The sequence below is a fragment of the Nonomuraea sp. NPDC046570 genome, assembly GCF_040645915.1.
GTDB lineage: Bacteria > Actinomycetota > Actinomycetes > Streptosporangiales > Streptosporangiaceae > Nonomuraea.
In genome coordinates, this window is the sequence record NZ_JBEYZF010000042.1 from 1 (window position 1) to 50,719 (window position 50,719).

General features: G+C 69.3%; 52 protein-coding genes and 1 pseudogene. 33 read left to right on the forward strand and 20 right to left on the reverse strand.

Translation table 11 applies throughout. The annotated features are described in order from the left end of the window. Positions 1 to 7 precede the first annotated feature (7 nt). From ABZ911_RS37475 to ABZ911_RS37485, 3 genes are read left to right on the forward strand one after another with little or no spacing between them, the layout of a single operon-like run. Complete coding sequence (locus ABZ911_RS37475) at positions 8 to 997, forward strand: ABC transporter permease (protein WP_358067566.1); 990 nt, start codon at positions 8 to 10, stop codon at positions 995 to 997. Next, entirely contained in the window at positions 994 to 2,412 is a 1,419-nt protein-coding gene (locus tag ABZ911_RS37480) for a S41 family peptidase (RefSeq protein ID WP_358067430.1), read from the forward strand. The genes ABZ911_RS37475 and ABZ911_RS37480 overlap by 4 nt, the downstream gene beginning before the upstream one ends. An 11-nt stretch (positions 2,413 to 2,423) precedes the next feature. Next, positions 2,424 to 3,584: an alpha/beta hydrolase gene (locus tag ABZ911_RS37485; RefSeq protein WP_358067432.1), complete on the forward strand. Its 1,161-nt coding sequence runs from the start codon at positions 2,424 to 2,426 to the stop codon at positions 3,582 to 3,584. 207 nt (positions 3,585 to 3,791) lie between these two features. Here ABZ911_RS37485 and ABZ911_RS37490 read toward each other — a convergent pair whose 3' ends face one another. After that, positions 3,792 to 4,943: a dipeptidase gene (locus ABZ911_RS37490; protein ID WP_358067435.1), complete on the reverse strand. Its 1,152-nt coding sequence runs from the start codon at positions 4,941 to 4,943 to the stop codon at positions 3,792 to 3,794. Between the two features lie 251 nt (positions 4,944 to 5,194). Between ABZ911_RS37490 and ABZ911_RS37495 the strand changes: the two genes are divergently transcribed. From ABZ911_RS37495 to ABZ911_RS37505, 3 genes are all read left to right on the forward strand, one after another. Continuing rightward, positions 5,195 to 5,659 carry a MarR family transcriptional regulator gene (locus tag ABZ911_RS37495; protein WP_358067438.1) on the forward strand — a complete coding sequence of 155 codons (465 nt, stop codon included), beginning with the start codon at positions 5,195 to 5,197 and terminating at the stop codon, positions 5,657 to 5,659. Between the two features lie 82 nt (positions 5,660 to 5,741). Next, complete coding sequence (locus ABZ911_RS37500) at positions 5,742 to 6,254, forward strand: FAD-dependent oxidoreductase (RefSeq protein WP_358067441.1); 513 nt, start codon at positions 5,742 to 5,744, stop codon at positions 6,252 to 6,254. A 37-nt stretch (positions 6,255 to 6,291) separates the two neighbouring features. Continuing rightward, entirely contained in the window at positions 6,292 to 7,194 is a 903-nt protein-coding gene (locus tag ABZ911_RS37505) for an LLM class flavin-dependent oxidoreductase (protein WP_358067444.1), read from the forward strand. A gap of 36 nt (positions 7,195 to 7,230) precedes the next feature. Here the strand turns inward: ABZ911_RS37505 and ABZ911_RS37510 are convergent, their stop codons facing one another. Beyond that, positions 7,231 to 10,125: a BTAD domain-containing putative transcriptional regulator gene (locus tag ABZ911_RS37510; protein ID WP_358067447.1), complete on the reverse strand. Its 2,895-nt coding sequence runs from the start codon at positions 10,123 to 10,125 to the stop codon at positions 7,231 to 7,233. Positions 10,126 to 10,626: 501 nt separating this feature from the next. Here ABZ911_RS37510 and ABZ911_RS37515 point away from each other — a divergent pair. From ABZ911_RS37515 to ABZ911_RS37530, 4 genes are read left to right on the forward strand one after another with little or no spacing between them, the layout of a single operon-like run. After that, positions 10,627 to 11,175, forward strand: coding sequence for a MauE/DoxX family redox-associated membrane protein (locus tag ABZ911_RS37515; RefSeq protein ID WP_358067450.1), 549 nt, complete (start codon positions 10,627 to 10,629; stop codon positions 11,173 to 11,175). Next, positions 11,172 to 11,714 (forward strand): redoxin domain-containing protein, encoded by a 543-nt coding sequence (locus ABZ911_RS37520; RefSeq protein WP_358067453.1) that lies wholly within the window; start codon positions 11,172 to 11,174, stop codon positions 11,712 to 11,714. Before ABZ911_RS37515 ends, ABZ911_RS37520 begins: the two co-directional genes overlap by 4 nt. After that, entirely contained in the window at positions 11,711 to 13,534 is a 1,824-nt protein-coding gene (locus ABZ911_RS37525; RefSeq protein ID WP_358067456.1) for an ABC transporter ATP-binding protein, read from the forward strand. The genes ABZ911_RS37520 and ABZ911_RS37525 overlap by 4 nt, the downstream gene beginning before the upstream one ends. A gap of 11 nt (positions 13,535 to 13,545) precedes the next feature. Next, complete coding sequence (locus tag ABZ911_RS37530) at positions 13,546 to 13,965, forward strand: S26 family signal peptidase (protein WP_358067458.1); 420 nt, start codon at positions 13,546 to 13,548, stop codon at positions 13,963 to 13,965. Between the two features lie 17 nt (positions 13,966 to 13,982). Here ABZ911_RS37530 and ABZ911_RS37535 read toward each other — a convergent pair whose 3' ends face one another. The 5 genes and pseudogenes from ABZ911_RS37535 to ABZ911_RS37555 form a co-directional block, all read right to left on the reverse strand. Further along, positions 13,983 to 15,218, reverse strand: coding sequence for a GNAT family N-acetyltransferase (locus ABZ911_RS37535; protein WP_358067461.1), 1,236 nt, complete (start codon positions 15,216 to 15,218; stop codon positions 13,983 to 13,985). A 117-nt stretch (positions 15,219 to 15,335) separates the two neighbouring features. Then, a complete protein-coding gene (locus tag ABZ911_RS37540; RefSeq protein ID WP_358067569.1) occupies positions 15,336 to 16,007 on the reverse strand; it encodes a PEP-utilizing enzyme in 672 nt (223 codons plus the stop codon). Positions 16,008 to 16,364: 357 nt separating this feature from the next. Continuing rightward, positions 16,365 to 16,813, reverse strand: a pseudogene (locus ABZ911_RS37545) (PEP/pyruvate-binding domain-containing protein); the annotation flags it as partial. Beyond that, on the reverse strand, positions 16,810 to 17,298 hold the full coding sequence (locus ABZ911_RS37550) for a hypothetical protein (RefSeq protein WP_358067464.1): 489 nt from the start codon (positions 17,296 to 17,298) through the stop codon (positions 16,810 to 16,812). The gene ABZ911_RS37550 and the pseudogene ABZ911_RS37545, both read right to left, overlap by 4 nt. A gap of 140 nt (positions 17,299 to 17,438) precedes the next feature. Continuing rightward, entirely contained in the window at positions 17,439 to 18,026 is a 588-nt protein-coding gene (locus ABZ911_RS37555) for a TetR/AcrR family transcriptional regulator (protein WP_358067467.1), read from the reverse strand. A 114-nt stretch (positions 18,027 to 18,140) separates the two neighbouring features. On the opposite strand from ABZ911_RS37555, the gene ABZ911_RS37560 reads away from it, so the two are divergent. Continuing rightward, positions 18,141 to 19,166 carry a hypothetical protein gene (locus ABZ911_RS37560; protein WP_358067470.1) on the forward strand — a complete coding sequence of 342 codons (1,026 nt, stop codon included), beginning with the start codon at positions 18,141 to 18,143 and terminating at the stop codon, positions 19,164 to 19,166. A gap of 45 nt (positions 19,167 to 19,211) precedes the next feature. Here the strand turns inward: ABZ911_RS37560 and ABZ911_RS37565 are convergent, their stop codons facing one another. After that, positions 19,212 to 19,814, reverse strand: coding sequence for a hypothetical protein (locus ABZ911_RS37565; RefSeq protein ID WP_358067473.1), 603 nt, complete (start codon positions 19,812 to 19,814; stop codon positions 19,212 to 19,214). A 53-nt stretch (positions 19,815 to 19,867) separates the two neighbouring features. Between ABZ911_RS37565 and ABZ911_RS37570 the strand changes: the two genes are divergently transcribed. The 3 genes from ABZ911_RS37570 (at position 19,868) to ABZ911_RS37580 (ending at position 22,633) form a co-directional block, all read left to right on the forward strand. Next, positions 19,868 to 20,716: an alpha/beta hydrolase gene (locus tag ABZ911_RS37570; RefSeq protein ID WP_358067476.1), complete on the forward strand. Its 849-nt coding sequence runs from the start codon at positions 19,868 to 19,870 to the stop codon at positions 20,714 to 20,716. Positions 20,717 to 20,852: 136 nt separating this feature from the next. Next, positions 20,853 to 21,419 (forward strand): helix-turn-helix domain-containing protein, encoded by a 567-nt coding sequence (locus ABZ911_RS37575; RefSeq protein ID WP_358067478.1) that lies wholly within the window; start codon positions 20,853 to 20,855, stop codon positions 21,417 to 21,419. After that, a complete protein-coding gene (locus ABZ911_RS37580) occupies positions 21,416 to 22,633 on the forward strand; it encodes an MFS transporter (protein ID WP_358067481.1) in 1,218 nt (405 codons plus the stop codon). The genes ABZ911_RS37575 and ABZ911_RS37580 overlap by 4 nt, the downstream gene beginning before the upstream one ends. Before the next feature lie 63 nt (positions 22,634 to 22,696). Here the strand turns inward: ABZ911_RS37580 and ABZ911_RS37585 are convergent, their stop codons facing one another. Continuing rightward, positions 22,697 to 23,329 (reverse strand): helix-turn-helix domain-containing protein, encoded by a 633-nt coding sequence (locus ABZ911_RS37585; protein ID WP_358067484.1) that lies wholly within the window; start codon positions 23,327 to 23,329, stop codon positions 22,697 to 22,699. A gap of 60 nt (positions 23,330 to 23,389) precedes the next feature. Here ABZ911_RS37585 and ABZ911_RS37590 point away from each other — a divergent pair, with 60 nt between their 5' ends. From ABZ911_RS37590 to ABZ911_RS37620, 7 genes are all read left to right on the forward strand, one after another. After that, complete coding sequence (locus ABZ911_RS37590) at positions 23,390 to 23,680, forward strand: antibiotic biosynthesis monooxygenase (RefSeq protein WP_358067487.1); 291 nt, start codon at positions 23,390 to 23,392, stop codon at positions 23,678 to 23,680. 49 nt (positions 23,681 to 23,729) lie between these two features. Beyond that, a complete protein-coding gene (locus ABZ911_RS37595) occupies positions 23,730 to 24,638 on the forward strand; it encodes an ABC transporter ATP-binding protein (RefSeq protein WP_358067490.1) in 909 nt (302 codons plus the stop codon). Continuing rightward, positions 24,631 to 25,395 (forward strand): ABC transporter permease, encoded by a 765-nt coding sequence (locus tag ABZ911_RS37600; RefSeq protein WP_358067493.1) that lies wholly within the window; start codon positions 24,631 to 24,633, stop codon positions 25,393 to 25,395. The genes ABZ911_RS37595 and ABZ911_RS37600 overlap by 8 nt, the downstream gene beginning before the upstream one ends. Further along, on the forward strand, positions 25,392 to 26,189 hold the full coding sequence (locus ABZ911_RS37605; RefSeq protein WP_358067495.1) for an ABC transporter permease: 798 nt from the start codon (positions 25,392 to 25,394) through the stop codon (positions 26,187 to 26,189). The genes ABZ911_RS37600 and ABZ911_RS37605 overlap by 4 nt, the downstream gene beginning before the upstream one ends. Positions 26,190 to 26,220: 31 nt before the next feature. Further along, a complete protein-coding gene (locus ABZ911_RS37610) occupies positions 26,221 to 26,382 on the forward strand; it encodes a DoxX family protein (protein ID WP_358067572.1) in 162 nt (53 codons plus the stop codon). Between the two features lie 193 nt (positions 26,383 to 26,575). Beyond that, positions 26,576 to 27,031, forward strand: a complete 456-nt coding sequence (locus ABZ911_RS37615; protein ID WP_358067498.1) for an SAM-dependent methyltransferase — start codon at positions 26,576 to 26,578, stop codon at positions 27,029 to 27,031. A 71-nt stretch (positions 27,032 to 27,102) separates the two neighbouring features. After that, positions 27,103 to 27,378, forward strand: a complete 276-nt coding sequence (locus ABZ911_RS37620) for an amidohydrolase family protein (protein WP_358067501.1) — start codon at positions 27,103 to 27,105, stop codon at positions 27,376 to 27,378. 54 nt (positions 27,379 to 27,432) lie between these two features. Here the strand turns inward: ABZ911_RS37620 and ABZ911_RS37625 are convergent, their stop codons facing one another. After that, complete coding sequence (locus ABZ911_RS37625; RefSeq protein WP_358067504.1) at positions 27,433 to 28,047, reverse strand: hypothetical protein; 615 nt, start codon at positions 28,045 to 28,047, stop codon at positions 27,433 to 27,435. Positions 28,048 to 28,252: 205 nt separating this feature from the next. Here ABZ911_RS37625 and ABZ911_RS37630 point away from each other — a divergent pair, with 205 nt between their 5' ends. Next, the gene (locus ABZ911_RS37630; protein WP_358067507.1) at positions 28,253 to 28,750 is read left to right on the forward strand and encodes a hypothetical protein; all 498 of its coding nucleotides are present in this window, start codon (positions 28,253 to 28,255) and stop codon (positions 28,748 to 28,750) included. A 920-nt stretch (positions 28,751 to 29,670) separates the two neighbouring features. Beyond that, on the forward strand, positions 29,671 to 31,602 hold the full coding sequence (locus ABZ911_RS37635) for a hypothetical protein (protein WP_358067510.1): 1,932 nt from the start codon (positions 29,671 to 29,673) through the stop codon (positions 31,600 to 31,602). A 157-nt stretch (positions 31,603 to 31,759) separates the two neighbouring features. Here ABZ911_RS37635 and ABZ911_RS37640 read toward each other — a convergent pair whose 3' ends face one another. Beyond that, the gene (locus tag ABZ911_RS37640) at positions 31,760 to 32,308 is read right to left on the reverse strand and encodes a hypothetical protein (RefSeq protein WP_358067513.1); all 549 of its coding nucleotides are present in this window, start codon (positions 32,306 to 32,308) and stop codon (positions 31,760 to 31,762) included. Between the two features lie 242 nt (positions 32,309 to 32,550). Here ABZ911_RS37640 and ABZ911_RS37645 point away from each other — a divergent pair, with 242 nt between their 5' ends. Together ABZ911_RS37645 and ABZ911_RS37650 are read left to right on the forward strand one after the other, a co-directional pair. Beyond that, complete coding sequence (locus ABZ911_RS37645) at positions 32,551 to 33,801, forward strand: sugar ABC transporter substrate-binding protein (protein WP_358067516.1); 1,251 nt, start codon at positions 32,551 to 32,553, stop codon at positions 33,799 to 33,801. Positions 33,802 to 34,080: 279 nt separating this feature from the next. Continuing rightward, positions 34,081 to 36,000, forward strand: a complete 1,920-nt coding sequence (locus ABZ911_RS37650) for an amino acid transporter (RefSeq protein WP_358067519.1) — start codon at positions 34,081 to 34,083, stop codon at positions 35,998 to 36,000. Between the two features lie 110 nt (positions 36,001 to 36,110). Here ABZ911_RS37650 and ABZ911_RS37655 read toward each other — a convergent pair whose 3' ends face one another. The 3 genes from ABZ911_RS37655 to ABZ911_RS37665 all read right to left on the reverse strand — a co-directional run bounded on the left by ABZ911_RS37655 (position 36,111) and on the right by ABZ911_RS37665 (position 37,963). Continuing rightward, the gene (locus ABZ911_RS37655; RefSeq protein ID WP_358067521.1) at positions 36,111 to 36,614 is read right to left on the reverse strand and encodes a S8 family serine peptidase; all 504 of its coding nucleotides are present in this window, start codon (positions 36,612 to 36,614) and stop codon (positions 36,111 to 36,113) included. A 99-nt stretch (positions 36,615 to 36,713) separates the two neighbouring features. Then, entirely contained in the window at positions 36,714 to 37,592 is an 879-nt protein-coding gene (locus tag ABZ911_RS37660; RefSeq protein WP_358067524.1) for an NmrA/HSCARG family protein, read from the reverse strand. 26 nt (positions 37,593 to 37,618) lie between these two features. Then, positions 37,619 to 37,963: an enoyl-CoA hydratase-related protein gene (locus ABZ911_RS37665; RefSeq protein ID WP_358067527.1), complete on the reverse strand. Its 345-nt coding sequence runs from the start codon at positions 37,961 to 37,963 to the stop codon at positions 37,619 to 37,621. Between the two features lie 421 nt (positions 37,964 to 38,384). Between ABZ911_RS37665 and ABZ911_RS37670 the strand changes: the two genes are divergently transcribed. The 5 genes from ABZ911_RS37670 to ABZ911_RS37690 all read left to right on the forward strand — a co-directional run bounded on the left by ABZ911_RS37670 (position 38,385) and on the right by ABZ911_RS37690 (position 40,976). After that, positions 38,385 to 38,960: a helix-turn-helix domain-containing protein gene (locus ABZ911_RS37670; protein WP_358067530.1), complete on the forward strand. Its 576-nt coding sequence runs from the start codon at positions 38,385 to 38,387 to the stop codon at positions 38,958 to 38,960. A 515-nt stretch (positions 38,961 to 39,475) separates the two neighbouring features. Further along, entirely contained in the window at positions 39,476 to 39,910 is a 435-nt protein-coding gene (locus ABZ911_RS37675; protein ID WP_358067533.1) for a VOC family protein, read from the forward strand. A gap of 211 nt (positions 39,911 to 40,121) precedes the next feature. Next, positions 40,122 to 40,403, forward strand: a complete 282-nt coding sequence (locus ABZ911_RS37680; protein WP_358067575.1) for a zinc-binding dehydrogenase — start codon at positions 40,122 to 40,124, stop codon at positions 40,401 to 40,403. Between the two features lie 42 nt (positions 40,404 to 40,445). Then, positions 40,446 to 40,631 (forward strand): hypothetical protein, encoded by a 186-nt coding sequence (locus ABZ911_RS37685; RefSeq protein WP_358067536.1) that lies wholly within the window; start codon positions 40,446 to 40,448, stop codon positions 40,629 to 40,631. A 9-nt stretch (positions 40,632 to 40,640) separates the two neighbouring features. Next, on the forward strand, positions 40,641 to 40,976 hold the full coding sequence (locus ABZ911_RS37690) for a hypothetical protein (protein WP_358067539.1): 336 nt from the start codon (positions 40,641 to 40,643) through the stop codon (positions 40,974 to 40,976). 80 nt (positions 40,977 to 41,056) lie between these two features. On the opposite strand, the gene ABZ911_RS37695 is transcribed toward ABZ911_RS37690, so the two are convergent. Together ABZ911_RS37695 and ABZ911_RS37700 are read right to left on the reverse strand one after the other, a co-directional pair. Beyond that, the gene (locus ABZ911_RS37695) at positions 41,057 to 43,399 is read right to left on the reverse strand and encodes an FtsX-like permease family protein (RefSeq protein WP_358067542.1); all 2,343 of its coding nucleotides are present in this window, start codon (positions 43,397 to 43,399) and stop codon (positions 41,057 to 41,059) included. Then, positions 43,399 to 44,130 carry an ABC transporter ATP-binding protein gene (locus tag ABZ911_RS37700; RefSeq protein WP_358067545.1) on the reverse strand — a complete coding sequence of 244 codons (732 nt, stop codon included), beginning with the start codon at positions 44,128 to 44,130 and terminating at the stop codon, positions 43,399 to 43,401. The genes ABZ911_RS37695 and ABZ911_RS37700 overlap by 1 nt, the downstream gene beginning before the upstream one ends. A gap of 97 nt (positions 44,131 to 44,227) precedes the next feature. Here ABZ911_RS37700 and ABZ911_RS37705 point away from each other — a divergent pair, with 97 nt between their 5' ends. After that, entirely contained in the window at positions 44,228 to 44,836 is a 609-nt protein-coding gene (locus tag ABZ911_RS37705; protein WP_358067548.1) for a response regulator transcription factor, read from the forward strand. Here ABZ911_RS37705 and ABZ911_RS37710 read toward each other — a convergent pair. Together ABZ911_RS37710 and ABZ911_RS37715 are read right to left on the reverse strand one after the other, a co-directional pair. Beyond that, complete coding sequence (locus ABZ911_RS37710) at positions 44,833 to 46,881, reverse strand: histidine kinase (RefSeq protein ID WP_358067551.1); 2,049 nt, start codon at positions 46,879 to 46,881, stop codon at positions 44,833 to 44,835. The genes ABZ911_RS37705 and ABZ911_RS37710 overlap by 4 nt on opposite strands. Before the next feature lie 114 nt (positions 46,882 to 46,995). Further along, positions 46,996 to 48,432 carry an alpha/beta hydrolase gene (locus ABZ911_RS37715; RefSeq protein ID WP_358067554.1) on the reverse strand — a complete coding sequence of 479 codons (1,437 nt, stop codon included), beginning with the start codon at positions 48,430 to 48,432 and terminating at the stop codon, positions 46,996 to 46,998. Between the two features lie 218 nt (positions 48,433 to 48,650). Between ABZ911_RS37715 and ABZ911_RS37720 the strand changes: the two genes are divergently transcribed. After that, positions 48,651 to 49,043 carry a hypothetical protein gene (locus tag ABZ911_RS37720; protein WP_358067557.1) on the forward strand — a complete coding sequence of 131 codons (393 nt, stop codon included), beginning with the start codon at positions 48,651 to 48,653 and terminating at the stop codon, positions 49,041 to 49,043. On the opposite strand, the gene ABZ911_RS37725 is transcribed toward ABZ911_RS37720, so the two are convergent. Further along, positions 48,976 to 49,707 (reverse strand): hypothetical protein, encoded by a 732-nt coding sequence (locus ABZ911_RS37725; protein ID WP_358067578.1) that lies wholly within the window; start codon positions 49,705 to 49,707, stop codon positions 48,976 to 48,978. The two genes, ABZ911_RS37720 and ABZ911_RS37725, sit on opposite strands and share 68 nt — an antisense overlap. A 195-nt stretch (positions 49,708 to 49,902) precedes the next feature. Here ABZ911_RS37725 and ABZ911_RS37730 point away from each other — a divergent pair, with 195 nt between their 5' ends. Continuing rightward, positions 49,903 to 50,034 carry a hypothetical protein gene (locus tag ABZ911_RS37730; protein ID WP_358067560.1) on the forward strand — a complete coding sequence of 44 codons (132 nt, stop codon included), beginning with the start codon at positions 49,903 to 49,905 and terminating at the stop codon, positions 50,032 to 50,034. A gap of 240 nt (positions 50,035 to 50,274) precedes the next feature. Here the strand turns inward: ABZ911_RS37730 and ABZ911_RS37735 are convergent, their stop codons facing one another. After that, positions 50,275 to 50,487 (reverse strand): type IV toxin-antitoxin system AbiEi family antitoxin domain-containing protein, encoded by a 213-nt coding sequence (locus ABZ911_RS37735; RefSeq protein WP_358067563.1) that lies wholly within the window; start codon positions 50,485 to 50,487, stop codon positions 50,275 to 50,277. Between the last annotated feature and the right edge of the window lie 232 nt (positions 50,488 to 50,719).

Below are 50,719 nucleotides of genomic sequence, written 5' to 3' on the forward strand. Positions count from 1 at the left end.
CGCGCTCATCGCACTCGCCACCACCCTCGCCCTGACCGGCCCCGACCTGGCCGGCCAGTACTCGAGGGGGATCACCGCCTGCACCCAGGACAACACCTGCGACCGCTTCTTCGACCAGTTCTTCGACGAATACCAGACTCCCTTCCTGGCCGTCACCCTCGTCATGCTGCTCCTGCCCGCCCTCATCGGGATCTTCTGGGGGGCGCCGCTGATCACCCGCGAACTGGAAGCCGACACCCACCTGCTGGTGTGGAACCAGAGCATCACCCGCACCCGCTGGCTCGCCGTCAAACTCGCACTCACCGGCCTGACCGCCACGGCCGCCGCCGGACTGTCCGGCCTCGTGACGACCTGGTGGTCCGGCCCCCTGGACAAGTCGGCCCCGGAGGGCTTCGCCCTGATGGATCCTCTGGTGTTCGGCGCGAGGGGAATCTCCTCCATGGGGTACGCGGCCTTCGCCTTCGTCCTGGGCGTGACCGTGGGGATGCTCGTCCGCCGCACGCTGCCCGCCATGGCCCTCACCCTGGCCTTCTTCGCCGCGATCCAGATCGTCATGCCGCTGCTGGTCCGGCCCCACCTGATGCCCCCGGTCACCTCGACCTTCGAACTCGGCAAGGCGAACGTGGAGAACTTCGGCGTGCCCCAGGGCGGAGATCCACAGATCATCACGAAGTTGTCCGTTCCCGGCCACAGGGGCGCCTGGGTCCTGTCCAGCAGCCTGGTCGATCCGTCCGGACGTACGATCGCCGAGAGCGGGGACTCTGCCGCCGTCCAGGTTTCCACGACGTCGGGACCCTGCGCACCGCAGGGAGCGGGACCACGGGGCATGGAAACGTGCATGGCCGAGATCAACCGGCTCGGCTACCGGCAGAAGGCGACGTACCAGCCCCTCGACCGTTTCTGGCCCTTCCAGTGGATCGAGACCGGGATCTACGCCCTGCTCACCCTTGGCCTCACGTGGTTGTCCTTCTGGTGGATCCGCAGGCGCCTGTCATGACCGTCATCAGGACCGCCACTGCCGGGCTCGCCCTCCTCCTGGCGGCGGCCTGCACGGCGCCGACGCCGCCGCGAATCGAGTCGAATACGGCAGGCTCGTCGGCATGTGCGCAGCCCCAGGGGCCTCCTGGGGCGGAGACGGCCACCACGGTCGACGTAATCGAGCAGGCGTACTCCTGCATCCTCGGCGACTACTACAGCGGCGCCACGCTGGACGCCCGCTCGCTGCTGAGCGCCGGATTCGCCGCCCTGACGCAGGAGCTCAGCCGCAACGGGCGCGACGTGCCCGAGGCGACTCTGCCGGCGCTGACCGGCGACCGGAAAGCCGACTGGACCGCGTTCGAGACCGTCTACAGGAGGACCACCGATCAGGTCCCCGACCTGCGCGACAAGCTGGCCGTCGTCACTCTCGAGGCCATCGTGGCCAGCCTCGGCGACAACCACGCCCGCTGGGTGCACGGCGTCAAGCGGCCGCCCGACTACTACGACGGCGACGGCTACGACCTCGGTTTCCGGGCGAACGTCAACGGTGCCCAGGTGAGCGGCAACCCTGGCGTCGCCATCCCCCCGCTGTTCGTCACCACCGTGCAGGGCGGCGCGGCGCAGGCCGCCGGACTACGCCCGGGCGACATCATCGAATCGATCAACGGATCGGCGCCCTTCATCGACGGCAAGGCCACCCCCGCGATCGCCGCCCTCTACCCGCTGTACCCACAAGCCCGCCCGGTCCAGTTGCGGCTCCTGCGGCAGACCACCGGCCGCCGCTGGAGCGTGACGCTCAAGCCCGGCCTCTACCAGCGGGATCTGGCCGCCCTGCAAGTGGTGAGGTCGAAGCTGCTGGAAGACGACATCGCCTATGTACGGCTGGCCGGGTTCGCTCCCGACTCCGCGGACAGGGTTCTCAAGGCGATCACCAGGCTGCGCACCGGCCGTACCCTCACCGGCGTCGTGCTGGACCTGCGCGGTAACGGCGGCGGCAGCCCCGTGGAGGCGACCCGGCTGCTGAGCGCGTTCGCCCACGGCAAGGTCACCGCCTACCAGTGCACCGTGGACGGCAGGTGCGAGACTTCGCGGACCGACGACACCGTGGAGCTGCTCAACCTGCCCCTGGTGGTGCTCACCGACCGCAGTTGCGCCTCGGCGTGCGAGCATTTCAGCTCCGCGGTCAAGGACCTGGGTATCGGCCGGCTGGTCGGCACCAGGACCGCGGGGGTCATCTCCGGCCCGGCGCAGCCGTACCTGCTGAGCAACAACACCATGCTGAGCTTCCCCGAACGGCACCACCTGGGGCCCAATCGCGAGGTGATCGACCGGATCGGCGTGCCGCCCGATCACTACGTGCTCCTGACGCCGAAGGACGCGGCCGCCGCGCGCGACCCCGCGCTGGCCAAGGCCCTCACCTTGCTGCACAAGTGAATGGACCCTCAATGAGACAGATCCTGGCAGTCGCCGCAGGACTGGCCGTCCTCGCCGCGTCCGCCTGCTCCGCCCCCACGCCGCCCCGGTCCGCTCCCAACCCGTCGGCCACACCGACCGGCCCCGCCACCCTGCCCGCCCCCACCGGTGCCCATCCGGTCGGCACCACCGCCCTGTATCTGAAGGACGCCTCCCGCCCCGATCCCTGGGACCTCGATGTCGACGCCAGGCAGCTCAAGGTCACCCTGTGGTATCCGACCAGGCAGCGGGACGGGCAGCGGGCACCGTACATGACGCCGAAGGAATCGGAGCTCACCCTGAAGGGCTCGAGGATCGCGGGCGTGCCGTACGACACGCTGAGCAAGACGCGCACGAACGCCATCAAAGACGCCGAACCGGCGGGGTGGAAGCTTTCGCTGGTAGTGCTCTCTCCTGGCTTCACCAAGCCGATGAGCACGCTCACGTCCCTGGCCGAGGAGCTGGCCAGCCGAGGGTACGTCGTGGCCGGGATCGATCACACCTACGAGAGCTACGCGACGACTTTCCCTGACGGGCGGGTCGCGGAGTGCCTCGCGTGTGACAGCGACACCGACCCGGGCTTCGGCACGGGGGTGGTCCAGGGCCGGGCGGCCGACGTCTCCTTCGTGCTCGATCAGCTGACATCGAAGTGGGACGGTTCCGACCTGATCGACCGCTCCAGAATCGCGATGGTGGGCCAGTCGATCGGCGGGGCCGGGGCCGTGGCGGCCATGCTGAAGGACTCCCGAGTGCGCGCCGGAATCGACATGGACGGCACCACCTACGCCCGGATCCCCAAGAGTGGGTTCTCCCGGCCGTTCATGTTCATGGGTTCGCCGCCGCACACCCCCGGCGGCCGCGACAATTCGTGGGACCGCGACTGGAAGCTGCTGACCGGGTGGAAGCGCTGGCTCGTGCTGTCGGGCGCGGAACACCAGTCCTTTACCGACGTCCCGCTGATGGCGGGCGCCCTCGGCATCAGGCCCCCCTCCGGCGTCATGCCCGCGTCGCGCTCCGCCGAGCTCACCCGCACATACGTGACGGCCTTCCTAGACCAGCACCTAAAGGCCAAGCGCCAACCCCTGCTGGACAAACCGTCGCCACGCTACCCCGAGGTCAAGCTCTGCACCCCGGGCAGAAAGACCTGCGAGTAACAGACCTGGCGTTCCTTCTCACACACGTGCCCGGCCAACCACACCGTTGGCGCGTGCAGACCGGCACGATCGGCATCAACGGTACGCCCCTGAGCCCACGGCGCCGTTCGGTGGTGTCAAGGCGGGCGGTATCGGCAAGGAGTTCGGGCCCGAGGGCCTCGCCTCCTGCCAGAACCTGCAGTCCGTCTACTTCCCCGTGGGAAGGGCCTAATGGTCGCGGGCGACGGCCTCGGCGTCCCGTAGCACCCGCAGCACGTTGCGGCCGGCCAGTTTCGCCAGGTCCGTGTCGGACCAGCCCTGGTCTGCCAGCGCCGCGAACAGCCGCGGGTAGCCGGTCACGTCTTCCAAGCCCCGGGGCAGCACGTCGCACCCGTCGTAGTCGCCGCCGATGCCCATGTGGTCGATGCCGGCCACCTCGCGAAGGTGTTCCAGGTGGGTCACCACGTCCTCGACGGCGGCGACGGGGCTCGGGTGCTTCGCCTCCCAGGCGGCCAGGAACGGGGTGAACGCCTCGACGTCAGCGGCCTCGATGCCGACCGAGCGGGCGGCGTCGGCGGCGGCCGACCGCCAGTCCCAGCAGTCCTGGGAGACGAACTCCGGGACGAACGTGACCATGCACACGCCCCGGTTCGCGGCCAGGGTTTCCAGGACGTCGTCCGGCACATTGCGCGGCGTGGAACAGATCGCGCGCGCCGAGGAGTGGGAGAAGATCACCGGCGCCCGGGTGACGCGCAGGGCGTGGCGCATGGTGTCGGCCGAGACGTGGGACAGGTCGACCAGCATGCCGAGCCTGTTCATCTCCCTCACCACGTCCTCGCCGAACGCGGACAGTCCGTGGTGCACCGGATCGTCGGTGGCGGAGTCCGCCCACGGGGTGTTGTCGTTGTGCGTCAACGTCAGGTAGCGCACTCCCAGGGCGTACAGCATGCGCAGCACGCCCAGCGAGCAGTCGATGGAGTGACCGCCCTCGGCGCCCATCAGCGACGCGACCCGGCCGGTGGCGAAGACGCGCTCGACGTCGTCCGCGGTGGTCGCCAGGGCCAGCCGGTCGGGGTACCGCCGCACCATGGCGAGCACGCAGTCGATCTGCTCCAGGGTGGCCCGTACCGCCTGCCCGCCGGTGAGGGTGGAGGGGACGAACACCGACCAGAACTGCCCGCCGACCGCCCCGGCCGCCAGCCGGGGCAGGTCGGTGTGGGTGCGCCCGGAGGTATCCCCGCCGATGTCGACCTGATCGAAGTCGTAGCCGGCGAGTGTGCGAAGTGTCCAAGGGAGGTCGTTGTGCCCGTCGATCAGCGGGTTCTCGCGCAGCAGCGTGGTGACGCGGCGCAACGAGCCGGCGGGGGGTTCAGTGCTCATGCCGGTCAGCCAATCACGCGTGACGCCGGTGCTGGTTGTGGGTCCGGCACAAGCCCGGCGGCCCCGCTCGTGCGTCCGCACAGAGCCCCGCGAGGCAGACAAGACTCTGCGGGTCGCGGTACGTGGACGACCTTCCGATACCGACATGCTCGCTGACGTGATCCCAGAACTGTTCCCGGCGTCGTCCGTGTCTGGCGCAGGACCCGGCCATGAGGCGGTAGTTCGTCCCACGAATTTGTTACTCTGGCCCAGTGAGTAAGCATGTTGACGGTCAGATCGGGACGGTGGCGGCGCTGGTGCGGTCCACGTTCCTGGTGAATGCCGTGTACGCAGATTCCGCCCGCGAGCACGGCCTCACCCAGCAGCAGGGCCAGTTGCTGTGCGTCCTGATGGCGCAGCCGTACGGCATGAGCGAGCTGGGCGCGATGCTCGGCCTGGCCAAGTCGAGCCTGACCGGTCTGGTGGACCGTACCGAGCGCAACGGCCTGGTCCAGCGCAAACCGGACCCCCAGGACTCCCGCGCGGTAAGGGTGGCGCTCACCAGGCGGGGCGTCAAGCTCGCCGACGAGTTCTACACCGAGACCTGCCGCCGCGTCGAGGAACTGACCTCGGGGTTCGCTCCGGCGGAGCGCGACGCGCTGGCCGCGCTGCTCGGCCGCGTCGTGACGGACAACAAGGTTCCCACCGTCTTCATGGAACCGGATCCCGTGCGCTGAACCCGAGAAGGAGTTGCAGTTCGTGCTACGAACTAATATGGTTCGTGACACGAACTCAATCCCTTTTTGTGTTGGAGCGTAGATGAGTCGCACAGTCGTGGTCATCGGCGGAGGTTACGGTGGTTCTGCGGTCGCCAAGGCGCTTGACCCGGAGGCCGACGTCGTCCTCATCGACCCCCGTGACGCGTTCGTCAACTCGGCCGGCTCGCTGCGGGCGCTGACCCAGCCCGACTGGGCGGGCAACATGTTCTTCCCCTACGACCAGTGGCTCAGGCGCGGCACGGTGGTGCGCGACCGCGCGGTCTCGGTGGATCCCGGCGGCGTCACCCTGGCCTCAGGCCGGCGGGTCGAAGCCGACTACCTGGTCCTGGCCACCGGCTCCAGCTACGCCGCCCAGCTGCGCGGCGAGCGGCCGACGGCCACCTACCAGCCGCTGCTCCACCCCATGATCCTGCTGCCCCTCGGCCCGCGTGGGGGTGTCGGCCAGTTGCCCACCCCCGACGGACCGGCCGTCGTCCCAGCCGAGACTGTCTCGGCGTACAAGGGGGCGGACCTGTTCACCGGCCGCTTCACCGAGCAGTTCGGCGCCGCCTGACATGGACCACACCCAGCTCGACCGCAAAGGCAGAGCATTGTCCGCACATAACGTCGTCTTCGGTTTTGGCGCGCATTCCAGCATCGACGACATTCCCGAACTGCTGCGCATGGCCCATCAGGCCGACCAGGACGGGCTTGACCTCTTTACCCTGTCGGACCACCCCTACATCGGCCAAGGTCTGGACGCTTACGCCGCGCTCGGCTTCATTCTCGGGCGTACGCAGCACATCGCCGGATTCGCCAACGTCACCAACCTGCCGACCAGGCCCGCTCCCATGCTGGCCAGGACGGTGACATCCTTGTCGGCGCTGTCGGGCGGCCGGATCGTGCTCGGCATGGGCGCGGGCGGGTTGTGGGATCGCATCGCCGACATGGGGGTGCCGCGGCTGACGCCCGGCGACGCCGTGGACGCCTTCGAGGAGGCGATCGTCCTGGTCAAGCTGCTGTCGGGCGGCGGCCCTCCGGTCACCTACCAGGGCCGCCACTACCAGGTGAACCAGATCGAGCCCGCTCCCGTTGCCGCGCCTCCCGTGTGGACCGGGTCGGTCGGCCCGAGATCCCTGGCCGCCACCGGCCGCGTGGCCGACGGCTGGATCCCCGGCCATGCGGCCGACTGGCTCAGCGAACGCTACCGGGCCTCGCGGCCCGTCATCGACGAGGCGGCAGCGTCCGTCGGCCGCGATCCGAGCGAGATCCGCACGGTCTTCAACTTCCCCGGACGCATCACCGACCGGCCGCTGCCCGCCACCCGTGACCGCGACGGCCGCTGGCTCGGCGGCTCCGTCGGCCAATGGGTCGAGGAACTGACCGGAGCCGTACTGGAGCACGGCGCGTCGGGCTTCACGCTCTTCTCCGCCGGCCACGGCGCCCCGGACCCCACCCTCTTGGCCCGCTGGTCCCAGGAGATCGTCCCGTCCGTACGCGAGGCGATCGCCTGATTTCCGCACGCGAGTTCCTGCTCATCGATCGAGCACTTATCGTTCCTGAAGCTCGGCAGCGGATACCGGCGTGAGCAGGGCGCCGATCCTGGCGGCCTCCTGTTCGTTGCCCAGTTTCCTGAACTCCTCGCAGGCCGAGGTCAGGGTGTCGCGGGCGGCGGCCAGGTCGCCGGTTCCCGCCTGAGCCTCTCCCAGTGCCGCGAGCGTGCGCGCCTTCCCGAAGGCGTTCTGCAGCCGATCCCACAGCTCAGCGGCCGCGCCGAGCCGGACGATGCCCACCGCTGGGCGCCCCTCGCCGCATTCCAGGACACCGAGTCCGTGGAGGGCGACGGCATGGCCGAAGTCGTAGTGACACGCCAGGCTGAGCGCCAGTCCTCGCTCCAGTGTCTCCCGCGCCTCGGGGTGGCCGTCCTCGACGTAGAGCTGTCCGAGGTGGGCGAGCATCTGGGCTTCGAGCAGGGGGTCGGCGGTGGCTTGAGCGTTGGTGACCGCCAGGCGGAGCTGGGCGCCGCCTTCGCCGAACTCGCCCTGACGCTTGTGGATCACGCCCAGCAGGCCCCGTACGACGCATTCGTCTCGCGGGCTGCCCAGTTCCTCCGCCACCGCCAGCGCCTGCCTGGCGTAGTGGAGCGACTCCTCGCGCTCCCCTCGCTCTGTGCTGATCATTCCCAGTTGCTGGAGAGCGTGCAGCTCGCCGAGCCGGTAGCCGTGTGCTCGCGAGAGCTCGGCGCTCTCACGGATGGAGGTGACCGCGTGGTCGTGGTCTCCGCGCAGCCGGTGAGCGTCGGCGGCGAGATAGAGCGCGTCAGCCTCGCCGCGCCGCTCGCCGAGCTCCCTGAAGATCGACAGGGCCAGCTCGGCGGACTCGGCCTTGTCGGCGAGCGAGGCGTCCGACTTTCCCGCGTGCAGGTCCGCGAGGTTGCGGAGCATGACGGCCTCGCCCAGCCGCGTCCCCGACTCGCGGCAGGCGGCCAGCGCCACCTGGTGCGTCCTCATGCCCTCGGGGGCGTCGCGCAGTTCGTAGAAGGTCTGCGCGGCGGCCGCGAGGCTCCAGGCGAGCTCCGCCAGCCCCAGGTCGGCGGCCTGCTGTACGAGCGCGGCGATGGCCTCCCGCTCCGTCTCGAACCAGGTGAAAGGGGCGTGCACCAGTTCGGTGGTCGCTTCGGGATACCAGCGGGGTACGGCGGCGCGCAGCGTTGCCAAGGTGTGGGCGGGTAACCGCGCGTCGGCCTCTTCGGCGAGGTGGAGCCAGCCGCCGAGCGCCCGCGACAGCGCGGCCCGACGGGTGTGCGCGTCGTGTTCCTCCGCCGCGCGCTCGCACGCGAAGATTCTGATCAGATCGTGAAGACGGAACCGCGACCGACCTTCGGCGCCGGTGCCTATCTCGTCGACCAGGCGCGCGTCCACGAGCGACAGCAGGGTTCTCTCGGCGGAGCGCTCGGGCATGCCGGTCAGCGCGGCGGCGACCCACGAGGGGAAGTGGGGCGCGTCGAGCAGCCCGAGCAGGCGCAGCAGGCGACGCTCCGGCTGGTCGAGGCTGACGTAGGACGTGGCGATGGCGGCCCCGACGTCGAGATCGCCCGCCTTCAACCTGTCGAGCCTTGAGGCCTCGTCCCGCAGTGCCGTCGCGAACACGGACAGCCGGGACTCCGGCCGTACCGTCGCCCGCGCCCCGGCGATCCGGACGGCCAGCGGCAGGCGGCCGCACAGCTCGACGATCTCCAGCGCCGCTTCGGGCTCGGCGGCGACCCGCTCGGCCGTTACGATCTTGGAGAGCAGACTGACGGCCGGCTCGGACTCCAACACGTCGAGATCGGCGAAGTAGGCCGATTCCAGGCCCAGCAGCCGCTTCCGGCTCGTCACCAGCACCGCGCAGCCGGCCGATCCCGGCTGCAGCGGCCGCACCCGCGCCTCGGAGTCGACGTCGTCGACCAGGATCAGGAAGCGGCGGCCCGCCAGCAGGCTGCGATAGAGGTGCACGCGCTCGGCGAGGGTCTCGGGAATCGCCGAGCCGGGGACGCCGAGTCCGCCGAGGAACTGCGCCAGCACCGTGGCGGGCGTGGTCTGCGCGGTGAAGACCGCGTAGAGCTGCCCGTCCGGATACGACCGGCGAAGCCGATGCGCCAGGTGGACCAGGAGTGAGGTCTTGCCGACCCCCGCCCTGCCGGAGAGCGCGAGCGTTCTCAACGCCGAGGAGTCCCGCGCGGTGAGTACGCCGCTCCAGCGCTCGATCTCCTCCTCGCGACCGGTGAAGTCCACGAGATCAGGTGGAGTCTGAACAGGGCGAGGCACTCCGGGTGTCAGGGTGGCCGACGCTCGCGGTTCACATGCCAGGACCGCTTGGTGCACCTGCCGCAACTCGGGTCCCGGCTCAAGTCCCAGCTCCTCCCTGAGATATCGCCGGTGATCGGCGAACGCCTGGAGGGACTCCGCCCGCCTCCCGCACGCGTGCAGCGACTTCATGAGCAGGGCGGCGAAGCCTTCCCGAAAGGGGTGCTCGACCACCAGCCCCTTGAGTTCCTCGACCAGTTCGGCGTGCCGTCCTTCGGTCAGGTCGTTCTCCAGCCGGGCTTCGAGCGTCGTCAGCCTGCGCTCGCCGAGGCGGTCGGCGAAGGCCGCCACCAGCGCCGTCTGCCGTACATCCGACAGCACGGGCCCTCGCCACAGTGACAGGGCCTCGGACAGCAGGGCCGCCGCCTGTTTCGTGTCGCCGCGGCGTCGGTGGCGCAGCGCCTCCTCGCTGAGGTTCTCGAAACGGCACGCGTCGATCTCTTCGGGGTCGAGGTCGAGGCGGTAGCCGCCTGGGCAGTGCCGGATGACGGGATCGCCCAGCAGGCGCCTCAGGGACAGGACATAACCACGAACCAGGGTCCTGCAGGAGGCGGGAGGTTCATCGCCCCACAATTCATAGATCAGATCGTCCGTGGACACACAAAGTCTGGCGTTGATGAGCAGTGCCGCAAGAAGACTGCGCGCTTTGAAGCCGCCGGGCGACACCCATTGCCCCTCGTGCGACGTCTCCAGAGGCCCTAAGCCGCGAATGCGCAACGCGTCCTCCATATCACTACCCGTAGTGCGATCGAGGGTCTACGCCACCTATACGGCGGTTCTACCATATTTCAACATCCGCCCTCAATAATTCATAAATCGAGGGAAGGAGGAAGAATGAAGGCCTTCATGGGAACAATCGCCGACCGAATTCTGGGCGCCGTCGTGCCGAGAACGGAAGCGCAGGCCGCGTGCAGCGGATGCTGGAACCAGTGTTCGGGGTCCTCGTGCGACGGCTGGGCCGGGCGCGTCTACCACTGCTGCTACAAGCCGAACTGCACTGACACCTGCTCGTACACCGGTTATTGCTGCGCGTGAACCGCAGCACGGCGACATGAACGGCCGGCCGCCCGCCGGCCGGCCGCTCATCTTCCAGGAACTGTCATGGCGTATGTGGACCTGATAATTCGAACAATGCTTTCGGCGGTGTTCGTCATATCGTCCGTCGGCAAGATTCGCACCGCCGAGGCATGGCATGACTTCCGCTCGTCCATCGACTCGCTCGAAATGATTCCGCCGCGGCTCGCGCGGACCACCGCCCTCGGTGTCGTGGCTCTTGAGATCGTGGTCGCGATATCGCTGCCGATTCCCGCCCTCTCCATGGCCGGATTGGCGGGGAGCGCGTCGCTGCTCGTGCTGTTCTCGGCGGTCATCGTCCGGGCGATGCGGGCAGGACGTCGTGTGGAGTGCCGCTGCTTCGGGAGCTCCGACACGCCGATGGGTGTTCCGCACCTCCTCCGGAACGCCTTCCTCCTTCTCGCCACCGCAGGCGGTGCGGCCCTGTCGTCCGCACGCGCTCCGTACAGTGCGGAGCTGCTTCTCGTCAGCGTGCCGGCGGGTGTGGCGGGCGCCGTACTCATCGCGTCGTTCGTCGAGCTCTACTCCCTGTTCGACAACTCGTCCCCCGTCTCCCAGAAAGGGAGGAGAAGATGAACACCACCACCCAGGCCCTGCTCGGTGTCGTGGGGCTCCTCGTGTGCCTGAACCTGCTTTTCACCTACGGAGTCGTCCGGCGGCTGAAGGAGCACGAGAAGAGATTCGCCGACCTTGGCCCGAGCGATGTCCTGCCTCCGGCGGCACCGGCCATCGGGAGCGAGATTCCCGACTTCCACGCCGTCACAGTGGACGGGAGGGAAGTGAGCCGGACGGTTCTGGGCAGCGGTGAGGCTTACGTGGGCTTCTTTACGACAAGTTGTGCACCCTGCAGGGAACGACTCCCGGAGTTCGCCCGTTTCGCCGCGGATCGTCAGAACGCCCAGGTGCTGGCGGTCATCGCCGGAGAACCCGACAAGGCCAGGGAGATGGCCGAGGCCTTCGACGGCAGAGTCCTGACCGTCGTCGAGGAGGGGCCGCCCGTCCTGTCCGCCACCTTCGAGGTCGACCGCTACCCCACCATCCTGGCCCTCCGCGACGGAACAGTCGAAGTCAACGCGGGGATCATGGCCCACCTGACGATGTCGCCCACGGCATGAGCGCAGCTCCGGGCACCCGGCTCAGGCGCCCGCTCCGGCGGCTGGCGTCGGCCGTCACCCTCGCGTGGACCGCCCACCCCGTCGCGGGGGCCGGGGTGGTCGGAATCGCGGTGGCGATGGGCATCGCGCCCGTCGCCCTGGCATGGTGCACGAAGCTCCTGCTCGACGACCTGACAGTCCCGGGGGAGGGGCCCGCGCTCTGGGCTCTCGGCGGGATCCTGCTGGTCACCTGCCTCAGCGCGACCGCTCAGAGCGCCGGCAGATACATGTACGCCGAACTTCGCCGCGGCGTGGAGATCAAGGTTCACTCGGAGCTCTTCACCGCGGTCAACCGCTTCCCCGGCCTCGCGCTCTTCGAGCGACCGGCCTTCAGGGACCGGCTGGAGCTCGCGGGACAGGCGGGACAGGCGGCGCCGAGCCAGATCGTCCAGGGGGGTGCGGGCATCGCCCAGGCGACGGTGACGGCCGGAGGGTTCCTGGTCTCGCTGGCCGTACTGGACCCGTGGCTGCTCGTCGTCTTCTGCGTGGCCGCCTGCTGCACGCTGTCGGCCGAGCTGAGGCTGGGCCGGCAGCGCGCCGGGATGCTGTGGAAGATGAGCCCCGCGCGACGTCACGCGCTGAACTACTCGATGTTGCAGACCGACCTCCAGGCGGCCAAGGAGATCCGGCTCTTCGGGCTCGCCGACTTCCTGCACGGGAGGATGACCGGCCTGCTGCGGATCGTCGGGCAGGGCGAGCGCGCCCACGATCGCAAGGAGTTCCGCGTCCAGGCGGCGCTCGCGCTCGGCGGCGTGCTCGTCGTGGCGGCGAGTCTCACGCTGGTGGTCCTGAGCGCCCTGGACGGACGGCTCGGAGTCGGGGACGTGGCGGTGGCGCTGGCCGCGGTCGCCGGAGCTCAGAGCGGTCTGTCGACCCTCGTACGGCAGATAGCCGATCTGAGCCACGTCCTGCTCGTGTTCGACCACTACCACGACATCGTGAACGAGTCACGCCGACAGCTCGCGCCCGGCGGCGAGGCCCCGCCCCTGAGCTCGGGCGTGGGACTGCGGGACGTCTGGTTCCGCTACGACGACGAGCACCCCTGGGTGCTCAAGGGAGTCGACCTCGACATCCCGTCGGGATCCACCATCGCGCTCGTCGGACTCAACGGAGCCGGAAAGACCTCGCTGGTCAAACTCCTGTGCAGGCTCTACGACCCGCAGCAGGGCAGCGTGCTGTGGAACGGGCAGGACGCGCGCGAACTCTCGCACGCCTCGCTGCGCGAACGCATGAGCGTCGTCTTCCAGGACTACATGGCGTGGGATCTCACCGCTCAGGAGAACATCGGAGTCGGCCGGGTCGAGAACCTCGACCTGCCACACCTCATCCGCAGGGCCGCCGAACGCGCCGGGGTGCACGAGACGATAGAAGGACTGCCTGACGGCTATCAGACGATGCTGAGCAGGATGTTCAGCATCGGCGACGACGAGGCGGCCGGGGTGTCGCTCTCCGGCGGCCAGTGGCAGCGCGTCGCCGTCGCACGCGCCCTGCTCCGCGACGACAGCGATCTGCTGATCCTCGACGAACCGTCCAGCGGGCTCGACGCCGAGGCCGAATACCAGCTCCAGCGCGGCCTGCGGGAGATCCGCAGGGGGCGCACCACGCTCATCATCTCCCATCGCCTGAGCACCGTACGGTTCGCCGACGAGATCGTGGTGCTGCGCGAGGGCAGGATCCTCGAACGCGGCTCCCACACGGAGCTGATGCGGCGTGAGGGCGGCTACGCGGAGCTGTTCCGCCTGCAGGCCGAGGGATACCAGCCGGAGGTGGCCTCGCGATGATAGGTGTCACGGTGGGCGTCGTCGTCGCCGCCCTGGCCATCGGGGTGCTTCTCCTCCGCCGGCGCTTCCTGCTCGTCACGGTGCGGGGCCGGAGCATGCAGCCCACGCTGGCCGACGGCAACCGCCTCCTCATGGTACGGCGGACGGGGCGTCTGGTGAGTCGCGACGACATCGTCGCCGTCCGCATCCCTGCGGGCCCCGATCGGCGCGACGGGCTCTACATCAAGCGGGTGGCCGCGGTCAGCGGCGATCGGCTTCCTCCTGGCATTCCCGTCGCCGCCGGTGTGGATCGTGTTCCCGGCGGAGAACTGGTCCTCCTAGGCGATTGGCCTCTCAGTCTCGACTCCCGTGCATGGGGTTGTGTCCCGTCCGAATGGGTGCTGGGGATAGCAGTCAGGAAATTCCCGGCAGGCGTACAGAAAAGAGGATGAATGAACGTCTTGACGCCCTACTGTGGCAGGTAGTAGCTGAGTATGTCGGCGGTGAGTGGCGGGAAGAGCGCCTGGAACAGCTCCTCGTCCGCGGCGTAGACGTCGGGCCGGATCCGGGTCAGCCCCTCGATTCCGTACGGGCCGAACAGCAGGGCGGGCAGGTGGTCGGGCGCCACTCCGGCGCCTCCCACGGCTCCGGGCCACTGCATCGTGCCGCCGGTGACGACCTCGCCGAGGCCGTCGGCGAGGACCGGGATCCGGTAGTGGGCGCCGAAGGTGGAGACGACGACGTCGCGGCCGACGCCCTCCTTCCCGGCCGCGGTGAGGCGGTGCCAGAGCAGCGGCCGCAGCCGGTCGAGCAGCGCCGCTACGTCCGGGATACGGACGTAGTACTGCTCCGCCTCCTTGCGCGGCTCGTGGTCGAGGAACTCCTGCCAGGCGGCGGCGGTCACGGTGCCGGCCCGATGGACGGCTCGCACCTGGCTGTCGGGTACCAGCGCGGCGACGCCGCGGAGCAGGTCCCGAGCCGCCGCCTCGTCCAGCGCGGCGGCCTCGGACAGGAGCACCCGCTCGTCGGGCGGCGTGGTGCGTCCGGAGGCGATGACGGTGCCGGCGTCCTCGAGGACCCAGAGGGTGCTCGCCTCGTGGGCCAGCAGCCATCGCCAGCACGCCGCCGAGTGCGGCATGGCCACGTCGAACCGGTTCTGGACCGCGTCCTGCAGGGCTGCCACGGCGGGGATGTCGGAGGGCCGGGCGGCGCGAAGTTCGGGCGTTCCCTCGCCGGGCGGCGGGGTGCGCACGGTCAGCGCCGGCGGAATGTCGATGGCGTACTCGTAGCCGAACAGCCGGTAGAAGTACGGGATCCCGATCATCGTCTGCATGACGTGGCCACGGGCGGCGGAGCGGTCGCGGGCCCATCGCATGAGCGCCCGTACGAGTCCGCGTCCTTCGTATTCGCGGTCGGTGGCGACCAGTTCGACCTGGCCGGCGGGGAGGTGGACGCCACCGATGCGTACCTCCTCGTCGAGGAGCGTCGCGGTGGAGACGACCCGGTCGCCGTCGACGACCACGGCGCAGGCGGACCAGCCGGCGTCGGGGTCCTCGACGACCAGCCGGTGGTCGAGGGCGTCGGCCGGTTCCCCGCGTTCGGCGAGGAGCGTGCTGATCTGCTCGAGGTCCGCGGGCTGCGAGTGTCGCAGGACGAGGCCGTCGGGCAGTGCGATGGGTTCAGGAGATGAGGCGGTCGCGGTCACCGCGGGACTATCGCATCGCCGGGGCCACCTCGTCCAATCGATATTCGCCGGGTCAGGTCCCCGTGCGGCGGACCACGAGCCGCCCTCGGAGTGCCGGGTGTCCTCAGGACCTTCCGGTCAGGAGTGGGCGGGGGTCACGGTTCCGGCCTCGCCGTCGACGAGGACCTGCTGGCCGTTCCGCAGCCGCTCGGTCGCCGTGCCGGTGCCGAGCACGGCGGGTATGCCGTACTCGCGTGCCACGATCGAGCTGTGGCTGAGCGGGCCGCCGACATCGGTGACGATCGCGGACGCCAGCGCGAACAGGGACGTCCACGCGGGTGTGGTGATCCGCGCGACCAGCACGTCCCCCTGGCGCAGCTGACCGAACTCGTCGGGGCCGTGGATGATCCGCGCGGGGGCGCTGACCCGTCCGGGGCTGCCGGGCACGCCCTTGATGACGTCGGCGGACCCGTCGTCGCGGTGCCCGGGCAGCAGCCGGGAGAAGTCGATGCCCAGGATCTTCAAGCCGCCGCCGACCGGGAGCGTGAGTGGCGGCGCGGCGGCCCGCCGCGCCCGCCAGGTGGCCTTTCGCTCGGCCACGGCGGCGCGCGAGTCCGCCGGGCCACGGCCTGCGGAGTCCAGCGCCTCGACCGCGGCCTCCAGTTCGTCCATCCGCAGCCAGAACACGTCGTCCTCATCGGCGACCGCCTCCGCGGCGACGAGCCGCCGGCCGATCTCGTGCAGCGCGCGCCGTACGACAGGCCAGCCCAGGCCCACGTCGGCCAGGGCGTCCTCGCGCAGCGGCGCCATCTTCTGCGCCCAGCGCAGCACCCGTTTGGCGAACGCCGCCCGCAGGCCGCGGCGGACGTTCAGCCGGTGGGCGGCCCGCTCGCGTTCCTCCCGTGCATGCCGCTGCCGCTCATGGGGGTCGGGCGCCTGGCCGGTCAGGTAGAAGCGCAGCGTCTGCAGCAGCGGCGCCGGATCCTCCGCCGGGAGCGGCTTGGCGAAGTCGAGGTCGTACACCGAGTCGCCGAACTCGGCCAGGTGCGCGGCGAACTCCTCCGACTCCTCGATGGGATCGTGCGCTTCCCGGCGCGCCAGATCGTAGAGGGACTTCTCCGCCCGCACCGGCTTGCTGTCGAAACCCAGCAGGGACGCCCAGCAGCGCTTCACCGCGTCCAGGACGGGGGAGTGGCCGTGGATGTTGAGGTAGGTCTCCTGCTGACCGGCGAAGGACATCTCCGGCAGGTCCTCGGCGGTCGCGAGGAGCGGACGGCCGCCGCCCGGTCGCCGCCCAGCTCGGAGTAGGCGGCGCCGATCGCCTGCGCCACCTCTTCCGGCACGGGCTGCTCGGCGAAGAGCGCGGCGATCTTCCCGGCCGCGGTCTCGCAGGTCTCGGGCCGGTCGGGGGAGGCCGCCGAGCCGATCTCGACGATGCGCTCCCGCAGGCCGTGCGCGGCGACGAAACGGCGGTAGGCGGCCGTCGTCACGTGGAAGCCCGGGGGCACCGGCAGGCCGGCCGCGGCCAGGCGCGCCAGCGAGGCGCCCTTGCCCCCGGCGCGCTCCAAGGTGGCGCGGGCGTCGTCCAGGGCCAGGACGAGGGGTTCGTCTGTCATGATCGCTCTCCTTCCTGTCGGCCCAGCGCGGCGGCCAGAGCGGCGCGGACCTGGTCCAAACCGCCGAGCAGCAGTGCCCTGCCGTTCGCGAGGTCGGCGCCCTCCGGTGGTGTCAGGGCGCGGTCGAGCAGGTCGGCCAGCGTCTCCAGCAGTTCGTCCGACGTCGGCTGATCGGGGTCGGTCGCCGCCCGGTCCGCCGTGAAGGTACGCCGCAGGGCCGGGGTGAGCGCGTCGAGGATGAACGCCACGACCCGGGGGTCGACGTCCCGGCGCATGGTGCCCGCCTGCTGCATCATGTGGAGGAACTCGCGCATGCCGAGGGTGCTCGGCCGCCGCTCGAACAGGTTCGAGGGCTTGCGGAGGTACTTGCCGAAGACTTCCGGGTCCCTCGCGCTGATCGCGGAGGCCAGCGGCAGCGTCTTCAGCACGTGGACCATCGCCCGGTAGACGCTGGCCACGTCGCCGCCGCGCGGATCGGCCTCCACCTGCTCGCGCCAGGTCTCGGCGTAGCGGTCCAGCTCGCGGATCAGGACCGCCTCGACCAGCTCGTCCTTGGACTTGAAGTGCAGGTAGACCAGCCCTCGATGGAGGGCTACGGCCTGCGCGGGCAGTTGAAGATCTGTGGTCAGCTTGGGGTTGGGCCGCGTCGCCGTACCAGAGGCAGGTAGACCTCGTCGACGATCTCGACGAGGACGTCGTCGGGTGCGGTGGGGACCCCGCGCAGGACGAATTCGTTGCGGAGCAGGACGATGGCCACGGTGGCGACCCGTGGATGGAGCGCTTCGGGGGAAGCTTCGCCGCGTGCGACGGCGCGCCCCAGGATGGTCAGCCAGGGGGCGGCTGCGGCGTCGCTGGACTGTTCTTGCAGTCGCGCCAGGAGTTCCGACGTGCCGCCGGCCGCGGAGAGTAGTTCGCGCAGGATCGCGCCGAGGGGGGAGCTCCAGTGGCGGTTCGCCTGACGTAGCACCTCGAGGACGTCGCCGCGCAGGTTGCCGGTGTCGGGTGGCTGGACTGTCGTGACCAGTTGCCGATAGGCGGCGATGCTGAGCGTGAGGCGGTTGGGCCAGCGGCGGTAGATGGCGTTCTTGTTGGTGCCGGCGCGGGCGGCGACCTTGTCCATGGTCAACCCGGCGTATCCGGATTCGGTGAGTTCGTCTACTGCGGCGCTCAGGATCGCCTCTTCCAGGACGGCTCCGCGTCGCCGCGTCTGCATCGCGTCCCCTTCCCGCGGTACCGGTCGTACCCTCCCATTCTGATTGTCATCCCTGGCATGCGGCAACTAAGGTACGTCGAGTACCGTAACTATCGGTTGAAAGAAAGGCGTGATATGCGAGCCAAAGGCATCAGCTACGACACCGGCTTCGTCCACAACGGAGTGATCGGCCACAAGCTCTTCGACTCGGAGCTGGTCAAGCGCGAGATGCGCGTCATCCGCGATGACCTGCACTGCACCGCGGTCCGCGTCATGGGTGGCGATCCGGAACGGATGGAGGTCGCGGCGGCGCACGCCGCCGACCTTGGCCTCGAGGTCTGGTGCTCGCCCTACCCGCTGGAGCTGACCGCCGGCGAGATGCTGTCGCTGTTCGCCGACTGCGCCGCGCGCGCGGAGCGGCTCAGGCGGCGGGGAGCCGAGGTCGTGTTCGTCGTCGGCGCCGAGCTCAGCCTGATGAACAAGGGATTCCTGCCCGGCGACGGCATCGACGAGCGGGTCGAACTGCTGAGCCGGTCAGATCGCGTACGCGAGCAGATCGGCGAGGTCAGCGCATGCGTCAACGACTTCCTCGGCAGGGCCGTGCCGGTCGTCCGGGAGCGATTCGGCGGCAAGGTGACCTACGCCTCCGTACACCTTGAGAACGTCGACTGGACGCCCTTCGACATCGTGTCCATAGATCTCTACCGGTCGGCCGAGATCGCCGATCGCTTCGCCGAAGGCGTCCGTAACCTCGTCGCGCAGGGAAAGCCGGTCGCGATCACCGAGTTCGGCTCGGCCTGCTACCACGGTGCGGGTGACCGGGGCGCTCACGGCCTGGAGATCGTCGAGTACGACAAGGAGACCCGCGCGCCTGTCCGGTTGAAGAGGGAGTACGCCCGCGACGAGGCCGGTCAGGCCGCGTACCTGCGCGAACTGCTGGAGGCCTTCGACATCGGAGGCGTCGACAGCACGTTCGTTTTCACCTTCGCCCTGTACGACCACCCGCACCGCCCCGACGGTGACCCCCGCGATGACCTGGACCTGGCCAGCTACGGCATCGTCAAGGTGTACGAGGACCGTCTCGGAGCCACCTACCCCGACCTGCCCTGGGAACCCAAGGTCGCGTTCGCCGCCCTCGCCGACTACTACCGGGAGCACTGAGATCGAGCTGGCCCCGGGTTGGTGGGGACGCCCAAGATCAGAGGGCTAGGCGTTGTCCCTGAACCGGTCGCGCTGGATCTGGTAGGCGAGGGCGCGGCGCACAGAGGCAGATGCGGTGGCGGTGACCTTCGAGGGGATGTCGAGGCCACGGCTGATCTCGTTGTACGCGTCCCGGTAGCTGGCGGGCATCTCTGCCTGGTGCAGGCGCAGGTCCTCTTCGACGAGGCGTCGCAGTTCGTCGACGTTCTGGGGTGTGAAGCGCTTCTTTCCCCGGGCGATGGCGATGAGGTGGCGCGTACAGCGGGCGGTGCCGTACAAGGTGTCGGAGATTTCCTCGGCGAGGCCCCACAGGCGTCCTTCGAGCCAGGGTGCGTCGTGCTGGTCGAGGGAGAGCTTCGTCGGGGGCGGTGGGTCGCCCATCCTGTGCTTCGTCACCTGCTTGGACACGGCGGGCTGGCTCATGTCGGTGAGCCGGGCGATTCTTTCCTGGGTCCAACCGAAGCCGACGAACAGCTTGATCATTTCGGTGCGTAGCTTCCGCATCTCCTCTCCCGCCCGGATGACGTCGTTCATGTCGGCGAGCATCCGCTCGGCCTGCTCCTCGGTCAGTGCCTCGGGGTTCTGATGCGCGTCCTCTTCGCCTGCCATAGCTCGGTTATACACCGAGGTCCGTCACCATAACCGGGTTGTATAACCTGGTTATGGCTGACAGGATCCATGGCATGCCCACCTTCTCCGCGCCTGACGGAACCCAGCTCGCCTACCGCGTGATCGGAGACGGCGACCCGGTCGTCTGCCTCCCGGGAGGCCCTGCGGACTCCCGCTACCTCGGCGACCTCGGCGGCCTGTCCACGCGCCGCCGGCTGATCGTCTTGGACCTGCGCGGCACCGGCCGGTCCGCGACTCCCGAAGACACCTCCTCCTACCACTGCGACCGCCTGGTCGACGACGTCGAGGCGCTGCGCGACCACCTCGGACTCCCTTCGATGGACCTGCTCGGCCACTCCGCCGGCACGAATATCGCGACGCAGTACGCGGCCCGGCACCCGAAGAACGTCAGCAAGCTCGCCTTGATCGGCCCCAGCACCAGAGCTGTCGGTATAGCTATCACCGGGGAGACGCGACGTGAGCTCGCGCGGCTTCGGAAGAACGAGCCGTGGTTCCCAGCGGCTTTCGCCGCCCTGGAAGCGATCACCGAAGGCGCGGGCAGCGACTGGGATGCCATTAGCCCCTTCTTCTATGGCCGATGGGACGCCACGGCACAGAAACACCACGCAGCCAGCCAACCGAGCAACAAGCAAGCCGTCACCCTCTTCGCAGCCGAGGGCGCCTTCACCCCGGAGACCACTCGCGCGGCGCTCGCCACCTGCCAGGCTCCCGTCCTGCTACTCGCCGGAGAGTTCGACCTGAACAGCCCCCCTCGGTCGGCGGCCGAGTTCGCGGGGCTGTTCCCTGACGCCACGCTCGTGGTGCAGCCGGGAGCGGGCCACTACCCCTGGCTCGACGACGCCGACCAGTTCGCGGCGACCACGGCGGCATTCCTGGGTTGAGGAACTGCTGCGCCGCCAGAAGTCGGCGACCGCGCCGAGCAGGGATCACCGCCGCGGACGATGTCGATCAGGCACCCCGGGGACGGTAAAGTAGATTTGGAACATGTCTTCCGGAACAGATATTCCCAATCACGAGGTGGCAGCGCTGCGAGCGCTCGCGCACCCCACCCGGCTGGCCATCCTGGACCTGCTGCGCACCCACGACAGCCTCACCGCGACCCGGTGCGGCGAACTGCTGGGGCTCAGTGCGAAGACGTGCTCATACCATCTGCACGTCCTGGCCCGGCATGACCTCATCGAGGTCGCTTCCGATGCCGGGGCGAATCAGCGTGAACACCCATGGCGCCGGGCCTTCGACGAGCTGCAGGTGCCCCTGACCGTACCCAGCACTGCCGGAAGCCGGCAGTGGCACGACGCCGCCGACGGTCTGTTGGAGGCCGGTCTGCAGCACAACTACGGACTGTTGCTGCGCGCTATCGGCGAGCGCAGGTCATGGCCGCAGCAGTGGCAGTCGGCGGCGACCGTCCACACCCGCACGGTGGCGATGACGGCCGAGCAGCTCAGAGCATGGGGGCTGGAGGTCGAGCGCGTGACCCGAGAACACCTGGATAGCGCCGCCACCCACCCATCCGCCGAGCAACGGCCCGTCCGCCTGGTGCTCTACGGCCTTCCTCACCCGACACCCCACCCGCAGGCGTCATGACCGGCGAAGACGCCCCGATGGGGCTACGGCGGTTCCGGGCGGTCTTCGCCGACCGACGGGTCCGCTGGGCCGCCGCGGGTGCGGTGACCGGGCGGTTAGCACAGACGATCATGCCGCTGGCGCTGCTGCTGGCCGGTCAGAAGCGACTGCACGATTTCGCTGCCGCAGGCGCTGTGGTCGCGATGTACGCCCTGGTCAGCGCTGTGGGCGCGCCTGCCGTGGGACGGCTGATCGACCGGTGGGGAGTTCGCGCGCTCGTCGGCTTCGCGGCCATCAGCGGGGCCGCGACCGTCGGGCTGGCCACCAGCCGCACCGCAACCGGGATGATCGGGTTCGCGGCTGTCGCGGGAGTGAGCACACCACCGCTGGGCGCCTCACTGCGCGCCGTCGTCGTCCGCGTTCTGCCGCAGCCGATCCAGGCCGCCGCGCTGAGCCTGGACTCGGTAGCCACCGAAGTCCTTTTCATCGTCGGCCCGACAGTGGCCGGCGTCGCCGCCGCGATCGCGGCCCCGAGCGTCGCGCTGTTCGGGTGCGCCGCGTTGATGCTGCTCGGTGCGGTGGTCTTCATACCTTCCGCCGCGGGCGGCTCACCCCACACCGCGCAGGCGGGCCGTCGGCCGCTGCCGTCCGTGGCTGTCCTCGCCAGACTGCTGCCGGTACTCGCCATGACGACGGCCCTGACCTTCACGATCGGCGTCATCGAGGTCAGTGTGACCGCCCGAGCCGCCGAGTGGCAGAGCATCGAGTCCGCCGGTGCGCTGCTCGGGTTCTGGGCCCTCGGCAGCGTGGTCGGCGGGCTGATCTACGGCAGCCGGGACTGGCCGGGCTCACCCCGCGGGCACGCCCTGCTGCTCCTGCCTGCCATGGGGCTCGGCTTCGCGGCGCTGGCCCTGGCGGGCAACGTGGCAGCGATGTATCCCCTCATGGTGCTCGCCGGCCTCGGGGTGGCGCCCGCGCTGACCAACCTGGCACGCCTGGTGGCGTCGCAGGCGCCGGCAGGCCGCGACACCGAGGCGTTCGCCTGGTTCGGCGCTTCGACCGCCCTGGGTGGGGCCGCAGGCGTGGCGGTGGCCGGCGCGGTCGTCGACCGTTGGTCCGCTGGGGCCGGCCTGGTGACCGCCGCGACGCTGACGGTCGCGACTACCGTGCTGGTGCCCGTGTTGCGCAGCAAGAGCGCACCTGGCGGAGCGCCGAAGGTCACTGCGCCGCGCTGAAAACTGCCTTTGTTCTTCAGGAGAAGTCCGGTACCTGAGGCGACGAATGGCCCGGAGCCAGCCCTAATCCGAGCAGAGCTGACTGCGCAGCGTCTGGTAGACCCACCGTTCCCAGCGCTCGCGTGACCAGCCGCGCTCGTGCACGAACAGTAGGTACAGCTCGGGGCTGAGGAGGCCGTAGAGCAGGTCGGTGGCCTCCTCCGCCGATATCTCTGCCCGTGCGTCGGGCTTGCCGACGAGTGCCTTGGCCGCACCCTGTTGGACGACATACCGCGGATCGACGTCGTGGGGCCACAGCGCGGCGACCTCGGGGTCGCTCGCGCATGCCCCGTCCAGCACCTTGCCGATCGGCGCCACCCGCTCCAGGACCGACGTCGTGCCGGTGACGTAAGCGCGCAGCATGTCCTGGGCGGTGCCGGCGGCGAGTGCGTCGACGTACCACGGCCGGTCCATCGTGGCCACCGGCTCGTCGTCACCCGCGATGGTGACGTCGACCAGTTCCTTCAGCAGGGTGCGCTTGTTGCCGAAGACGAAGTAGATCGTCTGCACCGCGACCCCGGCTCGGTCGGCGATGTCCTGAAGGTTCGTCGCACCGTAGCCGTCCTGCACGAACAGTTCGAGGGCCGCCTTCAGGATGCGCCGTCGCGTCTCCTGCGCCTTCTGCGCCCGCTTGCTCGTCCGCTTGACATCGCTCATGGCTAGAGTCTATCTCTAGATTCATTCACTAGAAGTCAACTCTAGAGAGTAGGTTTAGTCATGCCGGTCATCACCGTCACCCGCTTCCAAGCCGACCCCGCCGACGCCGAGCGGCTCCGGGCCAGACACGCCGCCCTGGTCTCCGCCACCAGGGCGGCCGTTCCCGGACTCACCGAGGCGCGGCTCGGCCGGATCGACGACCGGACATGGGTCGGCGTCTGGCGCTGGGACTCGGCCGCCAGCCTGGCGGCGGCCCGCCAGGCCGTACCCGGAAACGCCGAGGCCGCCGCGGCCTTCGCGCTCACCCGCGAAGCGCACGTGGACGACATCGAAGTCCTGGACGAGCACTGACCGCCTGCCCGGCCTCGGGAAGGGGCCGGGCACCCAACGAGGAGAAGACATGATCGAGATCGAGGCGTTGACGAAGGTGTACGGCCAGGTCCGGGCGGTTGACGAGGTGTCCCTGCGGATCCCCGCCGGGTCGGTCTTCGGCTTCCTGGGGCCCAACGGCGCGGGCAAGACCACCGCCATCAAGATGATGGCCGGGCTGGTGACCCCCACCTCGGGGCGGGTCCGGCTGGGTGGCTTCGACGTGGCCCGGCAGCGCTCGGCCGCGATGGGGCGGTTCGGCGCGGTGCTGGAAGGCTCGCGGAACATCTACTGGAGCCTGTCGGCCTGGCAGAACCTGATGTACTTCGGCCGGCTCAAGGGCCTGCGCAAGGCCCAGGTCACCGAGCGCGCCCGGGAACTGCTGACCGATCTGGGCCTGTGGGAGCGGCGCGGCGACAAGGTCGGCGGCTTCTCCCGCGGCATGCAGCAGAAGGTCGCGATCGCCGCCGCCCTGATCGCCGGCCCGCCGATCGTGCTGCTGGACGAACCGACACTCGGCCTGGACGTCGAGGCCACCCGTACCGTCAAGAACTGGATCGCCGAGCAGGCCCGCGAGCTCGGCACCACCATCCTGCTCACCACCCACCAGCTCGACGTTGCCCAGGAACTGTGCGACCGGGTGGCCGTCATGCGCCAGGGACGACTCGTGGCCGACCTGCCCACCCGTGAACTGCTCGCCGGCTTCCGCGAACGCGACAGGTACGAGATCCGCGTCGAAGGAGCGGCCCCGCCAGGCTTCGACTCCGTCACCCGCGAGGGCGTCACCACCATCAGCGTGCGGGTGAGCGATCCGCGCGAGGTGTACGACGTGGTCGAGCGGCTGCGCGCGCAGGGAGCCGTCCTGGAATCCCTGACGCAGGTGCAGCCCGACCTGGAGGACGTGTTCCTCACCCTGGTGAACGAGCCGTCCCATGCATGACATCCTGCGTGCGGAGATCGGCAAGGGGCTGCGGGTCCAGCTCGCCCACCCGGCCGGGCACGTCATCACGCTGCTGATCAGCACCATGATGTACCTCGGGCTGCAGTTCGTCCTGGGCCAGGGCGAGCTGCGCCAGGATCTGCTGCCGCAGACCCTGGTCGCGATCGGCGGCTACTGGTTCCTGCAGTACGCGGGTCTGGTGATGGTGGCCGACCTCATCGAGGAGAAACGCGCGGGCACCTTCGCCCAAGCCCAGATGACCCCGGCGCCGCCGTGGCTGCCGATGCTCGGCCGGTTGATCACCGCCTCGGTGTTCGGCCTGGCGGTGGCCGCCGCGGCCGCCCTCGTCCCGATGCTGGTGGCCGGGATCGCGATCCCGCTGCGCTGGGCGGCGCTCCTGCCCGCCGTACTGCTGGGGATCAACGTGCTGGCCTTCACGTTCCTGCTGGCCGCCCTCGCCCTGGTCTCGCCGGTAATCGGCGCCCTGCAGTCGCTGTTCACCTCGCTGGTGCTGCTGCTCAACGGCTCGTTCCTGCCGCTGGCCCTCTATCCGGACTGGCTGGCCGTACTGGCCCGACTCCTGCCCACCACGCTGGGCATCGAGGCGCTCACCCGGACGCTGTTCGAGGGCCGGACCCTGGCCGAGCTGTGGAGCGGCGGCACCCTGCCCTGGCTGCTCGCCCACACCCTCGCGCTCACCGCCGCCGGCGGCCTGCTGTTCGTCCGCAACCACCGCCGAGCCCTGGAGTCGTCATGACCTTCGCCCGCGGATTCGCCGCAGAAGTCCGCAAGGGCCTGCTCAACCTCGCCGCCGGATGGCGTGAAGTCCTCATCCAGATGATCACCTTCCCGCTGTTCTACCTGCTCATCGTGCTGTTCATGGGACGCGGCCAACTGCGCGCGGACCTGCTGCTGCCGGTACTGCTCGGCATGGTGGCGCTGACCTTCATCCACGAGCAGGTCAACCGGGTGTTCTGGAGCTACCTGGGCGACATCCAGTCCGGCGTGCTGGAACAGACCTACCTGACCCCGCTGCCGTCGGCCGCGCTCATCCTCGGCCGCCAGGTCGCCGCCGTCATCTCGGCCCTGCCCACCGCGATGGCCGTCCTGGCCACCGGCGCCGCCGCCATCACCGTCCAGGGCGGGCGGATGCCCGTCGACGCGCAGGTGATCGTGCCGCTGGCCGCCATCGTGCTGGGCACCTGCGGACTGGCCCTGATCCTGTGCGGGCTGACCCTGGTCTTCAAACGCATCGAGATCGTCACCCAGCTGTCGGTGGCCGTCTACGCCATCGTGGGCGGCACCCTGGTCCCCCTGGCCGCCATGCCCGACGCGGTCGCCTTCCTCAGCCGGCTGGTGGTTCCCATCGCGCCCGGCATCGAGGCGATGCGCGACATCCTGCTCGGAGGGCACCCCCTGGCCGCCCTCCCGACCGGCTGGGGCCTCGGCTGGCTACTGGCCCAACCGCTGCTCATCACGGGCGCCGGGGTGGTCCTGTTCAACCGGCTCGAACACCTCGCCCGCCGCCGCGGCACCCTCGGCCGCTACTAGAAACCACGAGATCACTGCCGGCATCGCCCCGATCCTCACCCCTCTGGCTGCCATGGGCCTGGCCATCACCATGCTCGGCGCCGCCGCCACTCACGCCCGCCGCAAAGAGCCGTTGGCCATCGCCGTCAATGTGGTGCTGCTCGCACTGGCCGCGGTCATCGCCTGGGGCCGCTTCGGCTCTTACGCCCTCTGACCTCTTGAACATCTCAGGCAGGCCGTACCCCGCACGCCGCCCGATTGCATGGCAGTCGTACCCCTGCTTGCGGCACCACGAGACGAACTGCCCCGATCCATGGCGGGCGGCACCATCCGAAGACACCTCGCCGAACACCGCGGCGCTCTCGGCCGCTACGAGTACCTGGAGATCAACCTTGACATCGGAGACCGTGACGCTGCGACCCATCGGTCAGGTCGTGGGCGGGCGCGGCGAGATGTACGAAGACGACTGGCACGACGTTCGAGCTGTGATCCGGCTGGACGGTGAGTCCTTCACCGCCTCGGCGGTGCTCGGTCTGGAGCACTTCTCCCACCTGGAGGTCGTCTTCCTCTTCGACCGGATCAACCCGGCCACGGTGCACAGCGAACCCCGCCCCCCGAGAGGGAACCCGAGCGCCGCACCCGTGGGGGTCTTCGCCCACCGCGGGCCGTACCGCCCCAACCGCCTTGGCGTCTCCCGCTGCCGCCTGCTCACCGTGGACGGCCTGAACCTGCACGTCGCCGACCTGGACGCACTCTCCGGCTCCCCGATCCTGGACATCAAGCCATACCTGGCCGAGTTCGCCCCTCGTCACCCGGTCGTCCAGCCCACTTGGGCGACCGAACTCATGAGCCACTATTACTGAGGCTTCATTTGGAATCGGCCGGGTGGGATGCCTTCATCTTCCCCGGCCTCGACCTCCACAGTGAGCTGAGCATGCTGGTGAAGGCGGGCCTGTCGCCGATGCGGGCGCTGCGGGCCGCCACCGGGGACGCCGCGCGGTGCGTCGGGCTCGAGCGGGTGTCGGGCACGATCGCAGCTGGCAAGTACGCCGACCTGGTGGTGCTGGACGGCGACCCGCTGGCCGACATCGGCAACACCCGCAGGATCCACGCGGTGATCTGCCGCGGCCGGTACCTCGGCCCGGCCGACCGGAAGCGCGTCCTCGCCGAGGTCGAGACGGCCGCGGGCGCTCCTCATCCACATGGATGATCTACACCACAAAACCATCAAGATCCACGGGTACGCCTTGGTCGCCTCAGCGGCTCAGGGCTGCGCCACGCCGATCCGGTCAAAGGCGCCCAGGGCTGATGCTGCGACCTTTCGGAGAAACTCGTCCGGGTCGTTTCGTGCCGCCCGGTCCAGCGGTCGGCGGAACACCGGCCACTCGGCATAGGCCATCCCCCACAGGGCCCCTTCACGGATCGCCGCTTCGTCCGCGAAGGCCCCGGCTTCAAGCCGTTCGACGAATCGCTCGTCTGCTTCGATCGGGGCTCCGAGCCCGCAGCGGGCGAGTGCAGCGCCCTTGCTGTCCGGGGCATCCGCGGCATCGCACACACCGATCAGCTCGTCGAACGTCATCACCAGCGGGTGTGCGGCGAAGACAGCGACACAGCCCTCCACCTCCGCCGCGCCGAGCGAGCTCGCAGCCATGACGAACGAGGTGTTGATCGCGTCCTTCTCGGTGTACAGCACGGTCAGCCCGGCAAGTACCTCCCACTTCATCAGCAGTGGGCGACCCTCATGCGGAGCAGCCGGCTGACGCAGGGTCGTCTTCCATCCTGCGGCAGCCGCGATGGCCTTCACCTCGCCCGCCATGTGGAGGCTCTGGAAGACGAAGCGACGAGACCGGAAACCGCCCATTCGCTCGATGACATTCATGTCCACTCAAATCCTCGGGGGCATGATCAGCATGGAGAGGCTAGCAGGAGCAGGCCGCCTGACCGCCCGGCCGGCGCCCATGGCCACCAGCCCACCCGCCAGCAGGCCGCGTCTCGGTGCGCGCGGAGGCGTTCCCGTCGCCATTGTGTGGGAGAAGACGGGTGAGCACTCCAGAGACGCCTGAACAGGCTTCGTCCGGGGCACGGTGCGTGATGTAGTCCGCGCGGTCATCGCCGAGGTGGCGCCCGAGGAACTGCCGATCGTGGACGGGCTGAGGCAGTTCGACGACGAGACCGCGGTGGCCCGCTTGGCGGGCCGTGGCACGGCACGCGATCCCTTGGGTTTCGGGTTGGAGGAGATCGTCTACATCGCCACGCCGGTGGTCTGGGTCGCGCTGGATGAGAGCATGCGCAGGGTCGTCGGCCAGGCGGTCGACGACCTCCGGGTGCCCCGCGGCGCGAGAAGGCTGCTCCGCAGGGTGTTCCGCAGGCGGGCGGCCCCGCTGGTGGTGCCCGCGCTGACCGCGGAGCAGGTGGCCGACGTACGACGGCGCATCCTGGAACTGTCGGAGAAGTCGGGGTTGGAGCCGGAGCGCGCCGAAACGCTCGCCGACCGGGTGGCGACCCACCTGCTCCTGCCTCCGGACCCGGCCGACGACAGCCGCGCGCTGCGGTCGTGTTCCGCATCCTCCAGGAGGCACTGAGCAACGTGGTACGGCACGCACCGCGAATCCGAACGGACAAGAGACCTGAAAAGCTCAGGGATACCAATGATCGCACCTGTCATCCCGAATTATCGACTCGACAGTATGGACGAGTGGAGCCTGCCAGAGATGATCTCCCCTACCTACTACCCAGAGGACGAAAGTGGGCGGTTATGAGGTGCCTGAGGCAGACCTGCTCGCCGTACTGCCGACCTTCCGCCCCGTCACGGCAGAGGCACTGGCCGCGATCGAGTGACGCCGAGGTGGCCCGCACACCGACCAAGGGTCACATCGATGCGCGCCTTCCCCGACGGTCCGCGGGGAAACAAGCGCTGGAGGGTACTGAGCACTCCCCGGGTGCGCCAGGACATGAAGCGCCGTAGCTGAGCGGCGAAGCTCACCAGGTGGCGCGCGGCTGGATCGTCGATGAGCGTGAGGTCGGCCAGGACCCAAGCGGCCCCGCTGCGTACCGTCCCGGATCCGGATCAGGGATCCAGAGCTGACGTGAACATACGCCGACGAGACCGGCTCAGCTCCACGAGTACTCACATGCCGCCTGAACCGCATGGATGGAGTTTTCGGCAGGCGCAGAGCCGGTGGCTTCCTGGATTCCGGCACGGGCCGGATATCTATGAGAGCCGCTCAACCGCATGCCGGTGCGGGACGGGCTGATCTATGGTGAGTCGCGCTTTCTGCTCGACTCCGTCCAGCGTGGGCGAGGGGCCCGGTGCGCCATGCCCGGAGGCCAAACGGCTGGTGGATCGGGTATCCCTGGTCATCGACTGGAACGAGAACCACACCGATGAGCACGTGCGCCTGATCGCGGCGACGCTGGCGTGTACCAGCGTTGTTGACGGGCTTCCGACGTCACCCTACAATTTCGGTGCTGACCGATATTATGGCACCCCCCAGGAGGCATAATGGATCGCCGCACGTTCCTCCGCACCACCGCCGTGGCTGGCGGCGCGGGCATGGCCCTGTCCATCGGCAACCCGGGCGCAGACTCGGCGGCCTACGCCGACACCGGCGTGACCAAGGTTGACCTCGGCCCCGCGACGCTCGCCTGCAGCACGCTCAACGGCGGGTTCGTGGGCGACAAGCCGTACATCGTCTCCCACCTGCTGACCCCCACCCGGCTGGGGGTGTTCGACGTGGCCGCGGGCCGGGCGGACAGCCTCACCGAGATCCCCAGCGGCGGCGGCGCCTGGACCGGTCTGGTCGACGGGACGACCATCTACATCGGCACCCACACGGTCGCCGACGTGTACGCGTTCGACACCGTGAAGGGGGCGCTCAACCGGATCGGCCGCGTTCCGGGAGCCACGTACATCTGGGACATGTGCCAGGTGGACGGGAAGATCTACCTGGGCACCTACCCTGACGGCAAGGTGTGGGAGCTCGATCTGGCGTCCAGCGCGCTGCGCGACCTCGGCGTCGCCGTACCGGGCCAGACGTACGTGCGGAGCATCGTCGCCGACGCCACCACCATCTACGCGGGGGTGGGCTCGCACGCGCGACTCGTCGCGCTCGACCGGTCAGGTGGCGCTCCCCGCGACATCACCCCGCCGGAGCTGGTGGCGGAGTCCTTCGTCTACCAGCTCACCCAGACCGCCACCCACGTCATCGCGGGCACCCACGGTTCCGGCCTGATCGCGATCATCGACAAGAGCGACCCCTCCTCCTACCGTGTCGTCCATCCGGAAGGCGTCATCACCATCGGCAAGATGGCCGCCGCCGGCGAGGGCGAGGTGTACTTCGGGGCCGGGGACTCGCTCTGGCACCTCGACCTGGACGGCGGCATCACCCGCAAGGTCGGCGTCACCGCCGCCGGTGACTTCGTGACGGCCGTCCACATCAAGGACGGGAAGGTGGTCGTGTTCACCAACTCGGCCACGATGTGGACTTATGACCCCGTGTCGGGGGCGATGAACATGGCCGACTTCCAGGCCATGGGGATGCCCACGGCGCCCGAGCTGCCCCAGTCAGTGGCGGGCCACGACGGGAGGCGGGTGTACGTGGGCGGGCACGGCGGGGTGGAGCTGCACGACCTGGCCAACCCGGGGGCCACGACGCGGATCCGGCTCGCGGGGGAGACCAAGGCCATGACCACGGTCGGCAGGTACGTCTACATGGCGACCTACCCGTCCGGTTCCATCGTGCGGCACGACACGAAGACCGGGCGGACGAAGGTGCTCGCGGTGATCGGCAATGAGCAGAACAGGCCGGGGGACACGGCCTACGACGCTCGGCGCAGGCTGCTGCTCGTCGGTTCCAGCCCCGATTACGGCAAGATCGGCGGCGCGCTGTCGATCTTCAACCTGGACACCCACCAGCTCCAGGTGTATCGCAACGTCGTCGAGGGCCACGCGATCGTGTCGACCGCGACTCACGTCGGCCGGGGTCGGGCCTACGCGGGCTCTGAACGGCCCACAGGCTCGACGGCCTCCGCCGCGATCGCGGTTCTCGACTCCACCTCGGGCCGCAAGTACGCCGAGATCGTCCCCGTGCCGAACGCGGCCTCGATATCGAGCCTGGCGGTGGTAGGCGAGGTGCTCTACGGCACCACCAACAAGGGGGTGCTGTTCGCCGTCGACACTGGCACAGGAGCCGTCCTGGCCACCACGACCGTCGCGACCGCCAGGGTGGACCTGGTCGTCGCGGGCCAGCGGCTGTACGCGGTGAGCCACCAGCGGCTGCTCAGGATCACGCCGCGAACCCTGGCCGTCGAAGTGGTCGTCGACGGCCTGGCCACCGATCCCACCAGCTTCCCCATGCTCTCCTACGACAAGCACAACGGCGCCCTCTACACGATCACCGGCCGCAACCTGCTGAAGGTCACGGTCGGGAGCTAGCGGGATGACCACGACCGTTCACCAGGTCGTGTGAGACACCGGCGCGGGGCAATCCGGCGCTGATCATCATGGGGTCGGCGTCGGGGACAGCCGCTCCGGCGATCGCACGGCTGGTCGCGGCGCATGAAGACACCGTGCGCGAGCCGCCCCGTTGCGATCAGAGGCCGTCCACGAAACGCCTGGCCCAGCCCGTGAACTCGGCTCCCAGCTCCCTTTGCGCCGCCTCGAGCAGATCGTTGGGATCCTCCGCCGGGCTCAGGCCGAAGTGCTGGTCCAGCCACGCGAGGTACGTCTCGCGAGCCCGGCCGCGCCCGTCGCCGTCCCGGTGATACCCCTCGTACTCGCCGAAGCCGGCCCCTGCCCAGTCGACCCACAGCGGTCGGTCGCAGGCGAGTTGCCGAAACAAGTCCCGCAGGCCGCGGGCGGTGACGTGGACGCCGCCCTCGTCCCCGAACACCACGACCGGCAAGGCCGCCAGGTCAGCGCGATCGTCGACGCGCCAGAGGGCGTAGAGCGAACCGGAGCTGTTGGCGTACGCGAACGGGAAAAAGGCGTCGAGGAACTCCGGATCGTCCGACCAACCGTCATGCCGGGGCTCCCCGAATTCGATCAGCTCGAACCCGTCGGCGATGAACTCGCCCCCGAGCCGTTCCTGCAGCTCTTCGAGCTGGTTCAGCTCTGGCACGGGGGAGTAGGAGTCATGCATGGGGACGCTCCAAGGGGATCGGAGAACCGCAAGATCACCGCTGGAGCGTACAGACCCCGGGGGGTGCGAGGAGGAGCCCAAAGCTGGCCGCGCGTCGTGCCCACCACAAAGCCGCATGATCAAACCTGATGAACGCTCGCGGTCACCCCGCTAGTCACGGTCATGTATCAAGCATTGACCCTGCATCCACCCGATGGCTAGGTTTCGGTCTAGACCGGTATTGCAAGGGAAAGGAAGGCCCGATGAGGAAGGTAGCGGTGGCCGGCCTCGCGGCCGCCCTGGGAGTGGTGCTAGCCGGATGCGGTTCCGGGAGCTCCGACTCCGGAGGCAAGAGCACGGTGACGTTGTGGATGTATCCCGTCATCGACGACCAGGCGAAGAGCAGGGCATTCTGGGACAAGGTTGAGAAGGACTACGAGGCCAAGAACCCCACCGTTGACGTCAAGATCGATCTGCAGCCCTGGGACGGCCGTCAGGAGAAGGTCACCACGGCGCTGGTCGCCAAAAAGGGCTTCGATCTGGTCGTGCTCGGCCCCGATCAGATCCCGCAGTACGCCAAGCAGGGCACGATCAGCCCGGTCGACGATGTCGTCGCCGCCTCCAAGCAGTCCTACCTGCCCAACGCGCTGGCCGCGCTGACCGCGGACGGGAGGCTGTACGGCGTACCGATCTATCAGACGATCACGGCGCCCATCTTCAACAAGAAGCTCTTCGCGGACGCGGGGATCACGGAGATGCCCGACACCTGGGCCGAGGTCATGGAGGCCGCGCCCAAGCTGGCGGCCAAGAAGACCCCGATCTTCATGTACACCGGCGCCCCCGAGGTCTCGCTCAATCTGAGCTTCTACCCGATCCTCTGGTCGAACGGCGGCACGGTCTTCTCTCCCGACGGGAAGAAGGCCGCGTTCAACGGCCCCGAGGGCGTGCAGTCCCTGCAGTACCTGCTCGACCTCAAGAAGATCGGCGGCCTGCCCGAGAACGCCGTCACGCTGTCCAACACCGTCGAGGGCAGCCCGCTGACGCAGGGCAAGGTGGGCTTCTACCACGCCGCCGCCAACATCAGCGCCATGCAGCTCGGCGCCGCCATCGGCGACGACAACGTGGCCGTCGGGCTGCCCATCGAGGGCACGAAGCGGGTCGGATTCGGCATCCCCGGCGCGCTGATCCTGCCCAAGCACGCCAAGAACCCCGAAGCGGCGAAGAAGTTCGCCGCGTACGTGGCCTCGCCGGAGGTGGCCGCCGGGCTCTCCAAGGAGTCCGGTTACTTCCCCGCCCGCACCGACGCCAAGCTCGGCGAGCTGAGCGCGACGGCGAAGGAGTTCGAGAAGGCGCTGGAGTACGCCTTCCCTGGCGACGCCCATCCCCTGGCCCGCCAGGTGATGGCGCTGCTCTCGCCCGAGATCCAGTCGGCCCTGCAAGGTAAGAAGACCGCCAAGCAGGCGCTCGACGACGCCGCAGAGCAGGCCGACGCGATCCTGACCAGCGCCGGATGATGTCCGGGGGAGGTCGTGCGAGCGGCCTTCCCTCCGGTGGCTTACACCTGTGCGACACCGGTGGCGCGACCCCGTCACGGGCCTGCTGTTCGTCCTTTGTAGGTGTTCGAGATCTAGGTATGTCGACGTGCGTGACCTCGTTGTCAATTCGGGAGAGCAGGACAGCTCAATATTGACGTTTTCTTGACGCCGTGATCATGTAGCGGCCCCCTCTGGCCTCAGTAGTGTGCTTTGCGTCTTTACGCATACTTGACGTTGGGGGTGGCCACGTTGGCCAGCGTGGATCAGCCTGCTCCGGTACGGAAGGGGGCGCTGCGGGGGTGGCTGCTGAAGGGGCTGCAGCGCTCGGATCACGGGGGCGGTGCCCCGCCTCACGAGCAAACTCCTGAGCACCAGCACTCCTGGTGGCAGGTGATGTGCCTGACGGGCGTCGACTACTTCTCCACGCTGGGCTACCAGCCGGGCATCGCGGCGCTGGCCGCCGGGGCGCTGAGCCCGATCGCGACCCTGATCCTGGTGGCCCTGACGTTGTTCGGTGCTCTGCCGACCTATCGGGCGGTGGCCAAGGAGAGCCCGCACGGGCTGGGGTCGCTGTCGATGCTGGAGCGGCTGCTGCCTGGCTGGCCGGGCAAGCTGCTGGTGCTGTTTCTGCTCGGATTCGTGGCGACCGCCTTCATCGTGACCATCACGCTGTCGGCAGCCGACGCCACCGCGCACATCCTGCACAATCCGTTCGTCCCCGCCTTCGCCGCAGACTGGCAGGTGCCGGTCACGCTGTTGCTCATCGGCGGGCTGGGCGCGGTGTTCTTGGCCGGGTTCAGCGAGGCCATCTCTATCGCGGTCGTGCTGGTGGCCATCTATCTCGTGTTCAACGTGGTCGTGGTGGTCACCGCCGTACAGCACGTGCTCGCAGAGCCGGACAAGGTGGGCGACTGGCAGAACCTGCTGGCCGCCGACTACGCCAGCCCGATCGCGATGATCGCCGTCTCGCTGTACGTGATGCCGAAGCTCGCGCTCGGACTGTCCGGCTTCGAGACGGGTGTGGCGGTAATGCCGCTGGTCAAGGGGGAGCTCGCCGAGCGGGTCAAGGGGGCGCGCAAACTGCTCACCACCGCGGCGCTGATCATGAGTGTCTTCCTCATCACCTCCAGCTTCGCCACCACCGTACTCATTCCGGCCGAGGAGTTCGCCGAAGGCGGCAAGGCCAACGGCCGGGCCTTGGCCTACCTCGCCCACCAGTACCTGGGCGACTGGTTCGGCACCGCCTACGACCTGTCCACAATCGCGATCTTGTGGTTCGCCGGGGCCTCGGCGCTGGCCGGGCTGCTCAACATCGTGCCGCGCTACCTGCCCAGGTACGGCATGGCCCCGGACTGGTCGCGCGCGGCCCGGCCGATGGTCCTGGTCTTCACCGCCATCTCCTTCCTCATCACGCTGTTCTTCGGCGCGCAGGTCGAGGCCCAGGGCGGTGCCTACGCCACCGGCGTACTCGCACTGATCCTCTCGGCGGTCGTGGCGGTCACGCTGTCGGCCTGGACCGCCGGACGCCGCAGGGCGGCGGGCTTCTTCGGCGTCGTCACCCTGATCTTCGGATACGCCACCGTCGCCAACATCATCGAACGCCCCGACGGCCTGGTGATCGCCCTGCTGTTCGTCCTTGCCATCGTGAGCACCTCGCTCATCTCACGCGCCACCCGCTCCACCGAGCTGCGCGTCACCCACATCACGCTGGACGACCTGGCCCGCCAGTACGTCAACCAGTGCGGCGAGATCCGGCTCATCGCCAACGAGCCCCACTCCCGCGACCACACCGAGTACGTCGACAAGGCCCGCGAGGCCTGGGAGCTGCACCGTCTGCGCACCGGCGAGGGGCTGCTGTTCCTCGAGGTCACCGTCCCTGACGCCTCAGAGTTCGCGGGTGAGCTTCGCGTCACCGGCGAGGAACGCCACGGCTTCAGGATCCTGCGCATGCAGAGCCCCACCGTGGCCAACGCGATCGCCGCCCTGCTGCTGTACCTGCGTGACCAGACCGACAAGACGCCGCACGTCTACTTCCACTGGGCCGCCGAGGGCAACCCGATCGGCGCGCTGCTGCGCTACCTCGTGTTCGGCGGCGGCGACATTCCGCCGCTCACCCGCGAGGTGCTACGCCAGGCCGAACCCGACGCTGGACGCCGCCCCGTCGTCCACGTCGGCTGACAACTCCATTGGGCGCAGGTCAGGGCCGCTGCGAATGCGCGGGGCGCCAGGGAATCCCCATGCATGCTCGATGCGACGGCGTGTTCTGGCACCTCATGGGGCGGCCCCCGTCAACTGCGCGTCAGCATTTCCCGGTCAGGTGTCCAGATCGCGTAGCTATCGACGGATATTTCATGATCCACGCTTAGCGTCCTCCTCGTACGAGTTTGGATCGCGGGGGCCAGGGAGTTGCGGCCGTAGTCGTTGCCGGCCGGTGCGGTGATCAGGACGCCTGCCTCGATGGCGTGGGCGATGGCGCGTTTGAGCATCGGGTCGGCGTCGTGCGAGGCGGTGTGGTGGGCCGGAGTGTATTGGATGATGTTCGCGCCGGCCTCGGTCAGGTCTTCGATGGCGCGGGCGGCCGAGTGCGGATCCTGGGAGACGTGCTCGTCGCCGGAGAACCCGAGCGTGAGGAGACGGCAGCCGGGAGCAAGCCCGGGCAGGTTGCTGCCGTGCTGTCCGGCCAGGACGCTGGCGGTGAAGGTGCCGTGCTCACTGGCCAGGCTCGCTGCCCGGCCGGAGGGCTCCTGCAGTTTCCCGTGGGGGGTGTGCCTCGAGCACGGCCCTACCCTCATCTTCACCGGAGGGGAGACGTGCGATACCCGAGGGTGCGGCCGCGTCTGGGGCTACAAGGGGGACCAATGAGGGCGGGGCGGCCCCCGGTCGCTTGGCCATCAGGTACGGGCCGCGAAAGCGGCGGCACCGTGGCGGTCGAGCCAGGTTTCGAAGTCCATCAGGTCCGGATGGAGCCTGCGCAGCATGGGGATGTGGGCTTGCCAGCCGCCGCGGTCGTTGCCGAAGTCGTATCCGGCGATGCCGTCGGGGTCGGTCAGGGCTTCGCGGGGGATCGCCCGGTAGGTGACGTTCCGGCCGGTCGCCCGGCTGATCGCGGCGACGACCTGCCGCATGGTCAGCTCGTCCCCGGCCAGTTCGATGGCCCGCCCGACGTAGTGGTCGGGGTCGGTGAAGGCGAGGGCAGCGAAGGCGCCGATGTCGTCGGCGGCGATGAGCTGCACGGACGTGTCCGGCCGGAAAACGTCGGTCAGCGCGTCGTCGCGCACACCGAGGCGCGGGTCGGACTGGTTCTCCATGAACCGGACGGGCCGCAGGATCGTGGCGGGCAGGGCGAGGGCGTTGATGTGGCGCTCGATCCGCCACTTGCTCTCCCAGCGGCGGATACCCGGAGACCGGTCGACCCCGCCGACGGAGGTGTAGACGATATGGCCCACACCGGCGTCCCTGGCGGCCTCGGCGACGTTCAGCCCGAGGCGGACCTCATCGTTGGTGGTGAAGTCGGGAGGTGTGCCGGGGTAGCCCTCAGTGGGTTGAACGCTGAAGACGCCCTGTGCACCCCGCATCGCACGGACCAGCGAGACTTGGTCACCCATGTCGCCAGGCACGAGTTCTGCGCCTGCCTGGGCGAGCGCTCGGGCCGCTGGGGCTTCGGGATCGCGAACGAGCGCGCGTACGTTGTGCCCGGCGGCGAGTAGATGCCGGGCGGCGGCGCCGCCCTGCAGGCCGGTCGCTCCGGTCACCAGCATGGTCTTGGTCATCATGTCTCCTTGGTTCGTCATCGAGGTCATGCGTCGAAGAGCTGGTGGGCGCGTCCCATCGCGAGGTCGTTCACCAGTCGGCGTTTCCACGGTCGTTGCATGACCGCGTGTGTCATCCGCCGGGTTGTCCGGGGACACGACATGATCATTTCGGCGAGTTGCCAGGCCCGAGGGAGGAGCCGGTCTGGAGGGAGTACCTCGTTCACCAGGCCGAGTTCCCATGCCTGGGCGGCCTGGATCGGCTCCCCCGAGTACAGGGCCAGGGCGCTCCGCTTGAGGCCGATCAGTTCCTGGAATGCCAGGTGCTGGCCGTCGCCGGCACCGCGCCTTTGCGAAAGTACGTATCGGCGAACGATGTGGTGGAACTGCACAGGGTGAGGTCGCAGAGCAGTGCGAGCTCCTGGTGGTAGCCGGGGCCGTTGATGGCGCCGATCGTCGGGACGTCGATGGCGAAGACCAGGCTCGTAGTAGGCCTCGTACCGGGCATCGGCCGCCCACGCGCGGTAGGGCAGTTCGAAGGACGCCGTGTCGAGCCCGGCCATCCACACGTCGCCCGTTCCGGTCAGGATAACGACCTCGTTGGACGGGTCGCTCCCGACGTCCCGCAGCAGCCGTCCCCAGGCGTTGTGCAGGCCCAGCGAGCGGGGTGATCGGCGAACCCGCCCAGGTCGTCGTGCCACGCATCCAGTTCGTCCGTCATGACCTATCCTTCCTATCCCATAAATGGGGACTACTCCCCGGTTATGTCTTGGTAATATATGGGGACGGTTCCCCATATTGCAACAGGTGGTCATGACAGCGCCTCAGCATCAGCGCCCGCTGCGGGCCGACGCTCGCCGCAACGCGGAGCGGCTGATCCACGCCGCCCGCGAGGTCTTCGCCGAACGCGGCGTGGACGTGCCTCTCGACGACATCGCGCGCCACGCCGGCGTCGGAAACGCGACGCTCTACCGCCGCTTTCCCACCCGCGAGGCGCTACTTGAAGCCGTCTACCGCGACCGTGTGGAGCAAATGCAGGCACACGCGCGCGACCTGCTCGCCTCCCCCTCACCGGCCGACGCGCTCGCCACCTGGCTCCTGGAGATCGTCCGAGACGGCAGTACCTCCCGCGGACTCACCGCCACGCTGAAGGCAGCCCTCCAGAGTGAAGGCACCGACGTGGCATGGTGCAGGCACCTGATCCAGGACGCCGCCGAACGACTCCTCGCCCGCGCACAGGACGCCGGCGCCGTCCGCCCCGACGTCACCGCGATCCAACTGCTCAAGCTCGCGAACGGCATCGCCTTCAGCACCGAACGCGAACCCGATGCCGATCACCAGGCCGAACAACTTCTCGCCCTGGCCCTGACCGGCCTGTACCCCATCTGACCTGCTCTTCGCGGGCTCGGCTTCGCCAGCGCCCTTCGCCGACCGTGCCGCCGACGAGCTGGTGGCCTGGCTCGGCTTCACCGACGTGCAACGCAATTCCAGCGGCACGATCACCTCGACCGAACCCGAACGGCTGCCCAGCTACATCCTGATCCGCGGCGCCGACACCCACGGCCGGTGCGGACATAGCGGCCGAGGCTGGCCAGGTGCTGGTGGCGGCTCTTGGCCCGGAGTTCGGGCGTGGTCAGGCCGGCTCAGATCCGCAAGGGCCGTACACTCCCGGCTCGCCGGTTGGTCGTCGAGCGGCAGTCTGATTTCACGGGTGAGAAGTGGCCCCACCTACGGGCGTGTGGGGGTACCGAGTCGGGGCTGTCCTGTCTCATCGAAGGCGGCACAGTCTCACTGAATCTGGCTAGATTCAACGACCGGATGGGACCCGGCCTCACGCGAGACCTCGACCCGCGCGGCGATGACATCCGGGGTCTCGGTGAACAGCACGCGCCTATGGTGGACCGATGGCATCGGTCAAGCAGTTCCAAGTCACCTTCGACTGCGCAGAACCTGAGCGCGTCGCTCGTTTCTGGTGCGAGGTGTTGGGGTACGTCGTACCGCCGCCACCGGAGGGGTTTGCTACTTGGGACGACTTCGAACACTTGCTGCCGCCTGAGCGCAAGGGTTCAGCGTTCGTCTGCATTGATCCCTCAGGTGTGGGCCCGCGACTGTTCTTCCAGCGCGTTCCCGAAGGCAAGGTCGTCAAGAATCGGCTGCATCTTGACGTGCGGGTCGGCACCGGGCTCGTGGGTGAAGAGCGCCTCGCCACACTCGAGGCCGAGTGCGCACGACTGGTCGCGCTCGGCGCGGTACGCGTGCGACTACTGCCTGCCGATGGCGACAACGAGTCGTGCATCGTGATGCAGGACAACGAGGGCAACGAGTTCTGTCTCGACTGAGGGGCCGCGAACGTGTCCTCGTTCTGTCCCCATGGGCCAGAATGAAGAACCGCCCCCGACCTGTCAGAGCGCTGTGGCGCAGATCGCCGGATCAGGCGCTCGGGATGGGCGAGCCGTCCGGCCGGTTCGACAGATTGCGACAAGTTCGATGAGACGGACCCGGTGCTCTGCGTCTCACTGAATCTGGCGCACCGCGGCCGCCGCCCTGCATCTGGCCGGGGACGGGCGGCAGATCGCCGACCTGGTCGCCGACGGCGGACGCCTGGCCTCCACCCTGGGCCTGAGCGCCGAAACGCTGCCCGGCCGCGACCTGCGCGTGGTGGCGGTGATGGTCAACCCCGAGGCGGCCACCCTGGCCCGGCTGGCCGCCGACGCCGCCTCGGGTGCGATCCGGGTCCCGATCACCGCCACCTACCCGATCGAGCAGGCGCCGCAGGCCTTCGCCGACTTCGGCGCGGGAGCCCTCGGCAAGCTCGCCATCACCATCAGCTGAACACCCGGAGCCGACACGAGGGCCGCGGCGCTGCGTAACTGGGTGCTCAACCTCAACCAGGTCCTTCACGGCACCGGCGTGTACGCCGCGCACGTGGCCATCAGCGCCTGGATCGGCTCCGGTCCGCCCGAGGCTGAGCCCTACGCCATCGCCCAGGCCTACTGGGACCTGCACCAAAGCCGCGACCGCGCCGAACTCGGGGTTGAGGAACAGCGGAACACCCGTTAGCGCCAGCTCATGGCAACTACGAGAAGAAAGATCGTTCTCACCGCCGTCCCGGTCTTCGCCCGTCCACCCCGAGCTCGCCGCTCCACCGGGGAACTGATCGCCTCCACCGAGATCACCGCAGGCTGGCACCACTCGGCCGGAGACGACCCACCCGAGTACGGCTATGGCGCCACCCTCACCGTCGCTGCCCGCGCCCGCCCGGTTTCCGGGTCCTTTCCGGTGTGGTTGACGTACGTGGGCAAGCCTGGGTTCAACTGCGGCGGCGACCAGCAGGGCGCCACGTTCGGTCAAGATCGTCGCCCCGGCGCCGGCGAGCGCCTGGCCGAGGAAGGGTGGCTCCGGTGAGCGGCCAGGACACCACCGACACCGCGGCCGCCGCACGAGCCTGGCTGGAGAAGGTTGCCGACCACTTGCAGGATGTCAGGCTACTGTCGGGCGCCGACGGCTTCGGCGGGGTGCTGCCTGAGCGCCAGTCTGGCAGGCACCTCGGTGGCGATCAGGGCGAGTCCCGTCGCCACCGCGACCACCACCAGGTAGGTGACGGGAGACACCGACGGTACGGCGGAGCCGGTCATGCCCAGGCTGAAGGCCGACAACGTCGCCAGCGCGATCGCCGAGCCGAACACCGTGGCGATCAGCGCCGCGGTCAGCGTCTCCAGTCGCAGCATGCGCAGCACCTGGCGCCTGGTGGTCCCCACCAGGCGGAGCAGGGCCAGCTCGCGCGATCGGTCCGAGGTCGACATGGCCAGCGTGTTGACCACGGCGATGGCGGCGAAGGCGATGATCAGGCCCATGGCCACGTAGTTCACCTCGGCGTTGCCCAGCTGGATCTCCGTGGCCCGGATCGCCTTGAACCCGTCGAGCTTGGCGCTCCGGCCCGCGACCAGGAGCGACGGCCTCGGGTCGTCCACGTGCCCGGCCACCAGGCCGTGGGCGAGGGTGATGTCGCCGAAGCCCAGGCCGCGCGCATAGACCGCGGCCACCGTCAGCTGGGCCGGAGTGCCGTCGCCGAGAGTGAGTCTGACAGTGTCGCCGGGCTTGATGCGCAGCCGGTCGGCGGTCGTGCGGCTCACGGCGAGGGAGTCTTCGCTCAAGTTCTTGATCGAGCCCGCGGTCACGCCCAGGTCCATGGTCTGGTCCAGGCCTTCCGGAGTCACGGCCTGCGCGCCGTACTTCGTCAGCCCGATCCGCACCGAGGTGCGCACCACCTCGGTCACCGCCCTCACGCCCGCCACCTTCCTGACCGACGCGGCCGAGCCACCGGGGATGACGTAGTCGGCCTTGGTGCCCGACTCGGCCTGGACCTGGGCGGCGTTCTGCATGGTGGTCTGGACGAACAGGATCGTGCAGGTCATCGCGATCATGAGCGCCAGAGGCACGATGACCGAGGCCAGGCGCTTGGCACTCGAGCCGAGGTTCTTGGCCGCCAGCCAGCCGCCCACCCGGGAGGTCCGCAGCGGCACGGCCAGGACCGCCGTGGCCGTCCTGGCCAGCAGCGGGCCGAGCACCGCCACGGCGATCACCCACAGCAACGCGGTGAACATGGTCACCGGGCTCGAGGCCGCCTCGGTGGTCAGGCCCGACAGGACCACGGTCAGCACCACGCCGCCGGCCACGATCAGCAGGCCGAGCACCAGCCGGCCCCAGGGCAGCCGCGCGCTCGGCAGAGCCGCGTCGCCCAGCGCCTCGACCGGGCGGATGCGCGTGGTACGGCGGGCCGAGACGCGAGCCGCGGCCCAGGCGGCGCCCACGGTCGCCAGAAGCGCCGCGAAGATCGGGAACGGGCTGACGACCAGGGCCAGATTCTCCGGCATCGCCCCCAGCGCCACGAACCTGGAGCGCAGCCAGAAGCCCAGCCCCAGCCCGGTGAGCGCGCCCAGCGCGCCTGCGCCCAGGCTGACCATCAGCGCCTCACCGCCGATCAGCTTGCGGATCTGCTTCGGCGTCGCCGCGACCGCCCGCAGCAGGGCGAGCTCGCGCTGGCGCTGCTGGATCGACAGCGCGAAGGTGCCGACCACCACCAGGATCGCCACCAGCAGCGAGGTGCCGCCCATCGCGCCACCCAAGCTGATCAACTTCACCCGCGACTTCTCCGCGTCGATGAACTCCACGGTGCCACGATCGTCTCCGGTGTAGGCCACCGCGCCCGGCGTGGCCGCGACCGCCACCCGCGGGAAGACGCCGATGGCGCTCACCAGCCCGTCGCGCCCGGCCAGCCTGCGCGCCTCGGCGGTGCTGAAGAAGATCGTGTCCTGGCTCGGCAGGGCCTGCTCGGTGACACCCACGACGGTGTAAGCACCGATTTTCGCTCCCACAGGGATGTCCGCACGGGCGTCCACGACCACCTCGTCGCGGCCTTCCGGCGCCGTGCCCGCCTTGATGGTGAAAGGGGTGAGGGGCGCTGACTCCCAACCGTGCGCGAGGAAGTTCTGGAAGGGAAAGGTCACCTCGGTGACCACCTTGTCCACGCCGGGCGCCTGCTTCAGCCGGCTGGCCACGGTGGCTGGAATCCAGCGGCGTTCAGCCAGCGGCTTGGCCTTGGACTTGGTCTCGCCGTCACCCTTGTCGATCGTCTCGCGGACGAACTGGTCACCGGCCACGATCACCGGGGCACCCGCGTACCGTTCGGGGGCCACGCGGCCCCGAAGCCCGGTCTCCAGCAGCATGCCGCAGGCCGCGACCAGCGCGGCCGCACAGAACAGGGCCACGAACGCCCCGGCGAAGGCGCCCTTGCGATGGCGCAACGACTTCAGTGCGAAAGAGAACATCAGACCCACGCCCCCAGGTGCGTCATGCGAACGGCCACCTTGTCGGCGGTCGGCGCGGCCATCGTGTCCACGATCCGGCCATCGGCCAGGAACAGGACGGTGTCGGCGTACGACGCGGCCACCGGGTCGTGCGTCACCATCACCACCGTCTGTCCCATCACGGACACCACGTCGCGCAGCAGGCCGAGCACCTCGCGCGCGGTCATCGTGTCCAGCGCGCCCGTCGGCTCGTCGCCGAAGACCACCTCGGGCCTGGTCACCAGCGCCCTGGCGATCGCCACCCGCTGCTGCTGCCCGCCCGACAACTGGGCCGGGTGGTGCGTGGTCCTGCCCTCCAGCCCGACCCGGTTCACCACCTCCGACAGCCAGGCCTGGTCAGGGCGGACCCCCGCCAGCCGCAGCGGCAGCGTGATGTTCTCCAGCACGGTCAGCGAGGAGACCAGGTTGAACATCTGAAACACGAATCCGACCCGCTGCCTGCGCAGCTCGGTGAGCTTGGTCTCGTTCATCCCGGCCAGCTCGGTGCCGCCCAGCCGTACGGAACCGGAGCTCGGCACGTCCAGCCCTGCCGCGCAGTGCAGGAACGTGCTCTTGCCCGACCCCGACGGGCCCATCACCGCGGTGAAGGTTCCGCGCGGGATCGCCACCGACACCTCCCGCAGGGCGGCCACCGCGCTCTGACCCTTCCCGTACACCTTGCTCACCGCGTCCATGCTCACTACATCTGTCATGCCCTCTACTCTGCTGAGCTGCGCTTTCTCCTTCCAGAGAGATCATCACGCGTTCGGTATGACATCTTCATGATTCGGACACTGGTAGATATTCCTTGTGATCAGAATCCTTATCGCCGAAGATCAGCACGTCATCCGCGGCGCCCTCGTCGCGCTCCTCGGCCTCGAGGACGACCTCGAGATCGTCGACTCCGTGGACTCCGGTGACGCCGCCGTGCCCTCCGCCCTGGCCCACCGCCCGGACGTGGCCGTCATGGACATCGACATGCCGGGCACCCTGGACGGGCTGGCCGCCGCAGCCGAGCTCCACGCGCGCCTGCCCGACTGCCGCATCCTGATGCTGACCGGGTACGGCAAGCCTGCCCACCTGCGCAGGGCGCTCGCCGCCCAGGTGAACGGCTTCCTCCTCAAGACCGCCCCGCCCGAGGAGCTCGTCGCCGCGATCCGCAACGTCGCCGCGGGGCAGCGCGTGCTCGACCCCTCCCTCGCCATCATCGCCTGGGACCTGGCCGACAACCCCCTGACCACGCGCGAGGCCGACGTGCTGCGCCTGACCGCCTCGGGCGCCGACGCCACCGACATCGCGGCCAAGCTCTTCCTGAGCGCGGGGACCGTCCGCAACTACCTGACGACGATCACCACCAAACTCAACGCCCGCAACCGCACCGACGCCGTCCGCATCGCCACCGAAGCCGGCTGGATCTAACGGCTGCCCACCGCAGCACCCTCGTACGGCGCCCAGGCCGTCAGCTCGAACCGCCCTTCCCCGTGCGAGGTGGCGAGCCGCCCGCCCAGGGTCTCGAGCCGGGTGGTCAGATTCCCCACCCCCGCCGAACCAGGACGCCCCTTCACCGAGGCCACCCCGTCATTGCGGACGCGCAGCCGTACCCCCTTCCCCTCCGTCACCGTCGCGATCGCGCAGTGCCGTGCGGAGCTGTGCCTGAGCACGTTGGTGACCGCCTCACGCAGCACCGCGCTCAGCACGGTCTCGGCGCCGGAGGCGAGCGCCTCGTGCCCGAGCGACAACGACACCTCGATCCCCGCGGCCGTCAGCACGGAGCGCGCGGACTCCGCCTCGGCGGCGAGCTCCAACTCCAGCTGCCCACCGGACACGGCGCGCAGATCAGCCTTGGCCCGCTCGGCCATCTCCAGAGCCTCGGCGAGCTCCACGCGCGCCCGCGGAGCGTCGAGCCGCCTGGCCAGCTCGCACTTCAGCAAGATTGCCGCCAGGCTGTGCCCGAGCAGGTCGTGCAGGTCGCGGGCGGCGCGCAGCCGCTCTTCGACGACCGCGGTCCTGGCCAGCTCCTCCTTGGCCTCCCGCAACTCCTTCACTACCTGGGCGAGCCTGCTCAGGCTGTAGATGACCAGCCCCGTCACCAGCGTGCTCACCGTGTAGTTGACCACGACGGGCGCCGGCAGCCCGAGCAGGAAGCCGATCACCGCCACGCTGGCCATCACCCCCGCCACCAGGTGCAGCCCCCATGTCCACGGGAAGGCGAGCAGCAGTGGCCCGGCCAGGAACCCGGCGATGCCCAGCCAGGCCTGGCCGAACAGCGCTGTCGGCGCGTACGTCAGCGCCGCCATTACCAGCAGTCCCACCGTGTGCCATCCCCTGACCGAGCGCAGCTGCACGAAGACGATCGCCGCCAGCAGGACGAGGCCGGGGATGAGGAGGCTGGAGGGGACCTGGAGCAGTGCCTTGGCGCTGAAGCCCACGAGGATCGCGGTCAGGAGGCTGATCGACAGAGCGTAGGCGTGGTCCTCGTCGTACAGGGTGTCGCTCTCTTCGGCCGGCTGCGGGAGCATGGCCTCGACGACGTGGTGGCCCTGGGGTGACAGGCTGGTGGTGAGGGTGCCGCCTGCCTCCGCGAGCCGGGCGGGCAGGTCGCCGAGGAGTTCGTCGCCGGCGTTGGGTACGCCGTCGTTCGTTACGCGGAGCCGTACCTGATGGGCGAGGACGCGGGTCTCGATGGCGCAGAAGGTGGCGCCGCCGTGCCGTACGACCTGGGTGACCGACTCCCGCAACACCGCCGCGAGCAGCGCCCCCGGGGGGCCGAGCGGTTCGGTGTGGCCGATCTGGACCTCGACGGGGATGCCGGTGGCGCTCAGCATCGCCCGAGCCGTGGTGATCTCGGGCGTCAGCGAGGTGGCGCGGTAGCCGGAGGCCGCAGCCCTGGCCTCGGCCAGGGCCCGGCGCGCGGTGCCGACAACCTCGGCGATGGACTCGCGGCTGGGATCCTCGGCCGACAGCCCCTGGGTGATCCCTGCCAGGCCCCGGCCAAGACCGTCGTTGAGCTGGGCGGCGATGCGCAGCCGTTCCTCCGACACTGCTGCGGCGGCCAGGGCGAGCCTGGTGGCCTGCACCTCGTCGACCTGCTCGACGAGCCGCGTCAGACCGTAGATGATCAGCGAGATGAGGATCATGGAGATCGTGGAGTCGAGCGATGCGCGATCGATGATCGCGGCGCTCACCGCGACGGGGATCGCCAGCGGCCACAGCCGTGTGAGCAGCAGCGAGCCGCCGAGGAAGCCGAGCAGGCCGACCGACATGTCCAGCCAGGCCGTGGCGGCGTAGGCGATCACGGCCTGGGCGGGAAGGAGACGAGCGGGACGGGAGAGGCGCAGCACGTACGGCAGCTGCATGGCGAACATCGGGCCCGTCAGCAGGATGCCGTAGGGGGCGGCTACCGCGTAGACGCTGGAGAACCCGGCGAGCACGGCGATGACGATCCAGCGTGCACGACGCGACACAACAACCCTCCAGAATCATGACGGATCGCTATATCACCACATGGGTGCGATTTTCCTCGCACCGGTGCCATGGTTTCCGTCAGAACCGCGCCGTCGTGTGTCATGGCCGAGTCATCAGCAGTTCCGGTCGCGCGCGGGCAGGTGGCCGGTGACGAGGAAGTCGGTGACGGTCCGGTCGCCGCAGGCGTTGCCGTTGGCGAGGTAGACGCCGTGACCGCCGGAGTCGACGGCGACCATGCGAGCCCGCTGCCCGAGCGCCTCGCGCATCTTCAGCGCCCCGCTGTAGGGCGTGGACGGATCGCGCAGATTCTGGATCAGCAGGACGTTGGCCGGGCCGCGCGAGCTGATCCGCGTGGCTCGCTCCGCAGGCTTGAACGGCCAGTACGCGCACGGCCCGAGGTTGACCGGCATGCCCGCGGTCAGCGGGTAGACGGCCCGGTTGCGCTTGACCTGCCGCTCGTGTCGGGCGATCGAGTTCGGCCATTCGATGTCATTGCACATCGTGGCACCGGCGTGCGCAGCGGTGTTCTGGAGAGCGGCCTCCTCCGGTGTGTTCGGAATGGGCAGCTCGGCACGGTTCAGAGCGGCTTGCATGAGCCCGGCCAGCATCGGGTAATTGGCCGTGGAGTAGAGCGCGTTGAGCAGGGTCTCCCTCAGAAGGTTGCCGGTCAACAGCTGCTCCGGCTTGGCGCCCGGCCACGCCAGCGGCTCGCGGTCCAGCCGGGCGGCGAGATCGAGGAAGGTCCGGCGCACAGCGGCCGCGTCGGCGCCGAGGCCGTAGTCGCTGTCGCGCGCAGCCGCCCAGGCTCCGAAGTCGGGGAAACTGTCCTCCACGCCGACGGCGTAGTTGGCCAGCCACTGGCGCGACACCTTGTGCGGATCGGGGTCGTCATTGCTGTCGAGGACCACTCGATCGGTGGTGCCGGGGAACATCGTGGCGTGGACGGCGCCCGCGTAGGTGCCGTACGAGACGCCCCAGTAGGAGATCTTGTCCTCGCCGAGCGCCGCGCGGATCCGGTCGATGTCCCTGGCGTGGTTGCGGGTGCTGATGTGCCGGATCAGCGGCCCGCCGTTTCGGGCGCAGGCCTCGGCGATCCGGCGCGACCACGCCGCGTTCTCGGCGATGCCGCCGTCTGCGTCGGGGTACGGCTTGAGCCGCGTGAGGGAGAGGTCGGCGGGCGCGAACCCACAGGAGACGGGCGAGCTCTTTCCCACGCCACGCGGGTCGAACCCGATGATGTCGTAACGGTCGAGCACCTCCTGGGGCAGCTTCTTGACCAGGGTGCTGGGCCGGTTCAACCCCGGGCTGCCGGGACCGCCCGGGATGATCAGCAACACGCCACGGCGGGACCCGGGGCGAGCCGTCTTGATCCTCGACACCGCCAGCGTGACCGACGGACCGCCAGGGGCGGCGTAGTCCATCGGCACCTCGATCGTCATGCACTCCTGCCGGGGATCGACGCCCTGGCCGGGCAGGCAGGCGCTCCACTGCGTGACGCCGGCGTGCGCCGGGGTCGCGAGCAGTGCGGTCGTCAGGGCAGCTGCGGACAAGAGGGCAACGGTTTTCATCAGGATCCTTTCGGTTCTGCGGATGTCCACGACTCTGCCGGGCCGTTGATCGTCGAACCAGAGACCTCGTCAGTGACCACCCGTGACCTCGTCATGAAAGCGACAAACACCCAGAATCCGCGCAGCATCCGTGATTCAGCGCATCCCGGTGTGCTCGGCGATCATCGCGGGATGTGCCAGCCTCGCGGCAGGCTCGAATCGTGACCTTCGCACCCCCGCGCGAGCTGGCCCCCGAAGTGTTCCTGCGGCTGGTCGCCGTGGGCGAGAGCGGTCATCTGTCCGTACGGCACGCGGACCTGGCCGAGTTGGCGGAAGGCCGCCCGCTGCCCGAGGTGGCCTCGGTCACCCGGATCCTGGAGGTGTTCGGCTACCTGCTGGGCCGCGACGACAAGGAGGTCTGGCTCAGCCATCCCGCCCTGCCGCACGCCCGCTGCGCCGCTGGACGCAGACAGATCGTCACCTCCGCGACATCGAACTCGGCCTGCGTCCAGCCCATCGTGTCGCGCTGTGGTGTCCGCTGCGGGCTCACAGCAGCTTGCCGTTCTCATCCAGGAACGCCGCCAGAGCGGCGTCGTCCAGGGCGGACCCAGTGACCAGGTCCCGGACGGCGGCGATGGCCTCGGCGCGATCGGCGGTGAAGCGGATCTGCTGCTTGTGCAGCCGCGCCAGCGCCCGCGAGGCGGCCATGCGGATCTCGGCCATGGGGTTGAAGACGTTCATGGACGCATCGGCCTCGGTTCCGTCACGGGCTGCTCGGGCCTGCGCGGCGAACGCCTCCCGCTCGCGGCGCTGGGCGTCGTCGTATTCGCTCTGCCGCTGACTGGTGACCTCGGCGGCCGCGGCGCGGTCGGCCGCATCAGCGGCGGCCTGGCGGGCGTCGAACTCCTCAAGAGCCTCCCGCGCCGCCGATCGGGTCGCCTCATCGGCCAGCAGAGCGGTCTTGACCGCCGTCGGGTGGGTCATGACATAGGTGATGGCCGACGGGCGGGTCCCGGACTTGGCCGCCTCCCGCTCTATCGCCTCCCGCCGCTCGGCCGAGATGGGCCTGGCATCCCAGCTGCGGTAGTAGCCGTTCTTGCCATAGAACGGATACTGCTCGGAGTCGGGAAGGTCGATCTCTGCGCCCGGCTGCAGGTCGGTGGCGTGCGGGACGACGCCGTCGGCGGCGAGGCGGCCGGGGCGCCGGTCTACTTCTGCAAGCCACGCAGCCCCTGGCAGCGAGGCAGCAACGAAAACACCAATCGGCTCTTGCGTCAATACCTGCCCAAGGGTGCGGATCTGCGCGCACCGACTCCGGAGGACCAGTGCTCCCGAAGCACATAGGTCGCATAGATCTCCGCACCCACGTCTCCATGCGCGGCAGCGCCGTAGGCCGCTGAGGCCGACTATCCGCCGCCCCGATTCACCGATGAGCGGGGGCTGAGCTTCCGCCGCCTGGCCGAGGTCAGCGGAGTGAACCGGCAAACCGTCAACGACGTGGCCGTCGGGCGCTGCTGGCCCGACGTGGCCACCATCGCCCAAGTGGAGGCCGGGCTGGGCATCCGGGTGTGGCCGGACCCGCCCGCCAGGGCGACGGGAGGCTGACTCGGGACGAGGTCGCTGTGACCCTGGTAAGGGCATCGTCGGTCCTTCCCGCCTCGCCCGGCCTGTGGCAGGGCAGGCGGGCGAAATCCGGGCTTGACGTCTCCCCAAGAGTCTCCATCCGGGTTACTCTCGGGAATGTGAGAGCCACTGTCGGTTAATTCTGCTGGTCGCTCACGCAACTTCGGGTGCCGCCGAGCTGAACCCTCGGCGGCACCCTGTTTCAGGGCAACAGAGCCACTCTCACCGGCTATCGGTCAACTCATCTCCCTTCGGCGCGTGCCCGTTGATCCCGGCGGCGATCGTGTAGAGCCCGTCTTCCTGCCGCTGGAGCCACCCGTCGCTCACCAGGCGCCGCAACCGGGATCGCTTCCCTTCCGTCTGGGAGCGGGTATCCGGCTTGCCCATCGCCTGCACGATCTCCCGGGGGCGCAGCGGCCGGTTGGAGGTGGCCATCGTCGACTGACAAGACCTCGGCCAGGGACTCCCCATCACCGACCTCGAGCCCAGATACACGAAGACCACCCCGAATCCAGCGAACGACGCCGACCAAGGCGAGGGTGAAACCCCTACGTGTCCTCTGCAGGGCCTCGGAGCAATCGTCAATACCTGTGGATCAGAATCTTTTCAGGCAGCTGCTGGCTGCCCCTCGATGGCCGGGGCTTCCTCGGGCCGCTCGATGAGCTTG

What these genes read in the sequence shown, in the direction of transcription:
- ABZ911_RS37480 (WP_358067430.1), top strand. Translation starts at nt 994, where the DNA reads ATGACCGTCATCAGGACCGCCACTGCCGGGCTCGCCCTCCTCCTGGCG.
- ABZ911_RS37485 (WP_358067432.1), top strand. Translation starts at nt 2,424, where the DNA reads ATGAGACAGATCCTGGCAGTCGCCGCAGGACTGGCCGTCCTCGCCGCG.
- ABZ911_RS37490 (WP_358067435.1), bottom strand. Translation starts at nt 4,943, where the DNA reads ATGAGCACTGAACCCCCCGCCGGCTCGTTGCGCCGCGTCACCACGCTG.
- ABZ911_RS37500 (WP_358067441.1), top strand. Translation starts at nt 5,742, where the DNA reads ATGAGTCGCACAGTCGTGGTCATCGGCGGAGGTTACGGTGGTTCTGCG.
- ABZ911_RS37515 (WP_358067450.1), top strand. Translation starts at nt 10,627, where the DNA reads ATGGCGTATGTGGACCTGATAATTCGAACAATGCTTTCGGCGGTGTTC.
- ABZ911_RS37520 (WP_358067453.1), top strand. Translation starts at nt 11,172, where the DNA reads ATGAACACCACCACCCAGGCCCTGCTCGGTGTCGTGGGGCTCCTCGTG.
- ABZ911_RS37525 (WP_358067456.1), top strand. Translation starts at nt 11,711, where the DNA reads ATGAGCGCAGCTCCGGGCACCCGGCTCAGGCGCCCGCTCCGGCGGCTG.
- ABZ911_RS37540 (WP_358067569.1), bottom strand. Translation starts at nt 16,007, where the DNA reads ATGGCGCCGCTGCGCGAGGACGCCCTGGCCGACGTGGGCCTGGGCTGG.
- ABZ911_RS37555 (WP_358067467.1), bottom strand. Translation starts at nt 18,026, where the DNA reads ATGCAGACGCGGCGACGCGGAGCCGTCCTGGAAGAGGCGATCCTGAGC.
- ABZ911_RS37560 (WP_358067470.1), top strand. Translation starts at nt 18,141, where the DNA reads ATGCGAGCCAAAGGCATCAGCTACGACACCGGCTTCGTCCACAACGGA.
- ABZ911_RS37565 (WP_358067473.1), bottom strand. Translation starts at nt 19,814, where the DNA reads ATGGCAGGCGAAGAGGACGCGCATCAGAACCCCGAGGCACTGACCGAG.
- ABZ911_RS37570 (WP_358067476.1), top strand. Translation starts at nt 19,868, where the DNA reads ATGGCTGACAGGATCCATGGCATGCCCACCTTCTCCGCGCCTGACGGA.
- ABZ911_RS37580 (WP_358067481.1), top strand. Translation starts at nt 21,416, where the DNA reads ATGACCGGCGAAGACGCCCCGATGGGGCTACGGCGGTTCCGGGCGGTC.
- ABZ911_RS37585 (WP_358067484.1), bottom strand. Translation starts at nt 23,329, where the DNA reads ATGAGCGATGTCAAGCGGACGAGCAAGCGGGCGCAGAAGGCGCAGGAG.
- ABZ911_RS37590 (WP_358067487.1), top strand. Translation starts at nt 23,390, where the DNA reads ATGCCGGTCATCACCGTCACCCGCTTCCAAGCCGACCCCGCCGACGCC.
- ABZ911_RS37595 (WP_358067490.1), top strand. Translation starts at nt 23,730, where the DNA reads ATGATCGAGATCGAGGCGTTGACGAAGGTGTACGGCCAGGTCCGGGCG.
- ABZ911_RS37600 (WP_358067493.1), top strand. Translation starts at nt 24,631, where the DNA reads ATGCATGACATCCTGCGTGCGGAGATCGGCAAGGGGCTGCGGGTCCAG.
- ABZ911_RS37605 (WP_358067495.1), top strand. Translation starts at nt 25,392, where the DNA reads ATGACCTTCGCCCGCGGATTCGCCGCAGAAGTCCGCAAGGGCCTGCTC.
- ABZ911_RS37620 (WP_358067501.1), top strand. Translation starts at nt 27,103, where the DNA reads ATGCTGGTGAAGGCGGGCCTGTCGCCGATGCGGGCGCTGCGGGCCGCC.
- ABZ911_RS37625 (WP_358067504.1), bottom strand. Translation starts at nt 28,047, where the DNA reads ATGAATGTCATCGAGCGAATGGGCGGTTTCCGGTCTCGTCGCTTCGTC.
- ABZ911_RS37635 (WP_358067510.1), top strand. Translation starts at nt 29,671, where the DNA reads ATGGATCGCCGCACGTTCCTCCGCACCACCGCCGTGGCTGGCGGCGCG.
- ABZ911_RS37640 (WP_358067513.1), bottom strand. Translation starts at nt 32,308, where the DNA reads ATGCATGACTCCTACTCCCCCGTGCCAGAGCTGAACCAGCTCGAAGAG.
- ABZ911_RS37645 (WP_358067516.1), top strand. Translation starts at nt 32,551, where the DNA reads ATGAGGAAGGTAGCGGTGGCCGGCCTCGCGGCCGCCCTGGGAGTGGTG.
- ABZ911_RS37655 (WP_358067521.1), bottom strand. Translation starts at nt 36,614, where the DNA reads ATGAGGGTAGGGCCGTGCTCGAGGCACACCCCCCACGGGAAACTGCAG.
- ABZ911_RS37660 (WP_358067524.1), bottom strand. Translation starts at nt 37,592, where the DNA reads ATGACCAAGACCATGCTGGTGACCGGAGCGACCGGCCTGCAGGGCGGC.
- ABZ911_RS37670 (WP_358067530.1), top strand. Translation starts at nt 38,385, where the DNA reads ATGACAGCGCCTCAGCATCAGCGCCCGCTGCGGGCCGACGCTCGCCGC.
- ABZ911_RS37675 (WP_358067533.1), top strand. Translation starts at nt 39,476, where the DNA reads ATGGCATCGGTCAAGCAGTTCCAAGTCACCTTCGACTGCGCAGAACCT.
- ABZ911_RS37690 (WP_358067539.1), top strand. Translation starts at nt 40,641, where the DNA reads ATGGCAACTACGAGAAGAAAGATCGTTCTCACCGCCGTCCCGGTCTTC.
- ABZ911_RS37695 (WP_358067542.1), bottom strand. Translation starts at nt 43,399, where the DNA reads ATGTTCTCTTTCGCACTGAAGTCGTTGCGCCATCGCAAGGGCGCCTTC.
- ABZ911_RS37700 (WP_358067545.1), bottom strand. Translation starts at nt 44,130, where the DNA reads ATGACAGATGTAGTGAGCATGGACGCGGTGAGCAAGGTGTACGGGAAG.
- ABZ911_RS37735 (WP_358067563.1), bottom strand. Translation starts at nt 50,487, where the DNA reads ATGGCCACCTCCAACCGGCCGCTGCGCCCCCGGGAGATCGTGCAGGCG.